56 protein-coding genes and 1 pseudogene (2 of these 57 only partly in view) are annotated in these 56,844 nt (G+C 62.2%); 30 read left to right on the top strand and 27 right to left on the bottom strand.

The genetic code is table 11. From position 1 onward, the window contains the following. The 7 genes from murA to POS17_RS04625 form a co-directional block, all read right to left on the bottom strand. Positions 1-521: the start of a UDP-N-acetylglucosamine 1-carboxyvinyltransferase gene (murA, locus tag POS17_RS04655; protein WP_011059281.1), read on the bottom strand. 745 nt of this gene lie to the left of the window's left edge; the window shows 521 of its 1,266 coding nt (coding positions 1-521); it begins with the start codon at positions 519-521; its stop codon lies beyond the left edge, outside the window. Positions 522-543: 22 nt separating this feature from the next. Continuing rightward, positions 544-783: a BolA family protein gene (locus POS17_RS04650; RefSeq protein WP_016966651.1), complete on the bottom strand. Its 240-nt coding sequence runs from the start codon at positions 781-783 to the stop codon at positions 544-546. Between the two features lie 117 nt (positions 784-900). Further along, a complete protein-coding gene (locus tag POS17_RS04645) occupies positions 901-1,206 on the bottom strand; it encodes an STAS domain-containing protein (protein ID WP_047301785.1) in 306 nt (101 codons plus the stop codon). After that, the gene (locus tag POS17_RS04640; RefSeq protein ID WP_060837555.1) at positions 1,203-1,856 is read right to left on the bottom strand and encodes an MlaC/ttg2D family ABC transporter substrate-binding protein; all 654 of its coding nucleotides are present in this window, start codon (positions 1,854-1,856) and stop codon (positions 1,203-1,205) included. The genes POS17_RS04645 and POS17_RS04640 overlap by 4 nt, the downstream gene beginning before the upstream one ends. 11 nt (positions 1,857-1,867) lie before the next feature. After that, complete coding sequence (gene mlaD / locus POS17_RS04635) at positions 1,868-2,335, bottom strand: outer membrane lipid asymmetry maintenance protein MlaD (protein ID WP_016966648.1); 468 nt, start codon at positions 2,333-2,335, stop codon at positions 1,868-1,870. After that, on the bottom strand, positions 2,335-3,132 hold the full coding sequence (gene mlaE, locus POS17_RS04630; protein WP_016966647.1) for a lipid asymmetry maintenance ABC transporter permease subunit MlaE: 798 nt from the start codon (positions 3,130-3,132) through the stop codon (positions 2,335-2,337). Before mlaE ends, mlaD begins: the two co-directional genes overlap by 1 nt. Next, a complete protein-coding gene (locus POS17_RS04625; protein ID WP_060837554.1) occupies positions 3,132-3,941 on the bottom strand; it encodes an ATP-binding cassette domain-containing protein in 810 nt (269 codons plus the stop codon). Before POS17_RS04625 ends, mlaE begins: the two co-directional genes overlap by 1 nt. Positions 3,942-4,205: 264 nt before the next feature. Here POS17_RS04625 and POS17_RS04620 point away from each other — a divergent pair, with 264 nt between their 5' ends. The 10 genes from POS17_RS04620 to POS17_RS04575 all read left to right on the top strand — a co-directional run bounded on the left by POS17_RS04620 (position 4,206) and on the right by POS17_RS04575 (position 11,283). Continuing rightward, positions 4,206-5,180 carry a KpsF/GutQ family sugar-phosphate isomerase gene (locus POS17_RS04620; protein WP_060837553.1) on the top strand — a complete coding sequence of 325 codons (975 nt, stop codon included), beginning with the start codon at positions 4,206-4,208 and terminating at the stop codon, positions 5,178-5,180. After that, the gene (locus POS17_RS04615; RefSeq protein WP_060837552.1) at positions 5,181-5,705 is read left to right on the top strand and encodes a KdsC family phosphatase; all 525 of its coding nucleotides are present in this window, start codon (positions 5,181-5,183) and stop codon (positions 5,703-5,705) included. It begins immediately after the preceding gene. A gap of 9 nt (positions 5,706-5,714) precedes the next feature. Beyond that, positions 5,715-6,287 carry an LPS export ABC transporter periplasmic protein LptC gene (lptC, locus tag POS17_RS04610; protein WP_060837551.1) on the top strand — a complete coding sequence of 191 codons (573 nt, stop codon included), beginning with the start codon at positions 5,715-5,717 and terminating at the stop codon, positions 6,285-6,287. Continuing rightward, positions 6,274-6,819, top strand: a complete 546-nt coding sequence (gene lptA, locus POS17_RS04605; RefSeq protein WP_011059271.1) for a lipopolysaccharide transport periplasmic protein LptA — start codon at positions 6,274-6,276, stop codon at positions 6,817-6,819. Before lptC ends, lptA begins: the two co-directional genes overlap by 14 nt. Beyond that, the gene (lptB, locus tag POS17_RS04600) at positions 6,819-7,544 is read left to right on the top strand and encodes an LPS export ABC transporter ATP-binding protein (RefSeq protein ID WP_011059270.1); all 726 of its coding nucleotides are present in this window, start codon (positions 6,819-6,821) and stop codon (positions 7,542-7,544) included. The genes lptA and lptB overlap by 1 nt, the downstream gene beginning before the upstream one ends. Positions 7,545-7,726: 182 nt before the next feature. After that, positions 7,727-9,220, top strand: a complete 1,494-nt coding sequence (locus POS17_RS04595; RefSeq protein WP_016966643.1) for an RNA polymerase factor sigma-54 — start codon at positions 7,727-7,729, stop codon at positions 9,218-9,220. 128 nt (positions 9,221-9,348) lie between these two features. Then, the gene (gene hpf / locus POS17_RS04590; RefSeq protein ID WP_060837550.1) at positions 9,349-9,657 is read left to right on the top strand and encodes a ribosome hibernation-promoting factor, HPF/YfiA family; all 309 of its coding nucleotides are present in this window, start codon (positions 9,349-9,351) and stop codon (positions 9,655-9,657) included. Between the two features lie 12 nt (positions 9,658-9,669). Then, complete coding sequence (gene ptsN / locus POS17_RS04585) at positions 9,670-10,134, top strand: PTS IIA-like nitrogen regulatory protein PtsN (protein ID WP_011059267.1); 465 nt, start codon at positions 9,670-9,672, stop codon at positions 10,132-10,134. Positions 10,135-10,136: 2 nt separating this feature from the next. Beyond that, positions 10,137-10,994, top strand: coding sequence for an RNase adapter RapZ (rapZ, locus tag POS17_RS04580; RefSeq protein ID WP_016966640.1), 858 nt, complete (start codon positions 10,137-10,139; stop codon positions 10,992-10,994). Between the two features lie 16 nt (positions 10,995-11,010). Beyond that, complete coding sequence (locus POS17_RS04575; protein WP_060837549.1) at positions 11,011-11,283, top strand: HPr family phosphocarrier protein; 273 nt, start codon at positions 11,011-11,013, stop codon at positions 11,281-11,283. Positions 11,284-11,296: 13 nt separating this feature from the next. Here POS17_RS04575 and POS17_RS04570 read toward each other — a convergent pair whose 3' ends face one another. From POS17_RS04570 to pmbA, 6 genes are all read right to left on the bottom strand, one after another. Next, a complete protein-coding gene (locus POS17_RS04570; RefSeq protein WP_060837548.1) occupies positions 11,297-12,190 on the bottom strand; it encodes a ZIP family metal transporter in 894 nt (297 codons plus the stop codon). A gap of 34 nt (positions 12,191-12,224) precedes the next feature. Further along, the gene (locus POS17_RS04565) at positions 12,225-12,836 is read right to left on the bottom strand and encodes a superoxide dismutase (protein WP_060837547.1); all 612 of its coding nucleotides are present in this window, start codon (positions 12,834-12,836) and stop codon (positions 12,225-12,227) included. A gap of 1 nt (position 12,837) precedes the next feature. After that, positions 12,838-13,287 (bottom strand): hypothetical protein, encoded by a 450-nt coding sequence (locus POS17_RS04560; protein ID WP_060837546.1) that lies wholly within the window; start codon positions 13,285-13,287, stop codon positions 12,838-12,840. A gap of 27 nt (positions 13,288-13,314) precedes the next feature. Beyond that, positions 13,315-14,691: a class II fumarate hydratase gene (locus POS17_RS04555; RefSeq protein ID WP_060837545.1), complete on the bottom strand. Its 1,377-nt coding sequence runs from the start codon at positions 14,689-14,691 to the stop codon at positions 13,315-13,317. Beyond that, positions 14,684-15,079, bottom strand: a complete 396-nt coding sequence (locus POS17_RS04550; protein WP_060837544.1) for a hypothetical protein — start codon at positions 15,077-15,079, stop codon at positions 14,684-14,686. The genes POS17_RS04555 and POS17_RS04550 overlap by 8 nt, the downstream gene beginning before the upstream one ends. Positions 15,080-15,319: 240 nt before the next feature. After that, on the bottom strand, positions 15,320-16,666 hold the full coding sequence (gene pmbA, locus POS17_RS04545; protein WP_060837543.1) for a metalloprotease PmbA: 1,347 nt from the start codon (positions 16,664-16,666) through the stop codon (positions 15,320-15,322). 108 nt (positions 16,667-16,774) lie between these two features. On the opposite strand from pmbA, the gene yjgA reads away from it, so the two are divergent. Continuing rightward, a complete protein-coding gene (gene yjgA / locus POS17_RS04540; protein WP_016966626.1) occupies positions 16,775-17,296 on the top strand; it encodes a ribosome biogenesis factor YjgA in 522 nt (173 codons plus the stop codon). 47 nt (positions 17,297-17,343) lie between these two features. Here the strand turns inward: yjgA and tldD are convergent, their stop codons facing one another. From tldD to mreB, 8 genes are all read right to left on the bottom strand, one after another. Then, a complete protein-coding gene (tldD, locus tag POS17_RS04535; protein ID WP_060837542.1) occupies positions 17,344-18,786 on the bottom strand; it encodes a metalloprotease TldD in 1,443 nt (480 codons plus the stop codon). A gap of 26 nt (positions 18,787-18,812) precedes the next feature. After that, complete coding sequence (locus tag POS17_RS04530; protein ID WP_060837541.1) at positions 18,813-19,652, bottom strand: carbon-nitrogen hydrolase family protein; 840 nt, start codon at positions 19,650-19,652, stop codon at positions 18,813-18,815. A gap of 58 nt (positions 19,653-19,710) precedes the next feature. After that, complete coding sequence (locus POS17_RS04525; RefSeq protein WP_060837540.1) at positions 19,711-23,514, bottom strand: YhdP family protein; 3,804 nt, start codon at positions 23,512-23,514, stop codon at positions 19,711-19,713. Positions 23,515-23,589: 75 nt separating this feature from the next. Continuing rightward, entirely contained in the window at positions 23,590-25,047 is a 1,458-nt protein-coding gene (gene rng / locus POS17_RS04520; protein WP_060837539.1) for a ribonuclease G, read from the bottom strand. A 56-nt stretch (positions 25,048-25,103) separates the two neighbouring features. Continuing rightward, a complete protein-coding gene (locus POS17_RS04515) occupies positions 25,104-25,709 on the bottom strand; it encodes a Maf family protein (RefSeq protein WP_060837538.1) in 606 nt (201 codons plus the stop codon). A gap of 43 nt (positions 25,710-25,752) precedes the next feature. Then, positions 25,753-26,244 carry a rod shape-determining protein MreD gene (gene mreD / locus POS17_RS04510; protein WP_016963426.1) on the bottom strand — a complete coding sequence of 164 codons (492 nt, stop codon included), beginning with the start codon at positions 26,242-26,244 and terminating at the stop codon, positions 25,753-25,755. Next, positions 26,244-27,332 (bottom strand): rod shape-determining protein MreC, encoded by a 1,089-nt coding sequence (mreC, locus tag POS17_RS04505; RefSeq protein WP_082729821.1) that lies wholly within the window; start codon positions 27,330-27,332, stop codon positions 26,244-26,246. The genes mreD and mreC overlap by 1 nt, the downstream gene beginning before the upstream one ends. Positions 27,333-27,474: 142 nt before the next feature. Then, positions 27,475-28,512: a rod shape-determining protein MreB gene (mreB, locus tag POS17_RS04500; RefSeq protein WP_002555108.1), complete on the bottom strand. Its 1,038-nt coding sequence runs from the start codon at positions 28,510-28,512 to the stop codon at positions 27,475-27,477. Positions 28,513-28,723: 211 nt separating this feature from the next. Between mreB and gatC the strand changes: the two genes are divergently transcribed. The 6 genes and pseudogenes from gatC to POS17_RS04470 all read left to right on the top strand — a co-directional run bounded on the left by gatC (position 28,724) and on the right by POS17_RS04470 (position 33,992). Next, complete coding sequence (gatC, locus tag POS17_RS04495) at positions 28,724-29,011, top strand: Asp-tRNA(Asn)/Glu-tRNA(Gln) amidotransferase subunit GatC (protein ID WP_041115970.1); 288 nt, start codon at positions 28,724-28,726, stop codon at positions 29,009-29,011. 16 nt (positions 29,012-29,027) lie between these two features. Beyond that, a pseudogene (gene gatA, locus POS17_RS04490) lies at positions 29,028-30,481 on the top strand (Asp-tRNA(Asn)/Glu-tRNA(Gln) amidotransferase subunit GatA). Positions 30,482-30,491: 10 nt separating this feature from the next. Beyond that, entirely contained in the window at positions 30,492-31,937 is a 1,446-nt protein-coding gene (gatB, locus tag POS17_RS04485) for an Asp-tRNA(Asn)/Glu-tRNA(Gln) amidotransferase subunit GatB (RefSeq protein WP_060837536.1), read from the top strand. Positions 31,938-32,125: 188 nt separating this feature from the next. Beyond that, complete coding sequence (locus POS17_RS04480) at positions 32,126-32,500, top strand: septal ring lytic transglycosylase RlpA family protein (protein ID WP_060837535.1); 375 nt, start codon at positions 32,126-32,128, stop codon at positions 32,498-32,500. A gap of 50 nt (positions 32,501-32,550) precedes the next feature. After that, entirely contained in the window at positions 32,551-33,615 is a 1,065-nt protein-coding gene (locus POS17_RS04475; protein ID WP_082729820.1) for a calcium/sodium antiporter, read from the top strand. Beyond that, positions 33,612-33,992, top strand: a complete 381-nt coding sequence (locus POS17_RS04470) for a carboxymuconolactone decarboxylase family protein (protein ID WP_060837533.1) — start codon at positions 33,612-33,614, stop codon at positions 33,990-33,992. Before POS17_RS04475 ends, POS17_RS04470 begins: the two co-directional genes overlap by 4 nt. Positions 33,993-34,060: 68 nt before the next feature. On the opposite strand, the gene POS17_RS04465 is transcribed toward POS17_RS04470, so the two are convergent. Continuing rightward, on the bottom strand, positions 34,061-35,002 hold the full coding sequence (locus POS17_RS04465; RefSeq protein ID WP_060837532.1) for an AEC family transporter: 942 nt from the start codon (positions 35,000-35,002) through the stop codon (positions 34,061-34,063). 165 nt (positions 35,003-35,167) lie between these two features. Between POS17_RS04465 and POS17_RS04460 the strand changes: the two genes are divergently transcribed. Next, positions 35,168-36,808 carry a hypothetical protein gene (locus POS17_RS04460; RefSeq protein WP_060837531.1) on the top strand — a complete coding sequence of 547 codons (1,641 nt, stop codon included), beginning with the start codon at positions 35,168-35,170 and terminating at the stop codon, positions 36,806-36,808. A gap of 13 nt (positions 36,809-36,821) precedes the next feature. Further along, positions 36,822-37,013, top strand: a complete 192-nt coding sequence (locus POS17_RS04455; RefSeq protein WP_060837530.1) for a hypothetical protein — start codon at positions 36,822-36,824, stop codon at positions 37,011-37,013. A gap of 89 nt (positions 37,014-37,102) precedes the next feature. Here POS17_RS04455 and POS17_RS04450 read toward each other — a convergent pair whose 3' ends face one another. The 3 genes from POS17_RS04450 to POS17_RS04440 all read right to left on the bottom strand — a co-directional run bounded on the left by POS17_RS04450 (position 37,103) and on the right by POS17_RS04440 (position 40,744). Then, positions 37,103-38,830 (bottom strand): ABC transporter ATP-binding protein/permease, encoded by a 1,728-nt coding sequence (locus POS17_RS04450; RefSeq protein WP_060837529.1) that lies wholly within the window; start codon positions 38,828-38,830, stop codon positions 37,103-37,105. Between the two features lie 98 nt (positions 38,831-38,928). Continuing rightward, positions 38,929-39,489 (bottom strand): response regulator transcription factor, encoded by a 561-nt coding sequence (locus POS17_RS04445; RefSeq protein ID WP_016968400.1) that lies wholly within the window; start codon positions 39,487-39,489, stop codon positions 38,929-38,931. Further along, a complete protein-coding gene (locus tag POS17_RS04440) occupies positions 39,482-40,744 on the bottom strand; it encodes an ATP-binding protein (RefSeq protein WP_060837528.1) in 1,263 nt (420 codons plus the stop codon). The genes POS17_RS04445 and POS17_RS04440 overlap by 8 nt, the downstream gene beginning before the upstream one ends. Before the next feature lie 230 nt (positions 40,745-40,974). Between POS17_RS04440 and POS17_RS04435 the strand changes: the two genes are divergently transcribed. The 10 genes from POS17_RS04435 (at position 40,975) to POS17_RS04390 (ending at position 53,993) form a co-directional block, all read left to right on the top strand. Then, complete coding sequence (locus POS17_RS04435; RefSeq protein ID WP_060837527.1) at positions 40,975-41,691, top strand: SIMPL domain-containing protein; 717 nt, start codon at positions 40,975-40,977, stop codon at positions 41,689-41,691. 193 nt (positions 41,692-41,884) lie between these two features. Further along, positions 41,885-42,448, top strand: a complete 564-nt coding sequence (locus POS17_RS04430) for a cupin domain-containing protein (protein WP_060837526.1) — start codon at positions 41,885-41,887, stop codon at positions 42,446-42,448. Positions 42,449-43,253: 805 nt separating this feature from the next. Next, complete coding sequence (locus tag POS17_RS04425) at positions 43,254-44,879, top strand: ABC transporter substrate-binding protein (protein ID WP_060837525.1); 1,626 nt, start codon at positions 43,254-43,256, stop codon at positions 44,877-44,879. A 308-nt stretch (positions 44,880-45,187) separates the two neighbouring features. Next, a complete protein-coding gene (locus POS17_RS04420) occupies positions 45,188-46,789 on the top strand; it encodes an ABC transporter substrate-binding protein (RefSeq protein WP_060837524.1) in 1,602 nt (533 codons plus the stop codon). Between the two features lie 166 nt (positions 46,790-46,955). Further along, the gene (locus tag POS17_RS04415; protein WP_060837523.1) at positions 46,956-48,362 is read left to right on the top strand and encodes an OprD family porin; all 1,407 of its coding nucleotides are present in this window, start codon (positions 46,956-46,958) and stop codon (positions 48,360-48,362) included. Between the two features lie 78 nt (positions 48,363-48,440). Further along, complete coding sequence (locus tag POS17_RS04410) at positions 48,441-50,036, top strand: ABC transporter substrate-binding protein (RefSeq protein WP_060837522.1); 1,596 nt, start codon at positions 48,441-48,443, stop codon at positions 50,034-50,036. Between the two features lie 73 nt (positions 50,037-50,109). Then, complete coding sequence (locus POS17_RS04405; RefSeq protein WP_060837521.1) at positions 50,110-51,120, top strand: ABC transporter permease subunit; 1,011 nt, start codon at positions 50,110-50,112, stop codon at positions 51,118-51,120. An 11-nt stretch (positions 51,121-51,131) separates the two neighbouring features. Further along, positions 51,132-52,043 (top strand): ABC transporter permease subunit, encoded by a 912-nt coding sequence (locus POS17_RS04400; RefSeq protein ID WP_060837520.1) that lies wholly within the window; start codon positions 51,132-51,134, stop codon positions 52,041-52,043. A 10-nt stretch (positions 52,044-52,053) separates the two neighbouring features. Then, the gene (locus POS17_RS04395) at positions 52,054-53,022 is read left to right on the top strand and encodes an ABC transporter ATP-binding protein (protein ID WP_060837519.1); all 969 of its coding nucleotides are present in this window, start codon (positions 52,054-52,056) and stop codon (positions 53,020-53,022) included. Beyond that, complete coding sequence (locus POS17_RS04390; RefSeq protein WP_060837518.1) at positions 53,022-53,993, top strand: peptide ABC transporter ATP-binding protein; 972 nt, start codon at positions 53,022-53,024, stop codon at positions 53,991-53,993. The genes POS17_RS04395 and POS17_RS04390 overlap by 1 nt, the downstream gene beginning before the upstream one ends. A gap of 104 nt (positions 53,994-54,097) precedes the next feature. Here the strand turns inward: POS17_RS04390 and POS17_RS04385 are convergent, their stop codons facing one another. Both POS17_RS04385 and POS17_RS04380 read right to left on the bottom strand, forming a co-directional pair. Continuing rightward, complete coding sequence (locus POS17_RS04385) at positions 54,098-54,340, bottom strand: hypothetical protein (protein ID WP_060837517.1); 243 nt, start codon at positions 54,338-54,340, stop codon at positions 54,098-54,100. A gap of 336 nt (positions 54,341-54,676) precedes the next feature. Further along, entirely contained in the window at positions 54,677-56,260 is a 1,584-nt protein-coding gene (locus tag POS17_RS04380) for a peptide chain release factor 3 (RefSeq protein WP_060837516.1), read from the bottom strand. Positions 56,261-56,609: 349 nt separating this feature from the next. Between POS17_RS04380 and POS17_RS04375 the strand changes: the two genes are divergently transcribed. Further along, positions 56,610-56,844: the start of an ABC transporter permease gene (locus POS17_RS04375; protein ID WP_060837515.1), read on the top strand. Its footprint extends 482 nt past the window's final position; only the first 235 of its 717 coding nucleotides appear in the window; it begins with the start codon at positions 56,610-56,612; its stop codon lies beyond the right edge, outside the window.

Below are 56,844 nucleotides of genomic sequence, written 5' to 3'. Positions count from 1 at the left end.
ATCATGATGTTCTCGGTACCGGTCACGCTCACGGTATCGAAGAAGAAGTTCGCGCCGCGCAGGCCGCCTTCAGGGGCCTTGGCCTTGATGTAGCCGCCTTCGACGTCGATCACCGCGCCCATGGCTTCCAGGCCGCGGATGTGCAGGTCAACCGGGCGCGAGCCGATGGCGCAACCGCCTGGCAGGGCCACTTCGGCCTCACCGAAGCGGGCAACCATCGGGCCCAGCACCAGGATCGAGGCGCGCATGGTTTTCACCAGCTCGTAAGGCGCCACCAGGGTCTTGATGGTGCGCGGGTCGATTTCGACACTGAGCTTCTCGTCGATCACCGGTTCGATGCCCATGCGACCGAACAGCTCGATCATGGTGGTGATGTCGTGCAGGTGCGGCAGGTTGGCCACGGTGACCGGGCCATCGCACAGCAGGGTTGCCGCCAGAATCGGCAGCGCGGAGTTCTTGGCCCCGGAAATGCGGATCTCGCCATCAAGGCGAACGCCGCCGGTAATAATCAATTTATCCATAACAGTCTCGACGCCCTTGGGCTCAGGTGCGCTCGGCCCAGGCCGCGCGGCTGAAAAATTTCATGGTGATCGCGTGGATGCTGCCATCGGCAATCCATGGATTCAAATGGGCATAGATGCTCTGCTGACGCTTGACCGGGCTCAAGGCCACCAGTTCGTCGCTAATCACGTTCAGCTGAAAGTTGCAGCCTTCGCCCTCAACTTCTACCTGAGCTCCGGGCAGCTTTCCCTCAAGAAAGCTCTTCACTTCGTTGGCCTGCATGCTCAACCTCAATCGGCGCCCTGTGCGCGCGGGTCGGACATCATACAAAAAAGCCCCGCGCCTGCGAACCCCGCATAGCAGGACTCTGACGGGGGGCTTCTATATAGATGTGGGTTACTACGGATGGAGGAGGATCTCGGTGACCCCGGATACCTCGGCGATTTCCCGCATGTCCTCGGGCAGGGCGCGAACGCTCACCGTCTTGCCCAGCCCCTGACCATCGCGAATGAAGGCCAGCAACAGGGCCAGACCGACACTGCTGGATTTTTCCACCGCCGAGCAATCGAGCACCAGGGCGGTGCCCGGGCTCGACTTGATCAGCGCCAGGCCCTGCTTGCGCAGGCCCGGGCCGCTGCGGTAATCCAGCACACCGCTGATCAGCAGCTCCCCGGCGTCACCCAGGCGTACGGCCGACTCACTCATTGTGCAGCCTTATGGGCGGCGTCTTCGGTGACTTCCTTGGCCTTGGCCACTTCGCCGGCCCAGCCGTCGATGGTCTTGTCCAGGTTGTTGCCGTTGCGCTGCATGGCGTCGGCGAACTGATCACGGAACAGCTTGCCGATGTTGATGCCGTTGATGATCACGTTACGCACTTTCCACTCGTCGTTGATCTTTTCCAGGGTGTAGGACACCGGATAGATAGCGCCGTTGTTGCCTTTGACCTGCATGTCCACGCTGGTACGGGTGCCGCTTTCATCCTTGGCCGGAGAAACGGTGATGCCCTGGTTGTTGTACTCGAGCAAGGCGTTGCCATAGAACTGCATCAGGCTGCGCTTGAAGTTCTCCTGGAAGCGCGCCATCTGCTCCGGTGTGGCCTTGCGCGAATACTTCACGGTCATGATGCTGCGGGAGATGCCGTCGGCATCCACCACCGGACCGACAATGCCGTTCAGGGCGTTGTAGAAATCGTTCGGGCTTTGCTTGTACTTTTCCTTGTTGGCCGCCAGATCCGCCAGCAGGCGGGTGGTGGTGTCCTGCACCAGATCGTGTGCGGAAGGTGCACCGGCCGCATTGGCCAGCAACGGCAGGGCCGCCAGCAGCACCAACAGGCCACGTCGCAAGATAGAGATCATCGAAAAACTCCTCATTTGGCGTCTTTGCTAACGGTATTGAGCAGGAATTTACCGATCAGGTCCTCCAGCACCAGCGACGACTGGGTGTCGTGGATGGTCCCGCCATCCTTGAGCAAGGCTTCTTCCCCGCCCACGCTGATACCGATGTATTTCTCACCCAACAGGCCAGCCGTCAGGATAGATGCAGTGGAGTCAGTCGGCAGATTATCCACACGTTTTTCCAGTTGCATGGTGACCCGACCGGTGAAGCTGTCGCGGTCCAGATCGATCGCCGTGACCTTGCCGATGGTTACCCCGGCCATGGTCACCTTAGCTCTGACCGTCAAACCGGCGATATTGTCGAAGTAGGCGTAAAGCTTGTAGGTATCGGTGCTTGCGCTCGGAGACAAGCCACTGACTCGCAGGGCAAGCAACAGCAAAGCCAGGATGCCGGCCAGCAGGAAAAGGCCGACACCGATTTCCAGGGTGCGGTTTTGCATCAGAAATCTCCAAACATCAAGGCGGTCAGAATAAAGTCCAAGCCGAGTACGGCCAACGAGGCGTACACCACGGTCTTGGTAGTGGCACGGCTGATCCCCTCTGAGGTGGGCTCACAGTCGTAGCCTTGGAATACGGCGATCCAGGTCACTACAAACGCAAAAACGATACTCTTGATCACACCATTGAGTACGTCACCGCTGAAGGTCACGCTGTTCTGCATGTTCGACCAGTAGGAACCTTCATAGACACCCAGCCAGTCCACGGCAACCCAAGAGCCGCCCCAGATGCCCACCACGCTGAAAATCATCGCCAGCAGCGGCAGGGAGATGAAACCGGCCCACAGGCGTGGCGCGATGATGTACTTGAGCGGGTCGACCCCGATCATCTCCAGGCTGGAGAGCTGCTCGGTGGATTTCATGTTGCCGATCTCGGCAGTCAGCGCCGAACCGGCACGACCGGCAAACAGCAGCGCGGTAACCACCGGTCCCAGCTCACGCAACAGGGTCAGGGCGACCATCTGCCCCACCGCCTGCTCCGAACCGTAGCTGGAGAGAATGTTGAAGCCCTGCAGCGCCAGCACCATGCCGATGAAGACTCCGGACACGACGATGATCACCAGGGACATCACGCCCACGGAGTGCAGTTGCTTGATCAGCAGGCCGAAACTGCCGCCGATGCCGCCACGTCCCAGCAGCGCGTGAAACAGGAACAGGGTGGAACGCCCCAGTACCGCCAGGACATCGATGCCTGAGCGACCGAAGAGGCGAACCCTCTCGATTAGCGATATTTTGCGCATCAGCGCTTCCCCAGAAGATCTGCGCGGTAATCCGTCGCTGGAAAGTGAAACGGCACCGGGCCGTCGGGATCCCCCTTCATGAATTGACGGATACGCGGATTGTCGGAGTCCATCAGTTCGTCAGGAGTTCCCTGACCCAATACCTGGCCATCACCGACTAAATAGAGGTAATCGGCAATGCTCGCGGTTTCCGCAAGATCGTGGGACACCACGATGCTGGTAATGCCCAGGGCATCGTTGAGCAGGCGGATCAGCCGCACCAGGACGCCCATGGCGATCGGGTCCTGACCCACGAAGGGTTCGTCGTACATGAGAATCTGCGGGTCCAGGGCGATGGCCCGGGCCAGGGCGACCCGACGCTTCATGCCGCCGGACAGCTCGTCGGGCATCAGGTCGACGGCACCACGCAGGCCCACCGCCTGCAGCTTGAGCAGGACAATGTCGCGAATCATCTCGTCCGGCAGTTCGGTATGCACCCGCAGCGGAAAAGCCACGTTCTCGAACACATCCAGATCGGTAAACAGTGCGCCACTCTGAAACAGCACGCCCATTTGCTTGCGCGCATCGAACAGATCGCTGCGCGAGAGGGTCGGCAGATTCTGGCCGTTGACCCACACTTCGCCGCTGCTGGGCCGCAACTGCATGCCCATCAAGCGCAACAGGGTGGTTTTTCCGCAGCCGGAAGGCCCCATGATGCCGGTGACCTTGCCCCGCGGAATACGGATATCCACGTTATTGAAAATGCTGCGCGCACCGCGCTTGAAGGACAGTCCCTTCAGCTCGACCGCGTAGGCGTTATCGGCACTCATCTAAACTCCTTGCGATGCAGCCTATCACTCGGACGCTTGGCTCCCTGCCGGGAGTACGTGCCCCTGGGCAGGCCGAACTGGCGGCGAACTATATCACTGCTGATACGACGCCCCCAAGGCCGAAGCCGTGAACGTTCAGGTCCAGGACAGGCGAAATCGGAGGAATCCTGATACCGGACGGACAAAGGCTGACGAACTTGCGTGAGGGATTTGTTCATTACCGCTATAATCGCCGCCTTTTCATCGGGCTATACGATTTCAGACATGAGCCAATCCAGCGACCTGATTCAATCAGCACAACGCACCATCCGCCTCGAACTTCAGGCCGTAGAAGGCTTGCTGCCCCATATCGACGCAGATTTCGTACGCGCTTGCGAGATGATTCTGGCCAGCAAAGGCCGAGTGGTCGTGGTCGGCATGGGCAAGTCCGGGCACATCGGCAACAAGATCGCCGCGACCCTGGCGAGCACCGGAACCACCGCTTTCTTTGTCCATCCGGCCGAAGCCAGCCACGGCGACATGGGCATGATCACCCGCGACGACGTGATCCTGGCCCTCTCTAACTCCGGCTCCACCAACGAAATCGTCACCTTGCTGCCGCTGATCAAGCGCCTGGGCATCCAATTGATCAGCCTGACCGGCAACCCCGAGTCGCCGCTGGCCAAGGCCGCCGACGTCAACCTGAATGTGCATGTCGAACACGAGGCCTGCCCGCTGAACCTGGCCCCCACCTCCTCGACCACCGCAGCCCTGGTGATGGGCGACGCCCTGGCCGTGGCCCTGCTGGAAGCCCGCGGTTTCACCGCCGAAGACTTCGCCTTCTCCCATCCTGGAGGCGCCCTGGGCCGCCGCCTGCTGCTCAAGGTCGAGAACGTGATGCACGAAGGCAACGACCTGCCACAGGTGCAACGGGGCACCCTGCTCAAGGATGCGCTCATGGAAATGACCCGCAAGGGCCTGGGCATGACCGTGATCCTCGAGGCCGACGGCCGCCTGGCCGGGATCTTCACCGACGGCGACCTGCGCCGCACCCTGGATCGCGCCATCGATATCCACCACGCCACCATCGATTCGGTCATGACCCCTCATGGCAAGACCGCCCGTGCCGATATGCTGGCCGCCGAAGCCCTGAAGATCATGGAAGACCATAAAATCAGCGCCCTGGTGGTGGTGGACAAGGAAGACCGGCCGATCGGCGCCTTGAACATGCACGACCTGCTGCGCGCGGGAGTGATGTAAATGAGTGCCGACCTGCTGCAACGCGGTAAACACATCAAGCTGGCGGTCTTCGACATCGATGGCGTCCTGACCGACGGTCGCCTGTACTTCCTTGAAGACGGCAGCGAGTTCAAGACCTTCAATACCCTCGATGGCCAAGGCATCAAGATGCTCATGGCCGCCGGAGTGCAGACCGCGATCATCAGCGGGCGCAAGACCCCGGTGGTGGAACGCCGCGCCAAGAACCTGGGGATCCCCCATCTGTACCAGGGCCGCGAAGACAAGCTGGTGGTACTGGACGAGCTTCTTGCCCAACTGGGCCTAAGCTATGAACAGGTCGCCTACCTGGGTGACGACCTGCCCGACCTGCCGGTGATCCGCCGTGTCGGCCTGGGCATGGCGGTGGCCAACGCTGCCAGCTTTGTCCGCGAACACGCCCACGGCATTACTGTTGCCCGCGGCGGCGAAGGTGCCGCACGGGAGTTCTGCGAGCTGATCCTGCGCGCCCAGGATCGCCTTGAAGCAGCCAATGCCGCTTATTTATAGAGCCCTCCCATGCTGAGTAAAAAGATTCGCACCATCCTGATCTTCGGGACCATCGCCCTGCTGTTCGCGGCGGTCGGCTACTGGAACATCAGCCCGGAACGCTTCCTCGACAAGCCAGTGGTGCAGGTCGACGAGAGCGCCATCGACTATTACGCGATCAACGCCCGCAGTGTGCAGTACCTGCCCGACGGCAAACTGCAGTACGAAATGACCTCGGACAAGGTCGAACACATCAAGGCCAGCGAAGTGACAATGCTGACCAAGCCCGACCTGCAGATGTACCGCGGCACCACTTATCCCTGGCACGTCCAGAGCGAGCGCGGCGAAGTCAATCCGGACGGCACCGAGGTCGAGCTGATCGACTCGGTTCGGGTTTCCCGCACCGACGAGCACAACCGCAACCTGCTGATCACCACCAGCCGCATGACAGTATTCCCGCAGAAGCAATATGCGCAGACCGAGCAAGCCGTTAGAATCGACGGCGCCGACGGCGTGACCACTGCCAAGGGAATGAAAGCGTATTTGAAAGACGGCAGGATGAACCTGCTATCGAACGTAAGAGGACAGTATGAGGCTCGTTAAAACCCTCCCTATTTTGCTCAGTCTGGGCGCAGCACTGGGAAGCGTGAGCGCCTGGGCTCTGCCGAACGATAGCCAACAGCCAATCCGCATTCAGGCCGACGACGCCCAGCTGGACGACAAGAACGGCGTGGCCACCTACAAGGGCGATGTGATCATCACCCAGGGCTCGATGAAGATCACCGGCAACACCGTGACCATCACCCGATCCAAGACTGGCGAAATCGATGTCGTGACGTCGGTGGGCAACCTGGCCTACTTCGAGCAGCTGCAGAAGCAGACCGACCCGAAACCGGTCCAGGCCTACGCCGTGACCATCCAGTACCATGCCCAGCAGAACCGCATCGTGCTGATCGACAAGGCCAAGGTCATCAACGACGGCAACACCACCGAAGGCGAGAAAATCGTCTACGACACCGTCAAGCAAGTGGCTAACGCCGGTCGCGCCAACGGCAGCTCGGTCACCGCGCCACGTCCGCGGATCGACATGGTCATCCAGCCGAAAAAGAAAACCGACGAGCAAAAGGCCCAGTAATGGCAACTCTGAAAGCCCAGCACCTGGCCAAGAGCTACAAGAGCCGCCAGGTCGTGCGTGATGTCAGCCTGTCCATCGACAGCGGGCAGATCGTCGGCCTGCTCGGCCCCAACGGCGCCGGCAAGACCACCTGCTTCTACATGATCGTCGGTCTGGTCCAGGCTGATCAGGGCCGCGTCCTGATCGACGACCTGGATGTCAGCCACCAACCGATGCACGGTCGCGCCCGCGCCGGTATCGGCTATCTGCCTCAGGAAGCCTCGATCTTTCGCAAGCTGTCGGTCGCAGACAACATCATGGCCATCCTCGAGACCCGCAAGGAGCTCGACAAGGCCGGCCGCCGCCAGGAGCTGGAAAGCCTGCTGCAGGAATTCCACATCAACCACATCCGCGACAATCTCGGCATGAGCCTGTCCGGTGGCGAGCGCCGCCGCGTGGAAATCGCCCGGGCGCTGGCGACCGCACCCAAGTTCATCCTGCTGGACGAACCCTTCGCCGGTGTCGACCCGATCTCGGTCGGCGATATCAAGCAGATCATCCATCACCTGAAGGCCAAAGGCATCGGTGTACTGATCACTGACCACAACGTCCGGGAAACCCTGGACATCTGTGAGACTGCCTATATCGTCAATGACGGGCAACTGATCGCCGAGGGCGACTCCGAGACCATCCTGGCCAACGAACTGGTCAAGGAAGTCTATCTGGGCCATGAGTTCCGCCTGTAACGGCTGAGGTGTCGGGCCAGACGCCAGAGCGCCGCAAACGATAAATCCCCACAAACTTTATTGTTACAGCGCTCTAGGCAAACACTTCAGTTTCAGGCATATAATTTGCTTATGTTTGGCGCTTCGGCGCCCTGTAGTGGATGGCGCATGTGCGCCGGCAAATAAGGTGTTAAGCCCCTGCCATGAAACCATCGCTAGTCCTGAGAATGGGCCAGCAGCTGACGATGACACCGCAGCTGCAACAGGCCATCCGCCTGCTCCAATTGTCGACCCTGGACCTGCAACAGGAAATCCAGGAAGCCCTGGAGTCCAATCCGATGCTCGAACGCCAGGAAGACGGCGACGACTTCGACAACAGCGACCCCCTGGCCGACAACACCGAGTCCAAACCCAATACCGAAATCCAGGAACCCTCCTACCAGGAAACCGCCCCCACGGTGGACAACCTCGAGGAAGGCGAATGGAACGAACGCATCCCCAACGAGTTGCCGGTGGATACCGCCTGGGAAGACGTCTACCAGACCAGCGCCAGCAGCCTGCCCAGCAGCGATGACGACGAGTGGGACTTCACCACTCGCACATCGGCCGGAGAAAGCCTGCAGAGCCACCTGCTCTGGCAACTGAACCTGGCCCCGATGTCGGACACCGATCGCCTGATCGCCGTGACCCTGATCGATTGCATCAACAATCAGGGCTACCTGGACGAAACCCTTGAGGAGATCCTCGAGGCCTTCGATCCGGAGCTGGACATCGAGCTGGACGAGATCGAAGCCGTCCTGCATCGCATCCAGCAATTCGAACCTGCCGGCATCGGCGCACGCAATCTGGGCGAATGCCTGCTCCTGCAGTTGCGCCAGCTGCCGGCGAAAACTCCCTGGCTGAGCGAGGCCCAGCGCCTGGTCAGCGATTACATCGACCTCCTGGGCAGTCGCGACTACAGCCAGTTGATGCGTCGCATGAAGCTCAAGGAAGACGAACTGCGCCAGGTCATCGAACTGGTGCAAAGTCTCAACCCGCGTCCCGGCTCGCAGATCGAATCCAGCGAAGCCGAGTACGTGGTTCCGGACGTCATCGTGCGCAAGGACAACGAGCGCTGGTTGGTGGAGCTGAACCAGGAATCCGTGCCACGCCTGCGGGTCAACGCACAGTACGCCGGTTTTGTTCGCCGCGCCGACACCAGCGCCGACAACACCTTCATGCGCAATCAGTTGCAGGAAGCCCGCTGGTTCATCAAGAGCCTGCAGAGCCGCAACGAAACCCTGATGAAAGTGGCCACCCAGATCGTCGAGCACCAACGGGGCTTCCTCGAATATGGCGACGAAGCCATGAAACCCCTGGTTCTGCATGACATTGCCGAAGCGGTCGGCATGCACGAATCAACGATTTCCCGGGTGACCACGCAAAAATTCATGCATACCCCCCGGGGCATATATGAACTGAAATACTTTTTCTCCAGCCACGTCAGCACCTCGGAAGGCGGCGAATGCTCGTCCACGGCAATCCGCGCGATCATCAAAAAACTGGTGGCTGCGGAAAATCAGAAAAAGCCGTTGAGTGACAGCAAGATCGCTGGTTTACTGGAGGCACAAGGCATTCAGGTAGCCCGCCGGACCGTCGCCAAGTACCGCGAATCCCTTGGGATCGCGCCTTCCAGCGAACGGAAGCGGTTGATGTAACCGCCGGGCCGGCCACAGCGTTTCGGAGTGTGCCTGCAAGCTGGCTGAGCCAGCTGGTTGCAGGCATGGTCTAGGTGGCAGGCACCTCAGCCTGCCGCGTTATGCACTGGCAACGAAGGAGAAGCTGTATGCAAGTCAACATCAGTGGACACCAACTCGAAGTGACTGAACCTCTGCGCGCTTACATCGGCGAAAAACTCGACCGGCTGGAGCGGCATTTCGACAAGATTACCAATGTGCAGGTCACCATGGCCGTCGAGAAACTGAAGCAGAAAATCGAAGCCACCCTGCACATCCACGGTGGGGAGGTCGTCGCCAATGCAGAACATGACGATATGTATGCCGCAATCGACCTGCTCACGGACAAGCTTGACCGCCAACTGAAAAAGCATAAGGAAAAGCAACTCCACCTTCTCCAAGGCACACAGGGTCGCTAACACTCCCCTCCCATGATCCGACTTGAAAGCATCCTGACCCCCGGCCGTTCCCTGGTGAACGTGCCGGGCGGCAGTAAAAAACGCGCCCTCGAACAAATTGCCAACCTGATCAGCCGTGAAGTGCCTGATCTGGAGATGCAGGACGTCTTCGAGAGCCTGATCGCCCGCGAAAAACTAGGCTCCACCGGTTTTGGCAATGGCATCGCCATTCCCCACTGCCGCCTCAAAGGCTGCGAGTCGCCCATCAGTGCACTGATGCACCTGGACGCTCCCATCGATTTCGACGCCATCGACGGCGCCCCGGTCGACCTGCTGTTCGTCCTGCTGGTCCCGGAAGCCGCCACCGATGCTCATCTGGAACTGCTGCGGCAGATAGCCAGCATGCTCGATCGCAAGGAAGTCCGCGATCGCCTGCGCAGTGCCACCAGCAACGAAGCCTTGTATCAGGTTGTCCTGGACGAGCAAAACGGTCAGTAATCATGCGCTTGATCATCGTCAGCGGCCGTTCCGGCTCAGGTAAAAGCACCGCCCTCGATGTTCTTGAGGACCACGGCTACTACTGCATCGACAACCTGCCCGCCGGCTTGCTGCCCGAGCTGGCCGAACGCGCATTGATTCACACTGAACTGGCGCAACCGCTGGTAGCGGTGTCCATCGACGCCCGCAACTTGCCCAGCCATCTGTCACGCTTCCCCGAACTGCTGGAAGAAGTGCGCAGCCGGCATATCCAGTGTGACGTTCTTTATCTGGATGCAGACGAGGAAACCCTGCTCAAGCGTTTCTCGGAAACTCGTCGTCGTCACCCGCTGAGCAGTGCCAATCGCTCACTGGCCGAAGCCATCCACGACGAAACCCAGCTGCTGGGCCCGATCGTCGATCTGGCCGACCTCAAGGTCAACACCACCAATCTGAACCTCTACCAACTGCGGGACACCATCAAGCTGCGCCTGTTGAACCAGCCGGAACCCGGCACCGCGTTCCTGGTGGAGTCCTTTGGTTTCAAGCGCGGCATGCCGGTGGATGCCGATCTGGTGTTTGACGTTCGCTGCCTGCCCAACCCGTATTGGAAACCCGAGCTGCGTGCCCAATCCGGACTGGACGCCCCGGTGGCGGAATACCTGGCTGCGCAACCCGATGTCGAAGAGATGTTCCAGGACATCGAAAGCTATCTGCTCAAGTGGCTGCCGCGCTTCGCCGCCAGCAACCGCGCCTACGTGACCATTGCCATTGGCTGCACCGGCGGGCACCACCGCTCCGTGTACCTGACCGAGCGCCTGGGCAAGGTGTTGCAAAAAACCCTGAAGAACGTCCAGGTTCGCCACCGCGACCTTAGCTGAAAGGATCTACCCCGCGATGCCAGCTCTGGAAATCGAGATCATCAACAAACTGGGCCTGCACGCCCGCGCCTCAGCCAAGTTCGTCGGCGTGGCCGGCCAGTTCCCCTGCCAGATCCGCGCCGGCAGGACCCCGGAATCCATGGTCGATGGCAAAAGCATCATGGCCATGATGATGCTCGCCGCCGGCAAGGGCACCAAGATCCACCTCAAGACCGAAGGCGAGCAGGAACAGGAAGCACTGGATGCACTGGTTGCCCTGATCAACAACTACTTCGACGAAGGCGAGTAAGCACGAGCGGCATTCAGGCCAGTGCGGTATCCATCACCATCATCAGGCAGAAACCGATACACAGGCCGAGACTGGCAAGCTTGTCATGGCCATTGCGACGCGACTCCGGAATCACTTCATGAGTGACCACCAGCAGCATCGCCCCCGCTGCCAGGGCCAGGCCCAAGGGCAGCAGCACCTGCGCCAGGCTCACCAGCCAGGCACAGAGCAAGGCAAAGACCGGCTCCACCAGGCCTGAAGCGGCGCCGATCAGGAACGCCTTGCCCCGCGACATCCCCGCCCCCGCCAACACCAGGGCAATCACCAGCCCTTCCGGTACATCCTGCAGGGCAATGCCCATGGCCAGACTGTCCGCATCCGGCATGCCACCTCCGGCCGACACCCCCACCGCCATCCCTTCAGGAATATTGTGGGCAATGATCGCGAAGACGAACAACCAGATCCGCGGGGCAATCACTGGATGCTCCGGCGTGCCCACCAGCAACTCCGGGCTGCCGCCGGAAATCTTGCGGTCCACCAGGAACAGAACAAGGGCCCCCAGCATGATGCCGGCACAGATCAGGCCGCTGGAGCCCCAGGCAGACAAGCCCAGGTCCTGGGCTGCGGCAATGCCGGGGACAACCAGTGAAAACGCCGTCGCCGCCAGCATCACTCCGGCACCAAACCCCAGCAGGGTGTCGCTCACCGCCACCGGCATTTGCCGGATTACCAGCACCGGGACCGCCCCCAGTGCCGTACCCAGCGCGCAAATGGAACCGCCTTGCAAGGCACGCAGCAGGCGCGGTTCCAGGCTTAGCCAGCTCAGCCCTTGAGCCACCAGCAAAGCGGTCCCCGCCAACAGCAACAGCGAACCGAAGGCATAGCGAAACATTCGTCCGCTGCTGATCGCCAGTGTTTCAGTGCCCATAGTCGGCCTTAGATCTTGTTTTCAGGAGAAGGGATCAAGCCATCGCGGCCCGGTAGCGCTGAGCCACTTCCGGCCAGTTGATCACGTTGTAGAACGCGTTGATGTATTCCGGCCGCCGGTTCTGATATCGCAGGTAATAGGCGTGCTCCCACACGTCCAGCCCCAGAATGGGCGTATTGCCGTTCATCAGCGGACTGTCCTGATTGCCGCTGCTTTCCACCACCAGCTTTTTCTCCGGGGTCACGCTGAGCCAGGCCCAGCCGCTGCCGAAACGGGTCAGCGCGGCCTTGGTGAAGGCCTCCTTGAAGCGTTCGAAACCGCCCAGTTGCTGCTCGATGGCCTGCCCCAAGGCACCTTCGGGCTGGCCACCGCCGGCCGGGGTCATGACGGCCCAGAACAGTGAATGATTGGCATGCCCACCACCCTGGTTGATCACTGCGGCCCGGAGCGGCTCAGGCAGTTGCTGGACGCTGGCCACCAGCTTGTCGATCTCCCAACCGGCCCATTCGGTGCCCTCCACTGCGGCATTCAGGTTGTTGATGTAGGTCTGGTGGTGCTTGCTGTAGTGAATCTCCATGGTCTGCGCATCGATGTGCGGCTCCAGGGCGTCGTAGGCGTAAGGCAGTGCAGGCAAGGTAAAGGACATATCAATGAACTCCGAAAAAGGTGCCGCCGGCGCGCGGGCTGTCGGTCGACAGGCCCGTGACGTTGCCGCCCAGCAAGCGATGAGTGCGGGGGTATTCACCGTGCTCGCCGATGAAATTCAGCAGCTCGACGTAAGTCTTGCTGCTCTGGCGCCAGGCCGCTTCGCGCAAGGCCGGGTTCAGGCGACTGTCCTGCATGGTCTGCAGCAGGCGCTGATGGATGGCACAGAGGTATTCCGCGCTCTCCTCCGGCTGGTTCAGGCGTAGATGCAGGTCCGCCAGGTTGTGATGGGAAATCACGCAGGCCGCCACCGCTTCGTCGGCATCCGCCCAGCGCTCGAACAACACCTGGGCCAGCGCCAGCGCCTGCAGGTAGAACTCGCGAGCATCCACCAGTTCGCCCTGCATAAAGAGACGATTGGCCCTTTCGATCGTGCGTTTCCAGTGCTCCATGGTGCGCCTCCAAATCGGTGTCGAGGGTTACAGGCCGCCTGCGGTGAGTTTTTCCGGATCCAGCAGAGTTTCGAGCTGGCTACGCGGCAGATCGGTGAGTTCCAACGCCACATCGATCACCGGCCGTCCCTGCCTGTAGGCGGTCTTGGCAATTTCCGCGGCCTTCTGGTAACCGATGATCGGGTTCAGGGCGGTGACCAGGATCGGGTTGCGCGCCAGCGCTTCCTTGAGCTTGGGCTCATTGACCTTGAAGCTGGCAATGGCCTTGTCCGCCAGCAGCCGGCTGGAGTTGGCCAGCAGCTCGATGCTGCCCAGCAGGTTCTGGGCGATGACCGGCAGCATCACATTGAGCTCGAAGTTGCCCGATTGGCCGGCAACGGTGATGGTGCTGTCGTTGCCAATGACTTGGGCGGCAACCATCGCCACCGCCTCCGGAATCACCGGATTGACCTTGCCCGGCATGATCGACGACCCCGGCTGCAACCCTTGCAGCTCAATCTCGCCCAACCCCGCCAGCGGGCCTGAGTTCATCCAGCGCAGGTCGTTGGCGATCTTCATCAACGACACCGCGGTGGCCTTGAGCTGACCGGATACCGTCACTGCGGTGTCCTGCGAACCGATCAGGGCGAACAGGTTCTTGCCCGGGGTGAACGGCACCTGGGTCAGGTGGCTCAACTGCTGGCAGAAGCGCGCAGCGAACTCGGGGTGGGCGTTGATCCCTGTGCCCACCGCGGTGCCGCCCTGGGCCAGGGCCTGCAGGCTCGGCAGCAGATCCTGCAAGTGAGCGATATTGGCCTTGAGCTGTTGCGCCCAGCCGTCCAGCACCTGGCTCATGCGCACCGGCATGGCGTCCATCAGGTGAGTACGCCCGGTCTTGATGAAGGGATGCACCTGCACCGCCTTGCGCTCGATGACGTCCACCAGGTGCACCAATGCCGGCAACAAGCGTTCGTGCAGGCTCAGGGCGGCGCTGACGTGAATGGTGGTGGGAATGATGTCGTTGCTGCTCTGACCACAGTTGACGTGGTCGTTGGGATTGACCGGTTCGCCCAACAGTCGGCCGGCCAGGGTCGCCAGCACTTCGTTGGCATTCATGTTGGAACTGGTACCGGAACCGGTCTGGAAGATGTCCACCGGGAAGTGCTGCATGAAGTCGCCTTCCAGGAGGCCCTGAGCGGCATCGACAATGGCCTTGCCCTGGGATTGGCTCAGCTGCCCCAGCTCGACGTTGGCCCGGGCCGCCGCGGCCTTGGCCAGGATCAGAGCCCGGATGAAGGCTGCCGGCATGCGCTGGCCGCTGATGGGAAAGTTATCCACCGCCCGCTGGGTCTGTGCGCCGTACAGCGCCTGCTCCGGGACCTGCAGTTCGCCCATGCTGTCACGTTCGATACGGAAGTTACTCATCGGGAAATCCTTGCACCAGTTCAATCAGGGGAATGGAAGGCAGCAGCGACACCGTCGCCAACCGCCAGGCATGGCTTTGCCAGCGCTTGAGCCGGCACTTGCACAAAGACAACCGCTCCATGTCGCGCAGCGGGCGCCAGGCCTGATCCAGGCACAGGCTGCGCCAGTGCCAGGGCAATGCGGTATCGGTAGCGGTATCGATCAATAAACGGAAGGAGGTTTCAGCGACGCGCCACGCCGACATGGAGGTGCAACACGCCAGATAGCGCCCTTCGGCCAGGTAGTGCTCAATCAGACGCGGCTCATCCGGCTCCAGCGCGCAACGGATCTGGCGACTCATCCAGCGCCAGCTTTCGAGGTAGGGCTGCTCGTGCAAGGCAGAACTCATGACCTGGGCTCATTGAATAATGATTTTCATTATTAAATGATATTGAGAATCAAATCAATCTGACTTGTACGATTTTTGCCCAACTTCTGTAGGAGCCGGCTTGCCGGCGAATAGGCCCTTGAACCTGATATCGGGCGTCAGGACGCCTTCGCAGGCCAGCCAGCGCCTACGAGAATTGCGCGCATAAAAAAAACGCGCCACCCGGGAAAGGTGGCGCGTTTGGCTGACTCAGGAGGAGGATCAGCTGCCGGCGACGGTCATGCGCTCGATCAGCACCGAGCCGGTGCGGATGTTGCTGCGCAGTTCCAGATCGTTACCCACGGCGACGATCTGCTTGAACATGTCGCGCAAATTACCGGCAATGGTCACTTCCTGCACCGCGAACTGGATCTCGCCGTTCTCGACCCAGAAGCCTGCCGCGCCACGGGAGTAGTCGCCAGTGACCATGTTCAGGCCATGGCCCATGAGTTCGGTGACCAGCAGGCCGCGTCCCATGCGCCGCAACAGCGCAGCCTGATCTTCATCGCCATGGGTGACGAACAGGTTGTGCACCCCGCCGGCGTTGGCAGTGCTGGGCATGCCCAGTTTGCGCCCGGAATAGGTGCCGAGCACATAGGACACCAATTCGCCGTCCTTGACGAAGGGCTTGGCATAGGTGGCCAGGCCATCGCCATCGAATGCCGAACTGCCCATGGCGCGCATCAGGTGCGGCCGCTCGTCGATCGTCAGCCACTGGGGAAACAGCTGCTGGCCCAGGGCGCCTTCGAGGAACGAGGATTTGCGGTACAGGTTGCCGCCGGAGATCGCGCCGAGAAAACTGCCGAACAGACCGCCGGCCAGTTCTGCGGAAAACAGCACCGGCACTTCGCAGGTCGGCACCGGACGGGCACCCAGCCGGCTGGCCGCACGCTGGGCCGCGCGCTGACCGATGCTCGCCGGATCCGCCAGCAACTGGCCCTGGCGATTGACGTCGTACCAGTAGTCGCGCTGCATCTGGCCGTTGGCCTCGGCGATCATCACGCAGCTCAGGCTATGGCGGGTCGAGGCGTAACCGCCGATGAAACCATGGCTGTTGCCATACACCCGGCAACCCTGGTGGGTGCTCAAGGTGGTGCCATCGGCATTCTTGATCCGGCTGTCGGCGGCAAAGGCTGCCGCCTCACAGGCCAGGGCCTGCTCGATGGCTTGCTCGGGCGTGATGTCCCAGGCATGGAACAGATCGAAGTCCTGCAGGTCCTTGGCCATCAGGGACGCATCGGCCAGGCCCGACGCTTCATCTTCCGACGTGTGCTTGGCTATCGCCAGCGCCGCAGCCACGGTTTCACGAATGGCCTCCGGACCGCTGGCAGAAGTGCTGGCCGAGCCTTTGCGCTGGCCCACATAAAGGGTGATGCCAAAGCCCTGGTCGCGGTTGAACTCCACGGTTTCCACTTCCCGCTGGCGCACCGACGTCGACAGCCCCTGCTCCAGGGACACCGCCACTTCGCAGGCACTGGCCCCCTGGCGCTTGGCCTCGGCAACAATCTGCTCGACTTGCTCCTGCAGGGCCGGCAAAGCCTGTGGGCCGACGCTTTGTGCTGCACTCATGCTGTTCTCCACTCAAATTCTGCTTTCGATTAAGGCCGGCGAGCGACCGAGCCGGACAAGCGGCCCTCGACTGGTTATCATGGCGGCGTTTCTTTGCGGACTGCCACCATGGTTGATTCTTACGACGACTCCCTCGATGGGGAGAAAAGCAAATCCCAGGTCAAACGCGAGCTGCATGCTCTGGTTGATCTCGGCGAGCGCCTTACCACCCTCAAGCCCGACCTGCTGAACAAACTGCCTCTGACCGACGCCTTGCGCCGGGCGCTGGCGGATGCTCCCAAGCACGTCGCCCATATCGCCCGCAAACGCCACCTGCAATTCATCGGCAAGCTGATGCGGGACCAGGACACCGACGCGATTCTGCAACTGCTTGACCAACTCGATGCCTCCACCCGGCAGTACAACGAACGCTTCCATAACCTGGAACGTTGGCGTGACCGCCTGATCGGTGGCGGCGATGACGTCCTGGAAAAGTTCGTCAACGAGTACCCGGATGCCGATCGCCAACAGCTGCGTTCCCTGATCCGTCAGGCCCAGCACGAGGTGGCCCATAACAAGGCGCCGGCCTCCAGCCGTAAAATCTTCAAGTACATCCGCGAACTGGACGAGACTCAACGCGGTCTGCGTTGAGCCCTCCACGGGCGAGCTGCCCGGCAGCTCGCCCGACGCCCTCCTTCCTATGCCCCTGTGCCACCCACGGTGATCGCATCGATCTTCAGGGTTGGCTGGCCGACGCCCACCGGCACCGATTGGCCATCCTTGCCACAGGTGCCGACACCGCTGTCCAGGGACAAGTCATTGCCCACCATCGACACCCGGCTCATGGCCTCGGGACCGTTGCCGATCAGGGTCGCGCCCTTGACCGGAGCGGTGATCTTGCCGTCTTCGATCAGGTAGGCCTCGCTGGTGGAGAACACGAACTTGCCGCTGGTGATGTCCACCTGGCCGCCGCCGAGGTTGGCGCAGTAGATGCCCTTCTTCACCGAAGCGATGATTTCCGCCGGGTCGCTCTCGCCCCCCAGCATGTAGGTGTTGGTCATGCGCGGCATCGGCAGGTGGGCATAGGATTCGCGCCGCCCGTTGCCGGTGCGGGCCACGCCCATCAGGCGGGCATTGAGCTTGTCCTGCATGTAGCCCTTGAGCACGCCGTTCTCGATCAGCGTGGTGCATTCGGTCGGGGTGCCTTCGTCGTCCACGCTCAGGGAACCACGGCGCCCGGCCAGGGTGCCGTCGTCGACGATGGTGCAGAGCTTGGAGGCCACGCTTTCGCCCATGCGCCCGCTATACGCCGAACTGCCCTTGCGGTTGAAGTCGCCTTCCAGGCCATGGCCCACGGCTTCGTGCAGCAGCACCCCGGACCAGCCGGAACCCAGCACCACCGGCAAGGTGCCGGCCGGTGCCGGAATCGCTTCCAGGTTGACCAGGGCCTGGCGCAACGCTTCACGGGCATAGCCCATGGCCCGGTCCTCGCTGAGGAAATACCGATAGTCGGTCCGCCCGCCACCGCCGTGGCCACCGCGCTCGCGGCGACCGTTCTGTTCGACGATGACGCTGACGTTGAAGCGCACCAGCGGCCGCACATCCGCCGCCAGGCCACCGTCGGTGGAGGCCACCAGGATGCGCTCCCAGACCCCGGCCATGCTCACGCTGACCTGCTGGATACGCGGATCCAGGGCCCGGGTCGCGGCGTCAACGCGCTTGAGCAGCTCGACCTTCTCGGCGCGGCTGATGACCTCCAGTGGATTGTCCGGTGCGTACAGCTGAGCCACGTCCTGGGTCGAGAACGCCTGCACCGTGCCGTTCTGCCCGGCCCGGGAAATCGAACGCGCCGCTCGGGCAGCGAGGCCCAGGGCTTCCAGGGTGATGGCGTTGCTGTAGGCAAAGCCGGTCTTCTCACCGGACTGCGCCCGCACCCCAACCCCCTGGTCAAGGTTGAAGCTGCCTTCCTTGACGATCCCGTCTTCCAGGGACCAGGACTCGGAAATCTGTCCCTGGAAATACAGGTCGGCGGCGTCGATGCCCGGGCCGGCCAGATCCCCCAGCACGCCCTGCAGGCTTTCGATGGTCACGCCGCCAGGGGCTAGAAGATGTTCACTGACTGAGGACAACAACCCGCTCATATGCTTTGACCTTAAATTCGTCGTACTTATGCAAGCCGTTGAACGCCTTGCGAGAAAATGCGCCGGTGACTGAACACCGGCATCCGCGCCCGAATGGACGCCTGCTCACTGCTGTCGCGCTCGGCCAGCAGCACAGCCTCACCTTGATCCTGCTGCGCCAGCACTCGCCCCCAAGGGTCGACGATCGCGGCGTGGCCGTAGGTTTCCCGAGGGCCCGGGTGCACGCCCCCCTGGGCCGCCGCCAGCACATAGCACTGGGTCTCGATGGCCCGGGCCCGGATCAGCACCTCCCAATGCGCGGCACCGGTCACTGCGGTAAAAGCCGAAGGCGCGCTGATCAATTCGGCGCCGGCAGCGCGCAACTCGCTGTACAGCTCGGGAAAACGCAAGTCATAACAGACCGTCAGCCCCAGGCGCCCCACCGGCGTATCCGCCACCACCACGCGGTTTCCATGAGCATAGTCATCGGATTCGCGATAGCGGCCGCGATTGTCGGCCACGTCGACGTCGAACAGGTGCAACTTGTCGTAGCGCGCCACCCACTGCCCCTGGTCATCCACCAGCAACGAACAGGCGTTGGACTTGGCATCGGGCTGATTCTCAGGCGGCAGCGGCAGGGTGCCGGCGACAATCCATAACCTGAGGTCGCGGGCGGCCTGTTTCAACCACGGCAGGATCGGTCCCTCGCACAGGGCCTCGGCGCGACCGATGGCGGCCATGTCGCGACGACCCATGGCCGCGAAGTTTTCCGGCAGCACCGCCAGCTTGGCGCCACCGGCGGCAGCGCGTTCGAGCAGGCTGCGGGCCTGCTGCAGATTGGCCAGAACATCGCTCTGGCTGACCATTTGAATCACCGCAAGAGACATGGCGTACTCCGTGTTGGGTAGGCCGCCATGCTACTCCATAGGCACGAATCGAGGATTCTCAAAACGGCTTGTCGAAGGTGATTTTCGGCTCTTTCCACGGGCCCTTGACGTTGTACTTGACGCTGGCGAAGCGCGCCACGCGGTCACCGATCAGCTTGTCGATCAGGAACAGCGCCCCACCCACCGCCGGAGCGCCGACAATCAGCGCGGCGATCGGCAGGTTGTTGGTCACCGGCAAGGTCACCAGCAACTTGGCGTCCACCTGATCGGCCACCATGTCCAGGGTGCCATTGAGCTCCAGATTGCTCGACGGCCCGGTCAGGGTGATCGGTTCTCGGGTGACATAGACGCCGTTGCTCGCCACCAGCACGCCACGCACCCGGTCGTAGCTCAGGCCCTTGCCGAACAGATCGGAGAAGTCCAGGCGCAGCCGCCGGCCGATGGAGTTGAAGTTCAGCAGACCGAATACCCGCAGCGCCTGGGCGCCGCCCTCGACTTCAACGAACTGGCCCTTGCGCAAGGTGGCGTCCAGGCTGCCGGAGTAGCGCTTGAGGCCGACCCAGGCCGGCGAGCCCGGCCAGCGACCGTCAACATCCAGATGAAAATCTTCGCTGGTTACCGTGGGCGCAAAGCCCCAGCCCTTGAGCACGTCGGCCAGGTTCTTGCCGCCAATGCGCCCGCGGTACCAGCTGTTGCTGGCACCGGCCTGGCCTTCCCAACCACCCTCGCCTTGCAGCTGCATGCCCTTGAGCCCCAGGTCGAGGCTGTTGAAGCTCATGCCCTTGGCGGTAGGACGCACCTTGAGCGCCCAGCGGCCGATCAGGTCCGGGCCCTGGAACAGTTGCTCGATGGCGATATCCAGCGGCGGCACATTCTTGGGGTCCACCGAAGCCAGCGGATCGGGCGCATTCTCGTCGGCCTGGGCCGCCGGGTCTGCGGCCGGCAAGCGCACGTATTGCATATTGATCGCCATCGGCGCCGCCTTGGCATCGGGGATGCCGACAGTGCCCTTGGCCTGCTGACTGTCAATCTGCAACGTCCAGGCGGCGGGCTGCCGGGTCAGCTGCAGGTTGACCTGATCCAGGCGGGTGCCAAAGGCGCTGAGCGTCCCGACCTTGAAGTCAGCACTGCTGAGCAACTGCTTGGCGCTGCCTCCCGGGTCCTTCCCGGCATAGCGGTCCACCAGGTTCTTCCAGGGCTCGACATCCAGCTCGGACAAGATCCCGCGCACCCGCAGCCCTTTGCTGGTGGGCAGCAAGGCCGCGCCGTCGCCGAGAAACAGTTCGCCACGGCCCTCGCCGAGCTTGCCGCTGGGGGCGGCGAACGTGAAGTCGGCCAGCTCGCCGTAATCGAACCAGTAGCGGCGCTCGGCCCCTTGCAGGGTCATGCGGAACACACTGTTGCGACCGGTGCTGGCGCTCATGCCGAACGGTGCCGGCAGGTCCACCGCCACCCCCTTGAGACTGGAGCTGACCATCAACTGACTGTCGGCGCCATCGAGGTTCAGTTGCAACTGATAGGGCAGCTCGCCAGAGACCGGCAGCGGCTGGCTGACCTGCAACCAATCGGTGAGCTTCTTGATTGCCACCTGCCCCTTGGCCACCACCCGCGTATTGGGCTTGCCGGGCTTGCCATCGGCGAAAATCTGCGCGCTCACCGGCCGGTCGAAGGCCTGGGCACTGATGCCCTCGCCACTGAGCCCCTTGCTGCTGTCAAAGCGGAAGTCGCCCTTGAGCTGACTCAGCTCCAGTGCCGGCTCACTGAGCTTGAGGCGCGCCTTGTCGGTCTTGAAATCCACCACGATCTTCGGCTCTTCGCCCTTGACCAGCGGGATGTCCAGATCCAGCTTGCCTTGCAGGTCACCCTCGCCCTGCCAGCCGGCAAAGGTCGCGGCGGTGCCGATCGGCGCCTCCTGCAGGATCTTCACCCCATCGCCCAGGCCGCCGGCAAAACTGCCGTCGATCAACATGTGGCTGCTGTGCCCGCTGGCCACATGGGGAATGTTGACGAAGACATCCCGCACCTTGGTGTCCAACAACTGGCCCTTGCTCGCGACGATGCGCACGCCGCTGTCTTCGACGAACACATCGCCACTGATCTTGCTCAGGTGCGGCCAGCCCGGCTGGAAGGCCAATTCAGCGTCATGCACCTTGAAAAACAGGCTGATGCTACGAGCCGCTTCGATGGCGTCATGGTTCAGCGAACCCTGGTACTGGAAGAAGCCCTCATCCACCGCGCCCTTGAGAATCGCCGTGCGCAGCCATTCATCCAGCGCCGGGCTGAGTACCTGGGGCAGGTACTTGGCGGTGTAACGACCATCGCCCTCCACCAGGCCGACCCGCAGGTCCATGTAGTCTTCCTGGCTGTGGTCCAAGTGCAGCCGGATCAGGAAATCGCCGGCAATCTTGCCCTCCTCCCCCAGCACCTTGAGATACGGAGCGATCAGGGTGAAACCTTGCTTGTCCAGTTTCCAGGTCAGGGTGGCGTTGGCCTGGATGTACTGCCAGGGCTTGGCGAAGATCGGGTACAGGTGCAGGGAGAAATCCTTGCTGTCCATGCGCAGCTCGCCCTGCCCCAGGTCACCGCTGATGCTGCCGCTGACATTGCGGGCCGCCGGAGCGCCGTGATAGGCGTCGAAGCCGACCCGATCAAGGTTGGCGGCGAAGCTCAGGCGCTGGTCGCCGGTGTTCTGCGGGCGATAGTCGAGCAGCACATTGCGCAGCCCGCCGGTGACCTTCAAGCGCTCGACAGTGGTGGCCAGGCCTTCCGGCAGGGGTGCCAGGGCATTGAGGATCGGCGTGAGCGGTGTCAGGTCCAGGCGATCGGCCTGCAGATGCCAGAGTTCTTCTTGATTGTCGCCGGCCAGGGTTTGCTGCAGTTGCAGGCGCGACTCCCAACGGGTCTCGCCAAGGCTCAGCGCCAGGGAGTCCAGTTGCACCTGCATGCCCTGATCGCTGCGCTGGAAGAAGGCGTTCAACGCCAGGTTCTTCAGGGTGACCGGCGTGCGCTCGGCATAGGCGCCAGTGAGCTGGGGCGCATTCAGGCGCAGCGCCGCGCTCTGCACGCTGCCCTTGGCCCAGTTCAGCCACAGCTCACCGCCGGCCTTGAGTTCGGAGAGTTTCCATTGCTGAGTGACACGCGCCGGCAGCCAGCGTGACCAGTCGCTTTGCGGCAGGCTCAGGTACAGCTCGGCCTGGGCGTCGCGCCAAGCCTGCGCCTGGATCCGCGTGCGCAGATTGACGGCCAGGGGCTGCCCGTCCGGCAGGGTCAGACGCAGGTCAAGACGCTGGCGGCTGGGACCGGTGCGCAGGTTGAGGCCGACATAGGTCAGGGCCAGCGGCGCATGATCCTGCGGCAGCAAGGTGACCTGGCTGTCCAGCAGGGACAGCTCGGCAACCTGCTGCAAGCGGGTCAGCAGTTGCTCCGGGTCCATGGGCTGGTCCTGCTGCATCGGCAGGCCTTGCAATTGCCACTGGCCGTCCGCGCCCTCCTTGAGGCTCAGGCTCAGGCCACTGAGTTCCAGGCGCCCTATGCGCAGGTCCCGGGCCAGGAGGCTGCCGAGCATGTCCGGGGCCACGCTGACCTGATCCAGGCGCAGGGCATTGGCCCCGTCGCCCACCGTCACATCGTGGGCCAGCAGGATCGGTGACAAGCCGCTCCAGCGGCCCTCCAGACTGCCAATCTGCACCGGCAAGCCCACAGCCTGCTGCACCTTGGCTTCGACCTCGGCCTGGTACTCGGCCACCAAAGGAGTCAGCTCCCGCCCCAGACTGACGTACAGGGCAATCACCACCAACAGCAACGCGCACAGGCCCAGGCCCCAGCGAGTCAGCGTGGCGAACAGACGGATCAGCCGCTCCATTTCAGTTGGCTCCCACGGCAAAAGTCATGCAGAAAGCTGAAGCCAGCCATTTCCACTGAGGTAAGACACGGGGACTCAGAGCAGCACCACGTCGTATTGTTCCTGGGAATACATGGTTTCGACCTGGAACCTGATGGTCCGGCCGATAAAACCTTCCAACTCCGCAACGTTGCCCGACTCTTCGTCCAGCAGACGATCCACCACTTTCTGATTGGCCAGCACTCGGTACCCTTCTGCCTGATAAGCCCGGGCCTCGCGGAGAATTTCGCGGAATATTTCGTAACAGATGGTTTCCGGGGTCTTCAGCTTGCCCCGCCCCTGACAACTGCTGCAGGGCTCGCAGAGCACCTGCTCCAGGCTTTCCCGGGTGCGTTTGCGGGTCATCTGCACCAGCCCCAGCTCGGTGATGCCGATGATGTTGGTCTTGGCGTGATCGCGCTCCAGCTGCTTCTCCAGGGTCCGCAGCACCTGGCGCTGGTGTTCTTCGTCTTCCATGTCGATGAAGTCGATGATGATGATCCCGCCCAGGTTGCGCAGGCGCAGTTGCCGGGCAATGGCGGTGGCGGCTTCGAGGTTGGTCTTGAAGATGGTTTCCTCAAGATTGCGATGACCGACGAAGGCGCCGGTGTTGACGTCGATGGTGGTCATGGCTTCTGCCGGATCCACCACCAGATAGCCACCGGACTTGAGCGGCACCTTGCGTTCAAGCGCCCTTTGCACTTCATCCTCGACCCCGTACAGGTCAAAGATCGGCCGCTCGCCGGGATAGTGTTCCAGGCGGTCGGCAATTTCCGGCATCAGTTCAGCCACGAATTGCGTGGTCTTCTGGAAGGTTTCCCGGGAGTCGATGCGGATCTTCTCGATCTTCGGGTTCACCAGGTCGCGCAGGGTGCGCAAGGCCAGGCCCAGGTCTTCATAGATCACATTGGGTGCGCCGATGGTCTTGATCTGCGCACCGATCTGATCCCACAGCCGGCGCAGGTAGCGGATGTCCATGAGGATCTCGTCGGCCCCGGCCCCCTCGGCGGCGGTGCGCAGAATGAAACCACCCGCTTCCTTGATGCCTTCCTGGGCCACGCAATCGCTGACCACCTGTTTCAGGCGCTCGCGCTCGGCCTCGTCCTCGATCTTCAGCGAGATGCCGACATGGGCGGTGCGAGGCATGTACACCAGATAGCGCGAGGGAATCGACAACTGGGTGGTCAGGCGCGCGCCCTTGGTGCCGATGGGGTCCTTAGTGACCTGCACCACCAGGCTCTGCCCTTCATGGACCAGGGCGCTGATGCTCTCCACCGCCGTGCCTTCGCGGGTGGAGATTTCCGAGGCATGGATAAATGCCGCGCGATCCAGGCCGATGTCGACAAAGGCCGCCTGCATGCCGGGCAGAACCCGTACCACCTTGCCTTTGTAAATGTTGCCGACGATGCCACGGCGCTGGGTGCGCTCGACGTGAACCTCTTGCAGCACTCCGTTTTCGACCACCGCCACCCGCGATTCCATCGGCGTGATGTTGATCAGAATCTCTTCACTCATGGCAGTGTCTCGTTCAGGCGTGTTCATAGAAGGCCGCAGCTGTCTTACACGGCGCTTTAGCGCACTGGAAGGTTTTGCCAACAGGGTATGCCGAAATGGCCGAGCAATTCTGCGGTTTCGCATACCGGCAAGCCGACCACGGCGGAATAACTGCCATTGAGCCCTGCGACAAACACCGCTGCAAGTCCCTGGATCGCATAACCACCGGCTTTGTCCCGGGGCTCGCCACTGGCCCAGTAGAGCGCCGCCTCTGCTGCCGAAACGGGACGAAAACGCACCAGGCTGCGCACCACTCGCGACTCGCAACGCTCGCCGTCGAGCAGGGCAATGGCGGTCAACACTTCATGCTCGCGGCCGGACAGGGCCATGAGCATGTCCAGGGCGTCGGCCTGGTCCCGCGGCTTGCCCAGGATCCGTCCATCGAGCACCACGGCGGTATCGGCTCCCAGCACACAGGCCGGAGCCTGGGACTCGCTGCTGGTGATCAGGGCGCGGCCGGCAGCCGCCTTGCCCCGGGCGAGGCGCTCGACATAGGCGGCCGGAGATTCGTCGGCCAGCGGCGTTTCATCGATATCGGCACTGATGACGGTGAACGGCACGCCGATCTGGGTGAGCAGCTCACGTCGACGGGGCGAACCGGAGGCGAGGTAAAGCGGATTCATCAAGACATCTCCCTGTCGAGGTGCGGGCCAATGCCTGACCGAATTAGTTGATTTTGAAACGTCGACGCAAGCCACGCAGGCCAAAGCTGACCCAAGGCCATAACAAGGCGCTGACCAGGGCCGGCAGCACCAGGGCCAGGGTTGGCTGGCGATTGCCGGTCAGGGCGCTGAGCCAGAGCTGGACCAGCTGCGCCAGACCGAAGATCACCAGGATCACCAGGCTTTGCTGCCACATCGGGAACATCCGCAGGCGCTGCTGCAAAGACAGCACGAGGAAAGTGATCAGGGTCAGAATCAGTGCGTTCTGTCCCAGCAGGGTGCCGTAGAGCACGTCTTCCGCGAGCCCCAGGCACCAGGCCGTGACCATGCCGACCTTGTGCGGCAGGGCCAGGGCCCAGAAAGCCAGCAACAGGGCCAGCCACAACGGGCGCAGGACTTCCATGAACTGAGGCAGTGGCGACACGCTGAGCAACATACCGATCAGGAACGTCAGCCAGACGATCCAGCCGTTTTGTGAATAGGGGGTGCCCGCCATTATTCTCTTCCTCCGGTGGTGGCCGGTGCTGCTGCCGCAGGCTTGGTTGCCGCAGGCTTCACCACGGGTTTATGGACCGGCTTGGCCGGTGCGTGGGTCGGGGGCTTGGCTGGAGTTGCTGGCGCAGCGGGCGCCGTGCTGGCGGGTGCAGCAGCATTTGCCGCCGGCTTGGGCACCGTGGCCGGCACCACCGGCGCCGCGTTGCCACCTTGCTGATCCTGGGCTTCCTGGGCCTGGGCGGCATCGTTGGCCCGTTCCTCGGCGGTACGCGGATCGCTGAACACCAGCAGCAGGTAACGGCTGCGGTTCAAGGCGGCAGTGGGCACCGCCCGCACGATGGCGAACGGCTGGCCGGAGTCGTGGATCACTTCCTTGACCGTGGCCACCGGATAACCCGCCGGGAAACGCTGGCCGAGGCCGGAGCTGACCAGCAGGTCGCCTTCCTTTATATCCGCCGTATCGGCCACATGCCGCAGTTCCAGGCGCTCCGGATTGCCGGTGCCGCTGGCAATCGCGCGCAGACCGTTGCGATTGACCTGTACCGGAATGCTGTGGGTGGTGTCGGTGAGCAGCAGCACGCGGGACGTGTAGGGCATCAACTCCACCACCTGGCCCATCAGGCCACGGGCATCGAGCACCGGCTGACCGAGAAAGACCCCATCGCGCTCACCTTTATTGATGATGATGCGGTGGGTGAAGGGGTTCGGGTCCATGCCGATCAACTCGGCCACTTCGACCTTCTCGTTGACCAGTGCCGAGGAATTGAGCAGTTCGCGCAGGCGCACATTCTGCTCGGTCAGGGCGGCAAGCTTTTGCATGCGCCCCTGCAGCAGCAGGTTTTCGGTCTTGAGTTTTTCGTTTTCAGCGACCAGTTCGGTACGACTGCCGAACTGACTGGCCACGCCCTGCCATAGCCGCTGCGGCAGGTCGGTGATCCAGTAGGACTGCATCAGCACCAGCGACATCTGGCTACGCACTGGCTTGAGCAGTGTGAAGCGGGCATCGACCACCATCAGTGCGACCGACAGCACGACCAGCACCAGGAGGCGCACGCCTAATGAGGGGCCTTTGGCGAAAAGCGGTTTAATAAGCCGCTCCTCCCAGGCAAATGTTGTGTTTATTCATACGGCATCAAACCGGCCTGGATGCAGATTGACAGAAGATAAACGCCACAGGCAGCACTGCAAAGTGCTGCCTGTGAGCGCAACAGCATAGATGCCCGCCGCGAAGTTATTCGCTGGAGAGCAGGTCCATGGTGTGTTTGTCCATCATTTCCAATGCACGGCCACCGCCGCGAGCGACACAGGTCAGCGGATCTTCGGCGACGATCACCGGCAGACCGGTTTCCTGGGCCAGCAGCTTGTCCAGATCACGCAGCAGGGCGCCACCACCGGTCAGCACCAGGCCACGTTCGGCGATGTCCGAGGCCAGTTCCGGCGGCGATTGCTCCAGGGCGCTTTTCACCGCCTGAACGATAGTAGCCAGGGACTCTTGCAGAGCTTCCAGCACTTCGTTGGAGTTCAGGGTGAAGGCACGTGGCACGCCTTCGGCCAGGTTACGACCGCGCACGTCGACTTCGCGCACTTCGCCGCCCGGGTAGGCGGTGCCGATTTCCTGCTTGATGCGCTCGGCGGTGGACTCGCCGATCAGGCTGCCGTAGTTGCGGCGCACGTAGGTGATGATCGCTTCGTCGAAACGGTCGCCGCCAACCCGCACGGATTCGGCGTAGACCACACCGTTCAGGGAGATCAGGGCGATTTCAGTGGTACCGCCACCGATGTCCACGACCATCGAACCGCGAGCTTCTTCAACCGGCAGGCCGGCACCGATGGCTGCGGCCATAGGCTCTTCGATCAGGAACACTTCACGGGCACCGGCACCAAGGGCCGATTCACGGATGGCGCGACGCTCAACCTGGGTGGACTTGCATGGAACGCAGATCAGCACACGAGGGCTGGGCTGCAGAAAACTGTTTTCATGAACCTTGTTGATGAAGTACTGCAGCATCTTTTCGCAGACGCTGAAGTCGGCGATCACGCCGTCCTTCATCGGACGAATGGCGGCGATGTTGCCCGGAGTACGACCGAGCATGCGCTTGGCCTCAGTACCAACCGCGACAACACTTTTCTGATTACCGTGGGTCCGAATGGCCACAACCGATGGTTCATTCAGGACAATACCGCGCTCGCGCACGTAAATAAGGGTGTTGGCAGTGCCCAGGTCAATGGAAAGATCGCTGGAAAACATGCCACGCAGTTTCTTGAACATGGGAAAGGGACCCTAGGCAACGCGTGGGTAAAAAAGTGCGGCAAACTCTAACAACGACAGGGATTTTGGGCAAGGCGCCAATATGTTAAATTGGCCGCTTTTCTGTGCACCAAACCCCACAATCGCGGCCATAAGACCGTAGAAATGCGGTAGTGTTCCGACAATCTAACACGCGGACGAAATCCGTTTTTGTTTTCCACTGGAGAATCCCATGGCGCTTGAACGCTCCGACGTGGAAAAAATCGCTCATTTGGCCAGCATCAAGCTCAATGAAGGCGATCTTCCACACATCACCTTGGCCCTGAACAGCATTCTCGGGCTGGTGGATGAAATGCAGGCAGTCGATACCGACGGTATCGAGCCCCTGGCCCACCCTCTGGAAGCCAGCCAGCGCCTGCGCGCAGACGTTGTGACCGAGTCCAATCATCGCGAGGCTTATCAGTCCATCGCACCAGCGGTCGAAAGCGGCCTGTATCTGGTTCCGAAAGTCATCGACTAAAGGGAAAGAGCCTGCAATGCATCACATGACTCTGGCCGAGATCGCCCGCGGACTCGCCGACAAGAAATTCTCTTCCGTAGAACTGACCCAGACCCTGCTGGCGCGCATCGCCCAGCTGGATCCGCAGATCAACAGCTTCATCAGCCTCACCCAGGACCTGGCCCTGAGCCAGGCCCAGGCCGCCGACGCCCGTCGCGCCAACGGTGAGAGCGGTGCCCTGCTGGGCGCGCCGATCGCCCACAAGGATCTGTTCTGCACCCAGGGCATCCGCACCAGCTGCGGCTCGAAGATGCTCGACAGTTTCAAGGCGCCCTACGACGCCACCGTGGTCGCCAAGCTGGCTGCGGCCGGGGCCGTGACCCTGGGCAAGACCAACATGGACGAATTCGCCATGGGCTCGGCCAACGAGTCGAGCTGGTATGGCGCGGTGAAGAACCCGTGGAACCTGGAACACGTGCCCGGCGGTTCGTCCGGCGGTTCCGCCGCAGCGGTTGCCGCACGCCTGCTGCCGGCCGCCACCGCCACCGACACCGGCGGCTCGATCCGCCAACCGGCCGCCTTCACCAACCTCACCGGCTTGAAGCCGACCTACGGTCGCGTTTCCCGCTGGGGCATGATCGCCTACGCTTCCAGCCTCGATCAGGGTGGCCCGCTGGCCCGCACCGCCGAAGACTGCGCAATCCTGCTGCAAGGCATGGCCGGCTTCGACCCGAACGACTCCACCAGCATCGATGAGCCGGTGCCGGACTACAGCGCCGGCCTCAACGGCTCGCTGCAGGGCCTGCGCATCGGCGTGCCGAAGGAGTACTTCAGCGCCGGTCTCGACCCGCGCATCGCCGAGCTGATCCACAACAGCATCAAGGAGCTGGAAAAGCTCGGCGCGGTGATCAAGGAAATCAGCCTGCCGAACATGCAGCACGCGATTCCTGCGTACTACGTGATCGCCCCGGCGGAAGCCTCCTCCAACCTGTCGCGTTTCGACGGCGTGCGCTTCGGCTACCGTTGCGAGAACCCGGCCAACCTGGAAGACCTGTACAAGCGCTCCCGTGGCGAAGGCTTCGGCAGCGAAGTGCAGCGCCGGATCATGGTCGGTGCCTATGCCCTGTCCGCCGGCTACTACGACGCCTACTACCTCAAGGCACACAGGGGATCCGTCGCCTGGTGAAGAACGACTTCATGACCGCGTTCAACGAAGTCGACATCATCCTCGGCCCGACCACGCCCAACCCGGCCTGGAAGCTCGGCGCCAAGAGCAGCGACCCGGTCGCTGCGTACCTGGAAGACGTCTACACCATCACCGCCAACCTCGCCGGCCTGCCGGGCCTGTCGATGCCGGCCGGTTTCGTCGACGGCTTGCCGGTCGGCGTGCAACTGCTCGCCCCGTATTTCCAGGAAGGCCGCTTGCTCAACGTTGCGCACCAGTATCAGTTGAACACTGACTGGCACACCCGCACCCCAACCGGCTTCTGAGGAGACACACATGCAATGGGAAGTCGTGATCGGGCTGGAGATTCATACCCAGCTCACCACTCAATCGAAGATTTTCTCCGGTAGCTCCACCGCCTTCGGTGCCGAGCCCAACACCCAGGCCAGCCTGATCGACCTGGGCATGCCCGGCGTGCTGCCGGTGCTGAACCAGGAAGCGGTGCGCATGGCGGTGATGTTCGGCCTGGCGGTAGACGCCGAGATCGGCCAGCACAACGTGTTCGCCCGCAAGAACTACTTCTACCCGGACCTGCCCAAGGGCTACCAGATCAGCCAGATGGAGCTGCCAATCGTTGGCAAGGGCCACCTGGACATCCCTCTGGAAGACGGCACCATGAAACGCGTCGGCATCACCCGTGCGCACCTGGAAGAAGACGCCGGCAAGAGCCTGCATGAAGAGTTCAACGGTTCTACCGGCATCGACCTGAACCGCGCCGGCACGCCGCTGCTGGAAATCGTGTCCGAGCCGGACATGCGCAGCGCCAAGGAAGCCGTGGCCTACGTCAAGTCGATCCACGCCCTGGTGCGCTACCTGGGCATCTGCGACGGCAACATGGCCGAAGGCTCGCTGCGTTGCGACTGCAACGTCTCGGTCCGCCCCAAGGGCCAGGTCGAGTTCGGCACCCGCTGCGAGATCAAGAACGTCAACTCGTTCCGCTTCATCGAGAAGGCCATCAACTCCGAGATTCGTCGCCAGATCGAGCTGATCGAGGACGGTGGCAAGGTGATCCAGCAGACCCGCCTGTACGATCCGAACAAGGACGAAACCCGTCCGATGCGCAGCAAGGAAGAAGCCAACGACTACCGTTACTTCCCCGATCCGGACCTGCTGCCAGTGGTCATCGAGGACGCCTTCCTCGACCAGGTGCGCGCCATCCTGCCCGAGCTGCCACCGCAGAAACGCGAGCGTTTCCAGGAGCAGTTCGGCCTGTCGACCTACGACGCCAGCGTCCTGGCCACCAGCCGCGAACAGGCGGACTACTTCGAGAAAGTCGCCAGCATCGCCGGTGACGCCAAGCTCGCCGCCAACTGGGTCATGGTCGAGCTGGGCAGCCTGCTGAACAAGCAGGGCCTGGAAATCGACGAAGCCCCGGTTTCCGCCGAACAGCTGGGCGGCATGCTGCTGCGGATCAAGGACAACACCATCTCCGGCAAGATCGCTAAGACCGTGTTCGAAGCCATGGCCAATGGCGAGGGCACTGCTGACGAGATCATCGACAAGCGCGGCCTCAAGCAAGTCACCGACACCGGCGCGATCTCCGCGGTGCTGGATGAAATGCTCGCGGCCAACGCCGAACAGGTCGAGCAGTACCGCGCCGCCGATGAGGCCAAGCGCGGCAAGATGTTCGGCTTCTTCGTCGGCCAAGCGATGAAAGCATCCAAAGGCAAGGCCAACCCGCAACAGGTCAACGAACTGCTGAAAAGCAAGCTCGAAGGCTGATCGCGGTTTAACCGCAAGCGGCCCGGGCCGCTTGCGTGTGACGAGGGAGCGGGCTCCCGTTCGGTCGCGCAGCAACGGCACACCGGCCAGCGCCATTCCTGCAAGGAACATCGCCGCCGGCTTGCGGTCTGCCAGACAGACCGGCGGGAGCCCGCTCCCTCGCCACATCAACCATCGGAGCCCACCGAATGAAGCGTCTGGTTGCCACTAGCGCCCTGCTCGCTCTGCTCACTGGCTGCGCCACCAGCCACGTCATCGACCCTCGGGGCTATGACGAAACCGGCACGGCCTCCTATTACGGTGCTCGCCACCACGGCAATCGCACCGCCAGCGGCGAATCCTTCGATCAGAACGGCCTGACCGCCGCCCACCGCGAACTGCCCTTCGGCACCCGAGTGCAAGTCACCAACCTGGGCAACGACAAGAGCGTCGTGGTCCGTATCAACGATCGTGGCCCGCACACCCGCGGCCGCCTGATCGACCTGTCCCGCGCCGCCGCGCAACAGCTGGACATGCTGCGCAGCGGGACCGCCAAAGTGCGGGTCCAGGCCCTCAGCGACTGACCGACGGAGCCCAAGCCATTACCGCCTTTGCCGAACTGCCCCTGCTCAGCCTGATCCAGCTCATCAGCGGCCTGGTGATGCTGATCGCCGGTGCCGAACTGCTGGTGCGCGCGGCCGTGCGCCTGTCCGCGCGCCTGCGGGTGCGCCCGCTGATCATGGGCCTGAGCGTCGTCGCCTTCAGCAGCAGCGCGCCACAGATGGCCATCAGCCTGCAAGCGACCCTGGCCGATAACACCGACATCGCCGTGGGCAGCGTGATCGGCAGCAGCATCTTCAACATCCTGGTGATCCTTGGCCTCTCGGCATTGATCATTCCCCTGCGAGTGTCCCGGCAGCTGGTGCGCCTGGATATCCCGCTGATGATCGGTGCCAGTGCGCTGGTCTTTGTCCTGGCCTATAACGAACGCCTCACCCCCTCCGACGGCCTGATCCTGCTGGCGGCCCTGCTGCTCTATCTGGTTCTGCTGCTGCGCCAATCCAGGCACCCGGCACGCGTGCCGCTGCCTAGCGCCACCGACCGCCGTGGTTACGCCCCGCGCCTGAGCAGCATGTTGCTGGTGCTTCTGGGTCTGGGGCTGCTGGTGTTCGCCGGCCATCTGCTACTGGGAGCGGCGGTCACCGTCGCCGACGACCTTGGCTTGTCGGAACGGGTCATGGGACTGACCGTGATCGCGGTCAGCACCTCCCTGCCGCAACTGGCCACCTCGCTGCTCGCCGCCGTGCGGGGCCAGCGGGACATTGCCGTGGGCAACGTGATCGGCAGCAACCTGTTCAATCTGCTGGGCGTACTGGGCTTTACCGCGCTGGTCGCGCCGACTCCGCTGTCGGTTTCGCCCAACGCCCTGGACTTCGATCTGCCGGTACTGCTCTGCGTGGCCGTGCTGTGCCTGCCGGTGTTCTATTCGGGGTATCGCATCACCCGCGCCGAAGGCCTGCTGTTTCTCGGGCTGTACCTGGCCTACGGGCTGCACGTGGTGTCCTTCACCACGGGCATGCCGCTGGCCGGCAAGCTGGAACACTTGATGCTGTTTTTCGTCCTGCCAGCGTTGGTAGCGTTTCTGCTGTTCAGTTCGCTACGGGCCTGGCGCCGCCAACACAAGAGAGAAGCGCCATGAGCGAGAACAAGAAAAGCGGACTGCAAATGCGTCGCCAGGTGATGGGCGATGCCTTCGTCGATCGCGCCCTGGGCAATGCCACCGAGTTCACCCAACCGCTGCAGGACTTCGTCAACGAGCATGCCTGGGGCGGGGTATGGAATCGTGAGGGGCTGCCGCTGAAAACCCGCAGCCTGATCACCCTGGCCACCCTGACCGCCCTGAAATGCCCGCAGGAGCTGAAAGGCCATGTGCGCGGCGCCCTGAACAATGGCTGCACCGTGGAAGAAATACGTGAAGCCTTGCTGCATTGCGCGGTGTATGCCGGAGTGCCGGCGGCCATCGATGCGTTTCGCGCCGCCCAGGAGGTGATAGACACCTATCAACAAGCGCAGTGAACCCGCTGTTCGCCGGCCAGTCGGCTCCTACCCTCGCCCTGTAGGAGCCGGCTGGCCGGCGAACAGCGTCAGATCCACCCGCCCCACTGCAAGACAAAGATCCCGATGTTGGTGGTCACCGCCGCCATCACCGTGGTGATGACGATAATGGCTGCCGCCAGCTCATGATTGCCATTGGCCGCCCTGGCCATGACAAAGCTCGCCGCCGCGGTGGGGCTGCCAAAATACAGAAACAGAATCCCCAGCTCCGCACCACGAAACCCGCACAGCCAGGCGCCGAAGGTGGCCAGCGTCGGCAGGCTCACCATCTTCAGCAAGCTCGAACTCATGGCCATCCGCCCACTGTTGCGCAAGGCCGCCAGGGACAGCGTGCCGCCAATGCAGATCAACGCCAGGGGCAGGGACATCTGCGCCAGATAGCGGCCCGAGGTTTCCAGCCAGCCGGGCAGGCCGATCTGCCAATAGGCGAACGGCGCGGCCGCCAGCACGCTGACGATCAAGGGATTGCTGAACACGCTCTTGCAGATGCTCCAGGGATCGGACTTGATCACCGGGCTATAGACCGCCAGGACAACGGTCGACAGGGTGTTGTAGAACAGAATCACCAGCGCCGCGAGCAACGCCCCCAGGGAAATCCCGTAATCCCCATACATGCTGGCCGCCAGGGCCAGACCGATGATCGCGTTGTTGCCGCGAAATGCCCCCTGGGTATAGATCCCCCGATCCTCCTTGGGACAGCGCCAGATAGCCCAGCACCAGGCAAGGACGAAACAGGCCAGGGTGGCCACGGAAAAGTAGATCAGCACCCCGGGTTTTAACGAGGCATGCAGATCGGCGTGGACGATGCCGAGAAACAACAGCGCCGGCATGGTGACATTGAAGACCAGGGCCGACGCGGTGTGGATGAAGCTGTCGTTAATCCAGCCGACACGCTTGAGCACCAGCCCAAGAAACAGCATGGCAAAGACCGGCGCGGTGATGCTCAGGGTTTCGAAGAAGATTGCCAGCATGCGCGGGGGACCTTGAGCCTGTCGTTAGGGCGCTAATGATAATCCAATCGAACAATGCCGTCGCAATCGGCTTCTTGACGCCCGGTGATTTTCAATTATGCTGAAAACAACTGTATATACATACAGCAAGCCCAAGCATGACCATGACATATCAAGGAGCTAGAAATGTCAGGAATCTCTGCACAGATGCAGCAACAATCAAAGCCGGCGGGCCAGATCATTGCCGACCTGGATCACCTGTTCAGTGAACAGGGCATCGCCATCACCGGCGATGGCGACACCCTGGTGCTGACCGCCGACGGCCACCACACCGTCAAGTACCACCGTCCGCAAGACCTTCCCCTGCCAGCGCACAACCCCCGCAGGGCATTGCCACAATTGCGTTTCGAGGGGGGCGAACACACCGCCATCGGTGACAGCACCCTGCTGCGCTTCGTCAAGGATGGCCCGGCCATTCCCGCCTGGCAGGTCGAACTGCACCTACCCAACGGCCTGGCCCTGACCTACGGCCAGGTGGTGGCCCTGGGAGGCGACTTCTACGGCATTCCCGAGCAACCCATCTGTGACGGCGCGACCGCCGCCGATCGGGTGCAGCGTTTCAACGCCGCTTTCAATTCCCTCGCGGTGCTGCCGGCCTCCAGGGACGAAGCCCGGCAGATCCTGGCCGTGATGCAGAAGGAGGTCCTCGCCGCCAATCAGGCGATCCGCGACGGCAAACAGCCCCATGAAGCCTATGACGCCCTGGGCGATACCTTGTCCGAAGAGTGGAACCGGATTACCGGCGGCGGCAGCGTGGTGTCCGCCCTGTTCCCCCTGGGCCGCTACCTGAAGCTGGCGGCCAACAACGCCGACCACTTTGGCGAATGGGCCCTGGCCGCCTATGTCGCCGGGCATACCGCCGCCCTGCAACAGGCGGCTCTGGCGGGCAAAACCGCGGACGACAAGCAACTGGAACTGGCCTACGCGATGAACGCCTTCGCCGACCACTTCCTCACCGACCTGTTTTCCGCGGGCCATGTCCGCGTGCCGCGCAAGCAACTGGCCGCAGTGGTCACCCCCAGCGACCTGGGCTCGTTGATCACCCGCTTCATGCACGACGAAGACAGCAAGTTCGGCCTCAATGTCAGCAACGCCCTGGGCGAGCGCTGGCATGCCTACGGCGACAAGCGCTACTTCGACAGCGTCGATCACCGCAATCGCCAGCAGGTGAAGCAGGCCGTACAGCGTTCGGCGGATGAGATCTTCGCCTGCTACCTGAGCGGCAACTTGCCAGCTGCCGGCAGCTATGGGGCGCTTCAGGCACTGCCGGATCTGAACGCGGCGAAAACCGGCAACTTCTCGCCACTGTTCGTGATGAGCGGGGACAAAGTGCTGCGCCGCAGCGACGTCAACAACCTCAACGACAGCAAGACCATCGACAACTGGTGGGGCTGGAGCACCTACCTGCTGCTGAAGAACTACAGCCCGAACAAACCGGCGGGCTATCTGGACACTCCAAGCGCAGTGCCGTCGATCCTCGCCGACGGCTGGCAGAGCCACAGCCCCAGTGAACCCAACTGGCTGCCAGGCCAGGCAGTGCGTTATGCCCTCAGCGAAACCAACGGCTTGAACGAGTCTTACATCGGCCCCTGGTCGGCCTATGTCGAACTGAGCGACAGCTTCCAGCCCACCCTGAACATCCCGCCTGGCACCCACAACAGCAGCGCCAGCGGACGCAATGTGTTCCGTCAGTTTCGCGGAGGCTCACCGGAGCTGATCGGCTCCATCGACAAGAACGCCAGTCGCTTCATCGATCGCAACGCCTGATAAGGACATCACCATGACAATCAACCTGAACCTGCAACTGGCCTCCGGCCAATCCCTGAAGGATGCACCGCTGGAGCTGTTGCTCAATGGCGCGCCCATTGCCCGGGCCCGCGTGGATGAACACGGCAAGGTGGTGTTCAACGCCAAGCCGGGCAGCGGCCAACTGGCCGTCCGCGTCGACCGTTCGATCCTCCATCAGCCCTGATCGCCCCTAGCGGGCTTGCCCGCGAAACGGCCTCAGCGCCATGGCTACGCCATGAGCCTGGGGCCAGCGACGCCCTGCCGGCAGCGCCCTCAAGCGGTGACAACCTGCTCCTGCAGATGCCCCTGCTCGATGCGCACATGCCGCGGGTGGAAACGCTTGAGACTGCTGCGGTGGCCGACACTGACAATGCTCAAGCCCGGCAGTTGATCGATCAGTGCCTGGTACAGGCTGGCCTCGTCTTCCTCATCCATGGCCGAGGTCGCCTCATCCATGTACAGCCATTGCGGCGCATAGAGCAGCGCCCGGGCAAAGGCCAGACGCTGCTGTTCACCCGGGGACAACATGCGTTGCCAGTGGTTGCTTTCGTCCAGGCGCGCAACCAGGTGCGGCAGGCGGCAAGTCTCCAGGACCTGTGCATAACGCTCCTGGGCATAGCTGTCGCCGGCTTGTGGATAACTCAAGGCGTCACGCAGGCTGCCAATGGGCAGGTAAGGTTTCTGCGGCAGGAACAGGTAACGCTGATTGGGCAGCAGAATGCTGCCACGTCCTGCCGGCCATAACCGTCCCATGGCGCGCAGCAAGGTGCTCTTGCCACTGCCGGAGCGGCCACTGAGCATCAACCGCTCGCCGGGATTCACGGTCATCTGGGCTCCGGCCAGCAGATGACGGCCGTCTGCCAGGTCCAGGCTCAGGTCACGCACTTGCAATTGCTCGCCCTGATGCTGCACATCGATTGCCGGCGGGCACTCTTCGTTTTCGCTCATGGCCTGACGAAAGCTCAGCAGACGATCACAGGTGGCGCGCCAGGCGGCCAGATCCGAATAGGCGCTGATGAACCAGCTGAAGTTCTCCTGGACGTTGCCGAAGGCCGAGTTGATCTGCATCAGCTCGCCCAGTTCGATCTTGCCGGCGAAGTAGCGCGGCGCGGCGACGATGAACGGAAAGATGATCGCGATCTGACCGTAGCCGGCGGTGAAAAAGGTCAGGCGCTTGGACACCTTCATGATGTCCCAAAAGTTGTGCCAGACCTTGCCGAAGCGGCTGCTCAGGCGCTGGTTTTCGTTTTTCTCACCGTCGTACAGGGCAATACTCTCGGCGTTCTCCCGGACCCGCACCATGGAGAAACGCAGATCGGCTTCAAAACGCTGTTGCTGGTTGTTGAGGCCGATCAAGCGACGTCCGATCAAGTGGGTCAGCCAGCTGCCGACGGCGGCATACACCAGCGCACACCAGAACATGTAGCCGGGAATGGTGTAGCCGAACACCTCGATGCTGCCGGACACGCCCCACAAAATGATCGAGAACGACACCAGGCTGACCAGGTTGCGAATCAGCCCCAGGCCCAGGGACAGGGTATTGCTGGTGAAGCTGTTGAGGTCTTCGGAAATCCGCTGGTCCGGGTTGTCGGTGTAGCCGCCCTGCTCCAGCCGGTAGTAGTTCTTGTTGCCAAGCCAGCGGGCAAAGTGTCTTTCGGTCAACCAGGCCCGCCAGCGGATGGTCAGCATCTGGGTCAGGTAGAGACGATAAACCGCCCCCAGAATTGCCACCGCGGCGATCCCGCAGAAATACAGGATCAGGCTCCAGAAGGCCGCCTCGTCCTTCTTCTGCAAGGCGTTGTAGAAGTCCTTGTACCAACTGTTGATCCACACCGAGATGGCCACGCTGAACAATGACAAGCCAATCACGGCAATCAGCAGCAACCAGGCCTTGCCCTTTTCCTCACTGCGCCAGTAAGGAGTGATCATGGCCCAGACCCGTCGGAAGAATTGACCGCGCACAGCATCGTTGACCGCAGAGTATTCAGCGTTCTGATTCATCGTTGAGGCTCGATTGGAAGGAGGACAAGCATTGAGCCGATCTTAGTAGATCGGCTCGCTTTTTCACGATGTCCGGCGGACATTCGTTCAGTCGCGGTTCAGCGACGGACGGGGCGCTTCTGCAGTTTGCGCTGCAAGGTGCGGCGATGCATGCCCAGCGCGCGGGCGGTGGCGGAGATATTGCCTTCGTGCTCGGTCAGCACACGCTGAATGTGCTCCCATTGCAGGCGGTCCACGGACATCGGGTTTTCCGGCACCAGGGTGTCCAGGTCAGCGTGTTCGGAGAGCAGTGCGGCCAGCACATCATCGGCGTCCGCCGGCTTGCACAGGTAGTTGCAGGCGCCGCGCTTGATCGCCTCCACCGCTGTCGCAATGCTCGAGTAGCCGGTGAGGATCAGCACACGCATTTCCGGATCCAGCTCCAGCAGCTTGGGCAACAGCACCAAACCGGAGTCACCGTCCATCTTCAGGTCCAGCGCGGCGTAGTCCGGCAGATCCTGCTGGGCGATGCTCAGGCCCTCCTCGGCAGAACCTGCGGTACTGACACGAAAGCCCCGCCGGCTCATGGCCCGGGCCATGACCCGGGTAAAGGTGGCGTCATCGTCCACCAGCAACAGATGCGGCAGTTCTTCGCCTTCGACTTGGATCTCTTCACTCATGGTCGTCTCCTCGGGCGGCACGGGGCAGGCGCAGCTCAGTGAGCGTTCCGCCTTCCTCATGACTGTAGAGTTTCACTGAGCCGCCAGCACGGGTCACGCTGGCCTTGCTCAAAAACAGGCCCAGGCCGAAGCCTTTGCCCTTGGTGGTAAAAAACGGCTTGCCGATCTGCTCGGCGATGGCCAAGGGTACTCCGGCGCCGTGGTCGCGAATACTGATGGTGAGGTTTTCCGCATCCCAGTCCAGGCGCACTTCCAGGCCCTCGGCACAGGCATCGGCTGCATTGTTCAACAGATTGAGCAAGGCCTGGGTCAGGTCCGGCGGCGGCGCCAGGCGCGGCACCGGCCCCTCTCCCAGGAGATGAAAGCGGTAGCTGGCCTCGGGGCGCATCAGGTGCCAGCGATTCAAGGCTTCGTCCAGCCACTGGGTGACGTCCTGCATCTCCACCGCCAGCCGGCGATTGGCCTCGGCGGCGCGCACCAGCTGTTGCAGGGTTTCCTTGCACAGCTTGACCTGGTCCTGGAGCACACTGAGGTCATCCTGCAACAGCGGGTCGGGATGGTCCTGGCGCATTTCCTTGAGCAATACGCTCATGGTCGCCAGCGGTGTACCCAACTCATGGGCGGCGCCGGCGGCCTGGGTCGCCACGGCCAGCAATTGCTGATCCCGCAGCCCCTCTTCGCGGCGGATCGCCCGCAGCTCTTCCTGGCGGCGCAGCTCTTCGGCCATGCGTGCGGCGAAGAAGGTGATCACTGCTGCCGCCAGGGCGAAGCTCAGCCACATGCCATAGACCTGCAGGTTTTCCCGGGCGATGGGGAAGGTCTGCAAGGGGTAGAAGCGGGCCAGCAGCAAGGTATAGAGCGTCAGCGCAATTCCCGAGAGCACCACCGAATAGCGCCAGGGCAAGGTCACGGCGGCGATCGTCAGGGGCACCAGGTAATAGGAGACGAAGGGGTTGGTGGACCCCCCGGAGAAGTACAGCAGCACGCTGTGGATAAACAGGTCACAGGCCAGTTGCAGGGCATATTCCAGCTCCGTCACCGGCCACGAGGTGCGCAGGCGGATGGCCGTGAAGGCACAGAGCACCATGGAAAACATCAGGGTCACGCCCAGTTGCAGCCAGGGCAGGGGCAACAGGTCCAGCCAATAGGCGAGCCCTACCGAACCGGCCTGAGCGGCCAGCACCAGGGTGCGGATGAAGGTCAGCCGCCAGAGATTCTGACGGGTGGCGGACAGCAATTTTACGGGGGCGAGCATGAGCTCTCCTGATGAGCGCTCCAGGGCAATCGGCGGGAGTATAACCAAGCAGCCGCCGACGCAGGCAAAACTGCGGCAAAGCGTCACAGAAAAACAGTTGCAAGCCGCAGGCTTTCAGCTACAAGCGTAGTGGCTTGCCGCTTGCGGCTTGAAACTTGCCACTGCCTTACCTGTCTGAAGGTTTCACGCAGGTCGGGATCAACCCTGCGGACCGCACTCAAGGAGTTTCCATGCAGCATTTCAGTCGCAGCCTCGCCCTTCTGGCCCTCAGCACCGGCACGCTCACCAGCCTGCCCGCCCTGGCCGCCGATGAACTGCACTACAACCAGATTTCCCTGCGCGCCGAAGTCAGCCAGGAAGTGGCCCGCGACCTGATGATCGTGACCCTCTACAGCGAATCGCAGAACAGCGACCCGGCCAAGCTCGCCACGGAAATCACCACCACCATGAACAAGGCCCTGGAGCAGGCCCGCCAGGTCAAGGACGTGACCCTGCGCCAGGGCAACCGCAACAGCTACCCGATCTACGACGGCAAGGGGCAGAAGATCACCGGCTGGCGTGAACGCGCCGAACTGCGTCTGGAAAGCTCCGACTTCGCCGCGCTGTCCAAGCTCACCGGTGAGCTGCTGGGCGACCTGAAAATGGGCGGCATGGACTTCGCCATCGCCGATCCGACCCGCAAGGCCAGCGAAGATGCCCTGCTCAAGGACGCGGTCAAGGCGTTCAAGGCCCGCGCGCAACTGGCCACCGATGCCCTGGGTGGCAAGGGCTACAAGATCGTCAACCTGAACCTCAACAGCAACGGTTATCCACAGCCCTACATGCGCGCGCCGATGATGATGAAGGCCGCCAGCATGGACTCGGCACCGGTGACTCCGGAAGTGGAAGCCGGCACCAGCCAGGTCAGCATGACCGCCGATGGCGCCATCGAAGTGCTGATGCCGTAACCCTTTCCCTGCCTCTTCCAGCGGCGATAACCTTCTGCAGAAAGGTTGTCGCCGTTTTTCATTACCAACTATTTCAATCCGAACCCGGGGAACTCGGTTCGCTGATGTTAGAGTTATGGCCCCGGTATGGGGCAGGTCAGATGTTACTGACGTCCGCCGGGTATACTGCGCCTTTCCTATAAGAGTCTCGTCAATGACCGCAGATCGCATCGGCGAACGCCTGCGTCGCTATCGCCGCGCCGCCAAGAAAACCTTGCGTCAGATCGCCAGTGAATCGGGACTGACCGCCAGTTTTCTCTCCCAAGCAGAACGCAACCTCACCGGGGTCTCCATCTCCTCCCTGGTCAACATTGCCAAGTCTCTGAACGTTCCCCTGAACGCCCTGTTCGACCAGCCGATTCAGGCGCAGCCCGACTCCCACGACGGCAAGCGGGTGCGCTACACCATCGAGGGCCAGCCTCTGGCCTACGAACGGCTGTCCAGTTCCTTTCCCGGCAACCTGATCAATGCGGTGAAGATGAACATACCGGTGGGTTATCAGTCGGAGCTGATCTCCCATGACGGTTCGGAGTTTTCGTACGTGCTTTCCGGGCAGATCGTCTACACCATCGAAGGTCAGCAATACCCGCTGAGTGCCGGAGACTCGGTGCACTTCGACGCGACCAAGAGCCATTTCCTGGCCAATGCAGGCCCTGGCCCGGCGGAAGTGCTGACCGTCACCACCATGGGCCTGTTCGACGATCATTCGGCGGCCTGAGCCAAGTCCACAGCCGTCAATGGAACCTCACAAGCGGCACTGCTGCGCAGAGAAATGTTAGTGAGGCTTAATTTTCGTTGACCACGATTTCAGCATGACTTAATTTCGGCATCGGCGAATCGACAATCAATCACATAACAAGCGATCGCCGTCGCCGCACAGGGTCAATGGGGCTGGATCAACGCCCCATAGCAAGGCGAGTTGCCACGGCCCACAAGGCCAATCCTCAGATCTGCCCTAGAAGAAGAAAAAATGAGGTTTGCATGTGTAAGACCTTTGCGCTTCAGGTTTGGCAAACAACGAGGCTGACCCACCCCTGCGGACGGTCGAACGCCTCCCGCAACCTCCACAGTGACAACCTCACTGCGAGCCAAGACTCCCACACCGCCGACGATGCGCTGTTCACTCGCCATCGCCTGCAAGGTCCCGGGCATCCGTCTCCCACGGCCTCCCCTAACCAAACGAACACCGTCATCCGCTCAGGCGAATGCGCCGCGCCCCTGTGTGCGCCAGCCAGGGCCTGGCGGCAGCCGGTCGGCACCCGCGCCAGCGACGCACCCATTGGAGGCACGGCCCGCCCTGCCTGCCCAAGAAAAAGGCGACGTATGCACCAGAAACACCCCGCGCAAACGGTCAAATGCGTCAAGTTTTATACAAATGCGTCATTCCTGTACGTTCGTTCCACTCTTTGAGACTTGTGACAGCCCCGCATCTTGCATTGGGTATGGGGCCTGCATAAGTATCGGCGGGTCGACTCACAAGGTCGCCCTCTACACCAAAAATGACAACAAATCATGAGGCCACCATGTTCAAGAAAGCAGTCCTTCCGTTCTTAGTCAGCGCCGGCTTGCTTGCCAGCGCCCCCTTCGCCCACGCGGCGACTAACCTGGTGTTCTGCTCTGAAGGGAGCCCGGCCGGTTTCGACCCAGGCCAGTACACCACCGGAACCGACTTCGACGCCTCAGCCGAAACCCTGTACAACCGCCTCAGCCAGTTTGAACGGGGCGGCACCGCCGTCATCCCGGGCCTGGCCACCAGTTGGGACATCTCGGACGACGGTCTGACCTATACCTTCCATCTGCGTGAAGGCGTCAAGTTCCACACCACGCCGTACTTCACCCCGACCCGCACCTTCAATGCCGACGACGTAGTGTTCACCTTCACCCGCATGCTCGACAAAGACATGCCGTTCCGTAAGGCCTACCCCACCGAATTCCCGTACTTCACCGACATGGGGATGGACACCAACATCACCAAGGTCGAGAAAGTCGACGACAAGACCGTCAAGTTCACCCTCAAGACCGTGGACGCCGCGTTCATCCAGAACCTGGCCATGAGCTTCGCCTCCATCCAGTCCGCCGAGTACGCCGACAAGCTGCTCAAGGAAGGCAAGACCAGCGACATCAACCAGAAGCCGATCGGCACTGGCCCGTTCGTGTTCAAGAGCTACCAGAAAGACTCCAACATCCGCTACACCGGCAACAAGGACTACTGGAAGCCTGAAGACGTGAAGATCGACAACCTGATCTTCGCCATCACCACCGACCCATCGGTGCGCATTCAAAAGCTGAAGAAGAACGAATGCCAGGTGACCCTGTTCCCGCGTCCGGCCGACCTCAAGGCCCTCAAGGAAGACAAGGACCTGAAGATGCCTGAACAGGCAGGCTTCAACCTCGGCTACATCGCCTACAACGTGATGCCGGTGCTCAAGGGCCGTACCGACGCCAACCCGCTGGCCGACCTCAAGGTTCGCCAGGCCCTGGACATGGCCGTCAACAAGCCGCAAATCATCGACTCCGTCTACCAGGGCGCGGGCCAGCTGGCGGTCAACGCCATGCCGCCGACCCAATGGTCCTATGACACCAGCATCAAGGACGCCAAGTACGACCCCGAGAAAGCCAAGCAGCTGCTCAAGGAAGCCGGTATCAAGGAAGGGACCCAGATCACCCTGTGGGCCATGCCGGTACAGCGCCCCTACAACCCCAACGCCAAGCTGATGGCTGAAATGCTGCAATCCGACTGGGCCAAGATCGGGCTCAAGGTCAACATCGTCAGCTACGAGTGGGGCGAGTACATCAAACGCTCCAAGGGCGGCGAGAACCAGGCCATGATCATCGGCTGGAGCGGTGACAACGGTGACCCCGACAACTGGCTCGGCACCCTGTTCGGCTGCGATGCGCTCAATGGCAACAACTTCTCGAAATGGTGCGACAAGCCTTACGACGCGCTGATCAAGCAAGCCAAGGCCACGTCGGATGTGGCCAAACGCACCGAGCTGTACAAGCAGGCGCAACACATCCTCAAAGACGCCGTTCCGATGACACCTATCGCACACTCGACGGTGTTCCAACCCATGCGCGCCAACGTGCAGGACTTCAAGATCAGCCCCTTCGGCTTGAACTCCTTCTATGGCGTCAGCATCGGCAAATAAGGCCCGACAACGGCGGCGTCGCTGACGTCGCCGTTGTTTTACCGGCCCACACCGTAAGCACCCGGCCTACCTTCGACACACCGCCTCGACAAAGAGCGGTCCCACGAATTTAGAGCCGATTCTTACAGGGCTTTCAGGCACAGCGGATATACGCCCCGGCCTTCGACCCTTAACGTCGAGGCGAGGCAAGACTGCGTCTGTCGGCGGGCATTTGCTACAGCCATGGTTTGGCATCAATGACCTGTACAGGCTCCAGGAAGGAGCCATGGTCCATTGATCATCACAACAAAAAATGGAGATGGACCGTTATGCGTCATTCCCTGATTTTCTCCGCCCTGATAGGGGGCAGCCTGCTGGCCTCCAGCGCCATCTGCGGCGCCGCCGAGCGCAGCCTGGTGTTCTGTTCCGAGGGCAGCCCGGCGGGCTTTGACACGGCGCAATACACCACCGCCACCGACAACGACGCCGCCGAGCCGCTGTACAACCGCCTGGTGGAATTCGAGAAAGGCGCCACCAACGTGCTGCCCGCCCTGGCCAAAAGCTGGGACATATCCGAGGACGGCCTCACCTACCGCTTTCACCTGCGTGAAGGGGTGAAGTTCCACAGCACCCCGTACTTCAAGCCCAGCCGCGACCTCAACGCCGACGACGTGCTGTTCACCTTCAATCGCATGCTCGACGCCGGACATCCGTTCCGTAAGGCCTACCCGACGGAGTTTCCCTACTTCAACGGCATGAGCCTGAACAAGAACATCGCCAAGGTCGAGAAAACCGACCCGCTGACCGTGGTCATGACCCTCAACACCGTGGACGCGGCGTTCATCCAGAACCTGGCCATGAGCTTTGCCGCGATCCTCTCCGCCGAATACGCCGAGCAACTGCTCAAGGCCGGCACCCCCGCCCAGATCAACCAGAAGCCCATCGGCACCGGGCCGTTCGTATTCCAGCGTTACCAGAAAGACTCGCAGATCCGCTATGCCGCCAACCCGCACTACTGGGACCCGAGCCGGGTCAAGCTCGACCGGTTGATCTTCGCCATCAACACCGATGCCTCGGTGCGGGTGCAGAAGCTGCGGGCCGGTGAATGCCAGGTGACCCTGCACCCGCGTCCCGCGGACATCGATGCGCTGAAAAACGACCCGAAACTGCAAGTCATCGAGAAGCCCGGCTTCAACCTCGGCTACATCGCCTACAACGTGCAGCACAAACCCTTCGATCGCCTCGAAGTGCGCCAGGCCCTGGACATGGCGGTGAACAAGCCCAGCATCCTCAACGCCGTGTACCAGGGCGCCGGCCAGCTGGCGGTCAACGCCATGCCGCCGACCCAGTGGTCCTACGACGAAACCATCCAGGACGCGGCCTACAACCCGGAAAAAGCCCGCGAACTGCTCAAGGCCGCCGGGGTCAAGGAAGGCACGGAAATCACCCTCTGGGCCATGCCCGTGCAGCGCCCCTACAACCCCAACGCCAAGCTGATGGCCGAAATGCTGCAGTCCGACTGGGCGAAGATCGGCCTCAAGGTGAAGATCGTCAGCTACGAATGGGGCGAGTACATCAAGCGCACCAAGAATGGCGAGCACGACATCAGCCTGATCGGCTGGACCGGAGACAACGGTGACCCGGACAACTGGCTGGGCACCCTGTACAGCTGTGACGCCATCGGCGGCAACAACTACTCCATGTGGTGCGACCCGCAGTACGACAAGCTGATCAAGCAAGCCAAGCTAGTGACCGACCGCCAGCAACGCACCGAGCTGTATAAACAGGCCCAGCAGTTGCTCAAGCAGCAGGTGCCGATCACGCCGGTGGCCCACTCGATGATCAATCAGCCATTGAGCGCGAAAGTCGAGGGTTTCAAGGTCAGCCCGTTCGGCCGCAACACCTTCTCGGGTGTCAGCCTGGCCCCATAACCGATGAGCCAAAACCTTGGGGACGATTTTCGTCCTCACGCAGACGCTTTGCCTGAATTCGGCGATCAAGCCGTATGCAAACGTTTGCGATGCCATGAATGAGTTCCAAAAACCAGCCGGCCGAAAAAAACCGGCATCTAAAAAAGAAAACAAAGGAGCTTCACCCATGAAACTGAGCAGCAGCGCATTGTTAGCCTTGGCTATCGGTAGCATCACCGCCACGGCCCATGCGGAGAGCGTCAGCCAGGACTTCGTCCCGACTGTACAGAACAGCACCAATGCCCAGGCCGAGGCCAAGGGTTTCATCGAAGGGCAAAGCCTGTCGGGCACCACGCGCAACTGGTACGCCAACGAGCTGAAACGCCGCAATGACCGTTTTTCCTACAACCACAATGGCGTGGACACCTCGACTCCACGCCGGATCAACTGGGTCCAGGGCACCATCCTCAACTACAGCTCCGGCTTCACCGAAGGCACCGTGGGGGTCAGCACCGAAGTCGCGGCCTACAACGCCATTGCCCTGGATCGTGACCGCAAGGACATCGCCGGCAAGAACAACCGCACCCTGACCCATTCCGACGGCGACGCCGTGGGCCAGTGGAGCAAGCTCGGCCTGGCCAACGTCAAGTTCCGCGTATCCAACACCACCCTGACCGCCGGCCGGCAGAACTTCAGCACGCCGATCGTCGACGTCATCGGCAACCGTGCGCTGCCTTCGAGCTTTGAAGGGGTGAGCCTGCACAGCGAAGAGTTCAACAACCTGTCGTTCGATGCCGGCACCTTTGACCGGGTATCGCCACGGACCGAACAGAGCCTGTCGAAATTCCGCTCCGAGTACACCAGCAACACCGCCGAAACCGACCGTGTGAGCATCGTCGGCCTCAACTACCAGCCGCTGAAAAGCCTGAAGACCAGCCTCTACGCCTCCAAGGTGGAAGACTTCTGGAACCAGTACTACTTCGGCGCCACCCACGAGCTGGGCGACAGCTCGGTGCTGAGCCTGACCACCGGCCTGAACTACTACAAGACCGTCGACACCGGCAAGAAAGAGATGGGCGAGATCGACAACGATACCTACTCCCTGTCCATGGGGCTGACCCACCAGGCCCACAGCCTGACCTTCTCGTACCAGGAAGTCAGCGGCAACGAGTACTTCGACTACCTGCATGAAACCAACGGCATCTACCTGGCCAACTCCCTGCTCTCGGACTTCAACGGCCCGAACGAGAAATCCTTCCAGATCGCCTACGGCCTGAACATGGCCGAATACGGCGTGCCCGGCCTCAAGTTCAACGTCTACCAGGCTCGCGGCTGGGGCATCGACGGTACCCACTACACCGGCAGCGCCTACGGCGGCATCAACTCCGAAGGCAAACTCTACGGCGTGAGAACCATGGATGGCGAAACCCACTATGAATACGGCATCGGCGCCTCCTACGCCGTGCAGAGCGGGCCACTCAAAGCCACCGCGATCCGTGCCACCTACACCACGCACCGCGCCAGCAAGAACCAGGCCGACGGCAACATCAACGAATTCCGTCTGGTTACCACCATCCCGTTCAACATTCTCTAACCCACCAGTTGAAGGGCGGGTTCATGACGAATCCGCCGTTCAAGCTAATCTGGTTCAATCGATTGCAGAGGGTTCCTGATGAACATGCTTCCCCTGAAAGCGGCCATTGGCGCCGCCCTGCTGAGCGCCGCCCTCGGCGCCACAGCCAAACCCTTGGTGGTCTGTACCGAAGCCAGCCCGGAAGGCTTCGATATGGTCCAGTACACGACTGCAGTCACGGCCGACGCAGTGGCGGAAACCATCTTCAACCGGCTGGTGGACTTCAAGCCCGGCACCACTGACATCGAACCGGCCCTGGCCGAGTCCTGGGACATCAGCCCGGACGGCCTGCAATACACCTTCCACCTGCGCAAGGGCGTCAAGTTCCACAGCACCGACTACTTCACCCCGACCCGCGACATGAATGCCGACGATGTGCTCTGGAGCTTCCAGCGCCAGCTGGACCCAAAGCACCCCTGGCATGACAAGTCCAGCGTGGGCTTCCCCTACTTCGAAAGCATGGGGTTCAAGGAACTGCTCAAAAGCGTCGAGAAGATCGACGATCACACCGTGGTCTTCACCCTGACCCGCCGAGAGGCACCGTTCCTGGCCGACATCGCCATGGCCTTCTCATCGATCTACCCGGCGGAATACGCCGACAAGCTGCTCAAGGAAGGCAAGACGGCCGACCTCAACAGCAAGCCCATCGGCACCGGCCCCTTCATCTTCAACCGCTACGCCAAGGACGCCCAGGTACGCTTCAAGGCCAACCCGGACTACTTCCGCGGCAAGCCACCGGCCGACCCGCTGGTGCTGGCGATCACCATCGACAACAACGTGCGCCTGCAGAAGCTCAAGGCCAACGAGTGCCAGGTCGCCCTGTACCCCAAGCCCGATGACATCCCCAGCATCAAGGCCGACGCCAACCTCAAGGTCGACGAACTGGCGGCCATGACCACCGGCTACATCGCCATGAACACCACCCGCAAATACATGAGCGACGTGCGGGTACGCAAAGCCATCGACATCGCCTTCGACAAGGAAGCCTACGTCAATAGCCTCTACGGCAAAGGCAATGCGCTGGTCGGCACCGGCCCTTATCCGCCGACTCTGCTGGGCTTCAACAACAGCCTGAAGAACCCGCCCCGGGATCTGGACAAGGCCCGGGCCCTGCTCAAGGACGCCGGGGTGCCGGACGGTACGGTGATCACCCTGTTCACCCGCAACGGCGGCGGCCCGACCAACCCCAATCCCCTGCTGGGTGCGCAGATGATGCAGGCCGACCTGGCCAAGATCGGCCTCAAGCTCGAGATCCGCGTCATGGAATGGGGCGAGATGCTCAAGCGTGCGAAAAACGGCGAACACGATATGGTGTCGGCCGGCTGGGCTGGGGACAACGGCGACCCGGACAACTTCCTGACCCCGAACCTGAGTTGTGATGCAGCGAAAAACGGCGAAAACTACGCCCGCTGGTGCAACAAGGAGTTCCAGGAGCTGATCGACCAGGCCCGCGCCGACGCTGAACCTGCCAAGCGCGCCGCGCTCTATGAAAAGGCTCTGCTGGTTTTCCAACAGGACCAACCCTGGATTCCCATGGCCTATCCAAAAATGTTCACCGCCATGCGCAAGAACGTCGAGGGTTACCACCAGAGCCCCCTGACCACCAACAACTTCGCGACCACCCAAGTGAAGTGATAAGAAACGCCTGCCGCCCTTGACCCCAAGGGTGGCGGGTACGCCTAACCGGCTGATTGAGGTACTTCAGAAGATGTTTAGTTTTATTGCCCGCCGTGTGGGGTTGTTGATCCCCACATTCTTCGGCATCACCTTGCTGACCTTCGCCTTGATACGCATGATTCCCGGCGACCCCGTGGAAGTCATGATGGGCGAGCGTCGGGTCGACCCCGAGATGCATGCCCAGGCAATGGAACGCCTTGGATTGAACAAGCCGCTGTACGCCCAGTACCTGGACTACATCGGCAAACTGGCCCACGGTGACCTGGGTGAGTCCCTGCGCACCCGCACCAGCGTGTGGAGCGAGTTCACCTCGCTGTTCCCCGCGACCCTGGAACTGTCCATGGCCGCCCTGCTGTTCGCCGGCATCATCGGGCTCTTGGCCGGGGTGATCGCCGCCCTCAAGCGAGGGTCGCTGTTCGACCACGGGGTCATGGGCATCTCCCTTGCGGGCTATTCGATGCCGATCTTCTGGTGGGGCCTGATCCTGATCATGTTCTTCTCGGTGAGCCTGGGCTGGACCCCGGTGTCCGGGCGCATCGACCTGCTCTACGACATCGAGCCCAGAACCGGCTTCATGCTCATCGACACCCTGCTGGCCGAAGACACCAGCGCCTTCTTCGACGCCCTGCACCACCTGATCCTGCCGGCCATCGTCCTGGGCACCATTCCCCTGGCGGTGATCGCGCGGATGACCCGCTCCTCGATGCTCGAGGTGCTGCGCGAGGATTACATCCGCACCGCCAAGGCCAAGGGCCTATCACCGGCGCGGGTGGTGTTCGTCCACGGCCTGCGCAACGCCTTGATTCCGGTACTGACAGTGGTCGGCCTGCAAGTCGGCACCCTGCTGGCCGGTGCGGTCCTGACCGAAACCATCTTTTCCTGGCCGGGCATCGGCAAGTGGCTGATCGAAGCCATCGGCGCCCGGGACTATCCCGTGGTGCAGAACGGCATCCTGCTGATCGCCTGCCTGGTGATCATGGTCAACTTCGTGGTGGACATCCTCTACGGCTTTGCCAACCCACGCATCCGTCATCAGCGCTGAGATCAAGACCAATGAGCACTCCAACTACCTCAGTAGCAGTCGATCAAAGCCTGCTCTATCCGTCCGTGTACAAAGAATTCTGGCAGCACTTCTCCCGCAACAAAGGCGCGGTGGCCGGCCTGCTGTTCATGTTGCTGATCGTGTTCTGCGCGCTGTTCGCCCCCTGGGTGGCGCCGCACAACCCCAGCGAGCAATACCGCGACTTCCTGCTGACCCCGCCGGCCTGGCTCGAAGGCGGGCAGATGCAATTTTTGCTGGGCACCGATGAACTGGGCCGCGACCTGCTGTCGCGCCTGATCCAGGGCTCGCGCCTGTCGCTGCTGATCGGCCTGTCGTCGGTGGTGATGTCGCTGATCCCGGGGATCCTCCTGGGACTGTTCGCCGGGTTCTTCCCACGTCTGCTGGGCCCGACCATCATGCGCCTGATGGACATCATGCTGGCCCTGCCCTCGCTGCTGCTGGCCGTGGCGATTGTCGCCATCCTCGGCCCGGGCCTGATCAACACCGTGATCGCCATTGCCGTGGTGTCCCTGCCCTCCTATGTGCGCCTGACCCGCGCCGCGGTGATGGGCGAGATCAACCGCGACTACGTGACGGCCGCGCGCCTGGCCGGTGCCAGCCTGCCACGCCTGATGTTCATCACCGTGCTGCCCAACTGCATGGCACCGCTGATCGTCCAGGCCACCCTGAGCTTCTCCTCGGCGATCCTCGATGCCGCCGCCCTGGGCTTCCTCGGCCTCGGCGTGCAACCGCCGACTCCAGAGTGGGGCACCATGCTGGCCTCGGCTCGCGACTACATCGAACGCGCCTGGTGGGTGGTGAGCCTGCCAGGCCTGACCATTTTGCTCAGCGTGCTGGCAATCAACCTGATGGGCGACGGCCTGCGCGATGCGCTGGACCCGAAACTCAAGAACGCCGCCTGAGGAGATTCCCATGTCACTGCTCGAAATCAAGAATCTCAATGTCCGTTTCGGCGACGCCAAGGCGGTGCCGGTGGTCGACGGCCTCGACCTCAAGGTCGACAAGGGCGAAGTGCTGGCCATCGTTGGCGAGTCCGGCTCCGGCAAATCGGTGACCATGATGGCCCTGATGGGCCTGATCGAGCACCCCGGCATCGTCACCGCCGACGCCTTGAGCTTCGACGGCCGCGACATGCTCAAGCTCAGCGCCCGCCAGCGCCGGCAGATCGTCGGCAAGGACCTGGCCATGGTCTTCCAGGACCCGATGACCGCGCTGAACCCGAGCTACACCGTGGGCTTCCAGATCGAGGAAGTGCTGCGCCTGCACCTGAAGATGTCCGGCAAGGCCGCGCGCAAGCGTGCCATCGAACTGCTGGAGAAGGTCGAGATCCCCGGCGCCGCCAGCCGCATGGACGCCTACCCGCACCAACTGTCCGGCGGCATGAGCCAGCGGGTGGCGATCGCCATGGCCATTGCCGGCGAACCCAAGCTGCTGATTGCCGACGAACCCACCACCGCCCTGGACGTGACCATCCAGGCGCAGATCATGGACCTGCTGCTCAACCTGCAACAAGAGCAGAACATGGGCCTGGTGCTGATCACCCACGACCTGGCCGTGGTGGCCGAAACCGCCCAGCGCGTCTGCGTGATGTACGCCGGACAAGCCGTGGAAGTCGGCCAGGTGCCGCAGCTGTTCGACATCCCCGCACACCCCTACAGCGAAGCGCTGCTGGCGGCGATTCCCGAGCACAGCCTCGGTGCCACCCGCCTGTCGACCCTGCCGGGCATCGTCCCCGGGCGCTACGACCGGCCCCAGGGTTGCCTGCTGTCACCCCGCTGTCCCTACGCCCAGGACAACTGCCGTCAGCAGCGTCCAAGCCTTGATCCGAAAGCCGCCAGCCTGGTGCGCTGCTTCTATCCGCTGAATCAGGAGGTGGCGTAATGGCCGTCGTTCTTACCGCCCGCGACCTGACCCGTCACTACGAAGTGTCCCGAGGCCTGTTCAAGGGCCACGCCACCGTGCGCGCCCTCAACGGCGTGTCCTTTGAGCTGGAGGCCGGCAAGACCCTGGCCGTGGTCGGCGAGTCCGGCTGCGGCAAGTCCACCCTGGCCCGGGCCCTGACCCTGATCGAGGAGCCGTCCTCCGGCTCGCTGAAAATCGCCGGCCAGGAAGTCGCCGGTGCCGACAAGGCCCAGCGCAAGCAGCTGCGCAAAGACGTGCAGATGGTGTTCCAGAGTCCTTATGCCTCGCTCAATCCGCGGCAGAAGATCGGCGATCAACTGGCCGAGCCGCTGTTGATCAACACCAAGCTGTCGGCCGCCGAACGCCGGGAGAAAGTCCAGGCCATGATGAAACAGGTGGGCCTGCGCCCCGAGCACTACCAGCGCTACCCGCACATGTTCTCCGGCGGTCAGCGCCAGCGCATCGCCCTGGCCCGGGCGATGATGCTGCAACCCAAGGTGCTGGTGGCGGATGAACCGACCTCGGCCCTGGACGTGTCGATCCAGGCCCAGGTGCTGAACCTGTTCATGGACCTGCAGCAGGAATTCAACACCGCTTACGTGTTCATCTCCCACAACCTGGCGGTGGTGCGTCACGTCGCCGACCAGGTGCTGGTGATGTACCTCGGCCGGCCGGTGGAAATGGGCCCCAAGGAGGACATCTACACCCGCCCGCTGCACCCCTACACCCAGGCCCTGCTGTCGGCGACCCCGACCATTCATCCGGACCCGGACAAGCCGAAGATCAAGATCGTCGGTGAATTGCCCAACCCGCTGAACCCGCCACCCGGCTGCGCCTTCCACAAGCGCTGCCCTTACGCCACCGAGCGTTGCAGCACTGAAGAGCCGGCCCTGCGACCGCTGGACAACCGGCAAGTGGCCTGCCACTACGCCGAGCAATTCGTGCTGTAGCGGCCATGAAAAAGGCGCTCCCGATTACCTTCGGGAGCGCCTGAACCTTGTTCGACCCGCCCCTGGCGACGGATTGCGCATCAGTCCGTCGCTGGGGGTTTCTTTTAGCCCTGGCTGTCGCCTTCGCCCTCGTCGGTGGTCTGGTCGTCATCGCCGGAACTGCCGCCCTGGCCTTCATCGCCCGGCTCCGAGTCGGACTTGGCAAGCATCTGCACCGGTGCGCTATGGCTCGACTGATAACCCGGCTCTTTCACCTGCAGCAGGTTGTGGGCCCAGGCCGCCGAGGTTCCGAGCGACAGCATCACCAGCACTTTGATCAACAGCACAACGCGTTGGAAAATTCTCATGGTCGATTCCATCCCTTCATAGGTGAATCTTCGAAGGCTGCGAACCCTGCCGAACAGTGACCACAGCACAGTCTGAAACTAGTCGTGATCTCCCGGCTTTGCCAGATAGCCCCCTATCGATACCCAAGCCGTCCAAGCCCTTCCGACTAACGGCGCGCCCTGAAAAACACCACCCCCCGTAGGAGCCGGCTTACCGGCGAAGAAACCCGCCAGCCATGCACCACAGCGTCCGCCGCCTTCGCTGGCAAGCCAGCGCCTAAGGGGCGCGGGCCATTGCTGCGCGCAACAAAAAGCCCCGCTGTCTGGACAGCGGGGCTTCGGGGCTTGCCGGCGAACTTAGTGGTGTTCGCGGGTGGCGCGGAATTTCACGTCCGGCCAGCGCTCTTCCATCAGCGCCAGGTTGACCCGGGTCGGCGCCAGGTAGGTCAGGTGACCACCGCCGTCCAGGGCAAGGTTTTCCACCGCCTTGTTGGAAAACTCTTCGAGCTTCTTCTTGTCGCTGCAGTCGATCCAACGGGCGGACCACACGGTGATCGGCTCATAGGAGCACTCCACCTTGTATTCCTCCTTCAGGCGGCTGGCCACCACATCGAACTGCAGCACACCAACGGCGCCGAGAATGATGTCGTTGCTGCGCTCGGGGAAGAACACCTGGGTCGCGCCCTCTTCGGCCAGCTGTTGCAGGCCCTGACGCAACTGCTTGGACTTGAGCGGATCCTTCAGGCGCACGCGGCGGAACAGCTCCGGGGCGAAGTGCGGAATCCCGGTGAAGCCCAGGGCCTCGCCTTCGGTGAAGGTGTCGCCGATCTGGATGGTGCCGTGGTTGTGCAGACCGATGATGTCGCCGGCGTAGGCTTCTTCCAGTTGCTCACGCTCGGAGGAGAAGAAGGTCAGGGCGTCGCCGATGCGCACGTCCTTGCCGGTACGCACGTGGCGCATCTTCATGCCCTTCTCGTACTTGCCCGAGCAAATGCGCATGAAGGCGATACGGTCGCGGTGCTTGGGGTCCATGTTGGCCTGGATCTTGAACACGAAACCGCTGAACTTTTCTTCCTGCGGCGCCACGGCGCGCTCGTTGGCTTCACGGGGCAGCGGCAGCGGCGCCCAGTCCACCACGGCGTCCAGCACGTGGTCGACCCCGAAGTTGCCCAGGGCGGTACCGAAGAACACCGGGGTCAGCTGGCCGTCGAGGAACTCCTGCTGGTTGAACTCGTGGCAGGCGCCCTGCACCAGCTCCAACTGCTCGATGAAGCGCTCGTACTCGTCACCCAGGTGGGCGCGGGCTTCGTCGGAATCGAGCTTCTCGATGATCTTGGTTTCGGTGCGCTCGTGGCCGTGGCCCGGGGTGTAGACGATGATGTAGTCGTCCGCCAGGTGGTACACGCCCTTGAAGTCGCGGTAGCAACCGATCGGCCAGGTGATCGGCGCGGCCTTGATCTTCAGCACCGCTTCGATTTCGTCCAGCAGCTCGATCGGGTCGCGAATGTCGCGGTCGAGTTTGTTGATGAAGCTGACGATCGGCGTGTCCCGCAGGCGGCAGACGTCCATCAGGGCGATGGTCCGGGGCTCAACGCCCTTACCGCCATCCAGCACCATCAGCGCCGAGTCCACCGCGGTCAGGGTGCGATAGGTGTCTTCCGAGAAGTCTTCGTGGCCCGGGGTGTCCAGCAGGTTGATCATGTGTTCGCGATAAGGGAACTGCATGACCGACGTGGTAATGGAAATACCCCGCTGCTTTTCCATCTCCATCCAGTCGGAGGTGGCGTGGCGGTCGGACTTACGCGATTTGACGGTACCCGCCACCGCAATGGCCTTGCCCATCAGCAACAGCTTCTCGGTGATGGTGGTCTTACCCGCATCCGGGTGGGAAATAATGGCGAAAGTGCGGCGTTTCGCGACTTCGGCGGCCTGTTTGGTCATGGGAAATCGCCTGGCGGTGATCAAAAAAGGGCGCAGATTATAGCCCAGAGAACACCCCGCGGGCCACCGCTGCCCCCGTTGCCGGGGTCGCCGCGCGGCAGATAAACGGTGGCTAAATGCTGCCAAGTATGGAACCTTTTAAAACCTGGAGACGTCCACTCCCCTGTCACGCACTGTCGTCAGGGGCTGAAATATCAGCAAGTTAGCTTGACGAAGCTGCGCTCATGGCTCGTTCACCCGCCGCTTTGCCGGCATTCGACGAGCTGCTTTTCGCGCGCACTGTCCCGGCAGCCAGGAATGGCCCTGCCACACGGGAAAGTGCCCGCCGACCGACAAAAGGAGTCCGCCTGTGGCTATTCGCTATGGCAAAGGGCTGATAGGAGGGGTTGCGGTCATCGCCCTCCTGGCCCTGCTGGTCCACTGGATCGGCATCACGACGATCGAACACTACCGCGACGATCTACTGTTCTACCTGCAAGCTCATCTGTTCCTGGTCCTGGCGTCCATGCTCGCCGCACTGCTGGTGGGCATCCCCGCCGGCATCTTCCTCAGCCGCCCGAACATGGTCGGACGCGCCGAACGCT

It is taken from the genome of Pseudomonas sp. Os17 (genome assembly GCF_001547895.1).
Taxonomy (GTDB): Bacteria; Pseudomonadota; Gammaproteobacteria; order Pseudomonadales; family Pseudomonadaceae; genus Aquipseudomonas.
Note: the sequence above shows the minus strand (reverse complement) of the source record. Positions and strands in the feature narration are given on the sequence as shown.

Coding starts and splice junctions, on each gene's coding strand:
- POS17_RS04430 (WP_060837526.1), top strand. CDS start 41,885: ATGACCGCAGATCGCATCGGCGAACGCCTGCGTCGCTATCGCCGCGCC.
- POS17_RS04555 (WP_060837545.1), bottom strand. CDS start 14,691: ATGAGTAACTTCCGTATCGAACGTGACAGCATGGGCGAACTGCAGGTC.
- POS17_RS04445 (WP_016968400.1), bottom strand. CDS start 39,489: ATGAGTGAAGAGATCCAAGTCGAAGGCGAAGAACTGCCGCATCTGTTG.
- POS17_RS04615 (WP_060837552.1), top strand. CDS start 5,181: ATGAGTGCCGACCTGCTGCAACGCGGTAAACACATCAAGCTGGCGGTC.
- POS17_RS04525 (WP_060837540.1), bottom strand. CDS start 23,514: ATGGAGCGGCTGATCCGTCTGTTCGCCACGCTGACTCGCTGGGGCCTG.
- yjgA (WP_016966626.1), top strand. CDS start 16,775: ATGGTTGATTCTTACGACGACTCCCTCGATGGGGAGAAAAGCAAATCC.
- POS17_RS04435 (WP_060837527.1), top strand. CDS start 40,975: ATGCAGCATTTCAGTCGCAGCCTCGCCCTTCTGGCCCTCAGCACCGGC.
- POS17_RS04565 (WP_060837547.1), bottom strand. CDS start 12,836: ATGTCCTTTACCTTGCCTGCACTGCCTTACGCCTACGACGCCCTGGAG.
- mreB (WP_002555108.1), bottom strand. CDS start 28,512: ATGTTCAAGAAACTGCGTGGCATGTTTTCCAGCGATCTTTCCATTGAC.
- POS17_RS04595 (WP_016966643.1), top strand. CDS start 7,727: ATGAAACCATCGCTAGTCCTGAGAATGGGCCAGCAGCTGACGATGACA.
- gatC (WP_041115970.1), top strand. CDS start 28,724: ATGGCGCTTGAACGCTCCGACGTGGAAAAAATCGCTCATTTGGCCAGC.
- POS17_RS04620 (WP_060837553.1), top strand. CDS start 4,206: ATGAGCCAATCCAGCGACCTGATTCAATCAGCACAACGCACCATCCGC.
- POS17_RS04560 (WP_060837546.1), bottom strand. CDS start 13,287: ATGGAGCACTGGAAACGCACGATCGAAAGGGCCAATCGTCTCTTTATG.
- rng (WP_060837539.1), bottom strand. CDS start 25,047: ATGAGTGAAGAGATTCTGATCAACATCACGCCGATGGAATCGCGGGTG.
- POS17_RS04380 (WP_060837516.1), bottom strand. CDS start 56,260: ATGACCAAACAGGCCGCCGAAGTCGCGAAACGCCGCACTTTCGCCATT.
- mlaE (WP_016966647.1), bottom strand. CDS start 3,132: ATGCGCAAAATATCGCTAATCGAGAGGGTTCGCCTCTTCGGTCGCTCA.
- POS17_RS04420 (WP_060837524.1), top strand. CDS start 45,188: ATGCGTCATTCCCTGATTTTCTCCGCCCTGATAGGGGGCAGCCTGCTG.
- POS17_RS04405 (WP_060837521.1), top strand. CDS start 50,110: ATGTTTAGTTTTATTGCCCGCCGTGTGGGGTTGTTGATCCCCACATTC.
- POS17_RS04550 (WP_060837544.1), bottom strand. CDS start 15,079: ATGAGTTCTGCCTTGCACGAGCAGCCCTACCTCGAAAGCTGGCGCTGG.
- POS17_RS04530 (WP_060837541.1), bottom strand. CDS start 19,652: ATGTCTCTTGCGGTGATTCAAATGGTCAGCCAGAGCGATGTTCTGGCC.
- ptsN (WP_011059267.1), top strand. CDS start 9,670: ATGATCCGACTTGAAAGCATCCTGACCCCCGGCCGTTCCCTGGTGAAC.
- POS17_RS04625 (WP_060837554.1), bottom strand. CDS start 3,941: ATGAGTGCCGATAACGCCTACGCGGTCGAGCTGAAGGGACTGTCCTTC.
- tldD (WP_060837542.1), bottom strand. CDS start 18,786: ATGAGCGGGTTGTTGTCCTCAGTCAGTGAACATCTTCTAGCCCCTGGC.
- POS17_RS04465 (WP_060837532.1), bottom strand. CDS start 35,002: ATGCTGGCAATCTTCTTCGAAACCCTGAGCATCACCGCGCCGGTCTTT.
- rapZ (WP_016966640.1), top strand. CDS start 10,137: ATGCGCTTGATCATCGTCAGCGGCCGTTCCGGCTCAGGTAAAAGCACC.
- POS17_RS04460 (WP_060837531.1), top strand. CDS start 35,168: ATGTCAGGAATCTCTGCACAGATGCAGCAACAATCAAAGCCGGCGGGC.
- POS17_RS04425 (WP_060837525.1), top strand. CDS start 43,254: ATGTTCAAGAAAGCAGTCCTTCCGTTCTTAGTCAGCGCCGGCTTGCTT.
- POS17_RS04470 (WP_060837533.1), top strand. CDS start 33,612: ATGAGCGAGAACAAGAAAAGCGGACTGCAAATGCGTCGCCAGGTGATG.
- POS17_RS04575 (WP_060837549.1), top strand. CDS start 11,011: ATGCCAGCTCTGGAAATCGAGATCATCAACAAACTGGGCCTGCACGCC.
- hpf (WP_060837550.1), top strand. CDS start 9,349: ATGCAAGTCAACATCAGTGGACACCAACTCGAAGTGACTGAACCTCTG.
- POS17_RS04650 (WP_016966651.1), bottom strand. CDS start 783: ATGCAGGCCAACGAAGTGAAGAGCTTTCTTGAGGGAAAGCTGCCCGGA.
- POS17_RS04455 (WP_060837530.1), top strand. CDS start 36,822: ATGACAATCAACCTGAACCTGCAACTGGCCTCCGGCCAATCCCTGAAG.
- lptB (WP_011059270.1), top strand. CDS start 6,819: ATGGCAACTCTGAAAGCCCAGCACCTGGCCAAGAGCTACAAGAGCCGC.
- POS17_RS04645 (WP_047301785.1), bottom strand. CDS start 1,206: ATGAGTGAGTCGGCCGTACGCCTGGGTGACGCCGGGGAGCTGCTGATC.
- POS17_RS04385 (WP_060837517.1), bottom strand. CDS start 54,340: ATGAGAATTTTCCAACGCGTTGTGCTGTTGATCAAAGTGCTGGTGATG.
- mlaD (WP_016966648.1), bottom strand. CDS start 2,335: ATGCAAAACCGCACCCTGGAAATCGGTGTCGGCCTTTTCCTGCTGGCC.
- mreD (WP_016963426.1), bottom strand. CDS start 26,244: ATGGCGGGCACCCCCTATTCACAAAACGGCTGGATCGTCTGGCTGACG.
- POS17_RS04390 (WP_060837518.1), top strand. CDS start 53,022: ATGGCCGTCGTTCTTACCGCCCGCGACCTGACCCGTCACTACGAAGTG.
- POS17_RS04570 (WP_060837548.1), bottom strand. CDS start 12,190: ATGGGCACTGAAACACTGGCGATCAGCAGCGGACGAATGTTTCGCTAT.
- pmbA (WP_060837543.1), bottom strand. CDS start 16,666: ATGAGTGCAGCACAAAGCGTCGGCCCACAGGCTTTGCCGGCCCTGCAG.
- POS17_RS04415 (WP_060837523.1), top strand. CDS start 46,956: ATGAAACTGAGCAGCAGCGCATTGTTAGCCTTGGCTATCGGTAGCATC.
- POS17_RS04515 (WP_060837538.1), bottom strand. CDS start 25,709: ATGAATCCGCTTTACCTCGCCTCCGGTTCGCCCCGTCGACGTGAGCTG.
- POS17_RS04480 (WP_060837535.1), top strand. CDS start 32,126: ATGAAGCGTCTGGTTGCCACTAGCGCCCTGCTCGCTCTGCTCACTGGC.
- POS17_RS04440 (WP_060837528.1), bottom strand. CDS start 40,744: ATGCTCGCCCCCGTAAAATTGCTGTCCGCCACCCGTCAGAATCTCTGG.
- POS17_RS04410 (WP_060837522.1), top strand. CDS start 48,441: ATGAACATGCTTCCCCTGAAAGCGGCCATTGGCGCCGCCCTGCTGAGC.
- POS17_RS04400 (WP_060837520.1), top strand. CDS start 51,132: ATGAGCACTCCAACTACCTCAGTAGCAGTCGATCAAAGCCTGCTCTAT.
- lptA (WP_011059271.1), top strand. CDS start 6,274: ATGAGGCTCGTTAAAACCCTCCCTATTTTGCTCAGTCTGGGCGCAGCA.
- lptC (WP_060837551.1), top strand. CDS start 5,715: ATGCTGAGTAAAAAGATTCGCACCATCCTGATCTTCGGGACCATCGCC.
- POS17_RS04640 (WP_060837555.1), bottom strand. CDS start 1,856: ATGATCTCTATCTTGCGACGTGGCCTGTTGGTGCTGCTGGCGGCCCTG.
- gatB (WP_060837536.1), top strand. CDS start 30,492: ATGCAATGGGAAGTCGTGATCGGGCTGGAGATTCATACCCAGCTCACC.
- POS17_RS04450 (WP_060837529.1), bottom strand. CDS start 38,830: ATGAATCAGAACGCTGAATACTCTGCGGTCAACGATGCTGTGCGCGGT.
- POS17_RS04395 (WP_060837519.1), top strand. CDS start 52,054: ATGTCACTGCTCGAAATCAAGAATCTCAATGTCCGTTTCGGCGACGCC.